Below are 51,218 nucleotides of genomic sequence, written 5' to 3' on the forward strand. Positions count from 1 at the left end.
ATGTCTCCGCGCGCCGGCCTCTTGCAACCCCCGCCGAGCACGGCTCAGATCAACCCAGGACTCTCGTTACGACTGGATGAGAAACGGGGGTCACGTCAGCGGCAATGTCAACATTAATGGCGTTGCTGGTACGGCGAGTGCGATCGCCGCACCAAGCTACACGAGTAGTTACAATATCTATGAAGGTGGTGGTGCTTCGGGAAATCGAGGTTCCTCACCCGGTGCCGCGACGGGAAATGCGACTATTGCATACGGCTCTGATGGACTCGTCGTAATCAATAGGGTGCAATAGCTAATTCAAGCGCGGCCTCAACTTCGTCCAACGCGTGATGCCAAGTGTCAGCTTCTCGTTGTCGGAATAGTCTAGCGCTAGGGTACCAAAGGGAAGTCTCACCATCACTCCCCCACCGCCAATCTGGATGGTGCGTCACGAGAATCCACACTGGGCACCCCATGGCACCGGCCAGATGAGCGATGGCTGTGTCAACCGAAATCACAAGCTGAAGGCCGGCGATGATTTGGGCCGTTTCGTAGAAATCCTGCGCCCCGGTATCCCACGGCTGCAGGCTGATGGCGCCGCGTAGAGACATGAGACGAGCGGCGCTCGCGGGATCAAGACTCCGACGGGTGTCGTTGGCGTGTTTAGGGTTGCCGCTTGTGACCACGCCGATCCTAGCGCCCAGGTCCTTTGCGGGGGGCGGTGTGAAGTAGGGTAAATTCGGGATGCCCGCGGAGAGATCGAAGGCCAGCGGGAGTGCGGACGACGGACAATACGACGCGATGTTGTCGAGCCGCACCGGCTGATCTGTTGCGGAGACTTCGAAGCCGCCGCACTCGCGGAACAACCGGACCAACGGAGGTGGAGACATCCAAAGGACGCCATCGGGAACGGGCGCTAGACGCCCGAAGCGGGCGTACATGATCTGATCGCCATAGCCTTCCTCGCCCCAGACAAGCAGACGCCCCTCTGGAACGGGGCCCCCTTTCCAGCGGCGAAGCGGCAAGGCGGGTGCGCGGGAGGATGACCGCTCGGGAAGCTCTCGCCACCGATCTAGCAGGCGAAAGCCGTCGTTGAACTCGCCCCTAACGAGCAGATCGTAGCCAAGCCGAATGTCGTGCCAAGGACTCATCTCGAAAACCTAGCAGTGGCATAAGCGCTGCGTATCCTACGGAACATAGCCATTCGCCATCTGCGGCCGTGAACCGAATTTCCTTCATGTCGGAGCGATTGGGCTCGCGAGGGTGTCACTCTATTGCCGCCCCTGTTGAGGCTGCAGCTCTCCATAGTCGTCTGCGATTTCCGTCACCACCAGCCCCACGAGTAGCCAAAGTAGTTCCAAGCTTGCGTCGAAGCGCCTCCCTGAGCGTGTGGAGGGATCAGGCAAGGTCATACCATGCCTCCGCTCTGCTCTATGCAGATTCAGATCGGCCTTCCGGATCAGAGTCTTCAGGGTCTCCGTCACTGCGGCTGACGCCGATGGCCGTTGTGGCCTCGGCCAGCGCCTATGCCGACGTCTCTGCGATCCCTACTACCCCGGCCTTGACCAGCGTCGCCGCGCAGCGGGCGAGAGTGGGGAGGCCGACCGAAAGGTGTCGGGCGGCGTCGCCGACGGTGATGTCGCCATCGGCCACGCGGATGAACAGGCGTTCGTAGAGGTCGAGAGGAGGGGCGAGCGAGCCGAAGAGCGGATGGGCCAGAAGGGCCCTTACATCGCCGGTCGTGGCGCCTGGCGTGGCGGCCAGACGTGTCGTGGAGCCGATGACGGCCGTAGGGTAGTGCCCGAAAGCGTAGAAGGGGTCCAACCGGGCGGCGGAGGCTTTGGGCGCGGCCTTGAGCCACTGCGCCGTGGCCGGGTCGGCGACGGCGGCGGCGCGTCGGGCGTTCAGATCGGCCCACAACTCCTGGTACTGCCGATAGACGACGGGCCAGTCGAACAGTTCGCGGGTCCGACGGCGTCCCACTTCACCCATTCTGCGGCGCAGGTCGGGATTCGCCGCCAGGGTGGCGATCGCGCGTGCATACCCCGAAATGTCGACTGCGGTGGAGGCGCCGGCGAGCCAGCAATACTGATCGTAGTTGGCCGCGCCGGTTTCATAAGCCCGCGCCAGCGCCTGACCCATGCCCGCGCCTGGCGCCCAGGTTCGCACGCGGAAGCCATCGACGCCGTCGCGGACGGTGTCTTTGTAGCCGTCCCAGTCCGAGGCCACGACGGGAAGACCGGCCGCCATCGCCTCGATGGGGGTGAGGCCGAAGGTCTCCTGGATGCTGTCGGACGGCGACGCGAAGAGGTCGGCCGCCGCCCAGGCCTGGTCTCGGGACGTGGCGTTCCGGCCATCGACGAAGATCACGCGAACGTCGGGCGCGAACTGCTCGGCGCCGGTCCGGTAGGCGGCCTCGACACCTCCGTGTGCGAACCAGCCGCAGAAGATGACGGCCATCCGTTGGCCGGTCTGTTCGGCGGCGAGTTGGAAGCCTCGTAGGATCGGCATCGGGTGGGCTTTTGCGTGGAACGCCAAGCGTCCGACAAAAAGGCCCGCCACCTCGTCGTCGGCCAGGCCCAGCGCCGCCCGGGCGGCCGTCCTGGCGGGCTGGGCGAACGCGAAGTCGTCGCAGTGGACGCCGAGCGGGATCAGGGGAAGTTGTGGTCCTTGGGGGCGGACATGTTCGCCGAACCGCCACCGCAGGTGCTCGGCTTCGGCCTCCTGAACCCGGCGGACGGTCTCGACCACAGCGCTGGACGTGCAGATCAGAGCGTCCCACGGCATCACGGCTTCGCGCAGAGCGCCGGTGATCTGGTCCATGGAGTCGATGCTGGCCGTCGTGTGTGTGACGCCACAGATGGAGAAGGCGGCCGGGCCGACCCGAAGGCGCAGGCGGGCGTGTTTCGCGACCGTGGCGTCGGCGATGTAGAGCATGCCCAACTCGGCGAACCGGTGGAGATGGTCCGAGTGGACCCAGTCCGCCGTCGCGGTGGGATCGATACCTCGGACGATGTCCGCAAAGCGATCGGCCGACGTCCGGGAGGGCGTGAAGCCGTGGATCGGGCGTCCCTCGCGCGCCTGGACGGCGGCGCGCAGAAAGCCATACCCCGCGGCCTGCCGGCCCATCAATTGGGCCTTGGCCATGTCGTAGGCGTCGGGTTCGGCGCGGAGAACGGCCTGGGCGGCAAGGGTGTCGGTCACGGGCATTCCTGATCTGTCGCTGCCGCCCTGGCGGCGGGCGGGTTCCGGCGGCGGCGGATGAATGAGGCCTCGGGGCTTTCGACACAAGCCGAGCAAACCAACAAGGATGAGACTGGCATGAAGGCGCCACTGGATCCCCCGGCCGGCCTGCACGGGGATGATACCGCCTATGCGGCCGCCGGCCGCTGGGCCGACGGCTCGAATGTCCGCTTCCGCCTGGGACGAGCCGAGACCATCGGCGGATGGGAGCGGCTCACGGCGGAGCCGTTGTCGGGAGTCTGTCGGTCGATCTTTCCGTGGACCGACAACGCGGGCGTACTCGATGTGGCCTTCGGGACCCACGACCACCTCCAGGTGTGGCGCGGCGGAGAGCTCTTCGACGTCACGCCCGAGACCGACTTCTCGCCCGGCGCCGTCGATGGCGCGGGGTCGGCGGGCTATGGCACGGGAGGCTATGGAGTCGGCGGCTACGGTTTGGCGTCGGCGGACGATTATTTCCCGCTGACGTGGTCCTTCGCAGCCTGGGGCCAGCATCTGCTGGCGAGCCCGCGGGGGCAGACGATCTTCGCCTGGACGAACGACACGGCGACGGCGGCTGCGCCTCTGGCCAACGCGCCGGCGAACGTCACCCACATGGTCGTGGCGCCGCTGGGCGGCGGCTATCAGGTGTTCGCGCTGGGCTGCAATGAGGAGGTCTCGGGCGCTTTCAACCCGCTCTGCATCCGGCACTCGTCCATTCGCAACAACACCCAGTGGAGCACGTCGGAGAGCGGCTCGACCGCGCGAGAGTACGTCCTGACCGGAGGCGGGCGCATCGTGGCGGGCCGGATGTGCGGACCTGCGCTGCTGGTGTGGACGGGCGATGCGCTGTTCCTGGGGACATTCGTCGGCGCGTTGAACCAGCCGTGGCGCTTTGAACGCGTGGGGCGCAACTGCGGGCTGATTGGGCCGAATGCCGCGGTGATCGTGGGGCAGACAGCATACTGGGTTTCGCCCGACCGGCAATTCTATCGCTACGCGCTCGGGGGGCAGCCTGACCCGATCATCTGTCCCATCCGCAGGGACTTCGCCGAGGAGCTGGCGGCCAGCCAGGGGGACAAGGTCTTTGCCTCGTCGAACGCGGAATTCTCTGAGGTCCGGTTCGATTATCCCGACCGGCGCGACGGCTATGAGAACAGCCGCTACCTCGCCGTCGCGGTGGCGGGCCCCGACGCCGGCGCCTGGCATCGTGGAATCATGGCGCGTACGGCTTTCGTCGATGCCGGGCCGTCGGCCTATCCTATCGCGACGACCTTTGACGGGGCGGTATTCCTGCACGAGAAGGGGCGTTCGGCCGATGGCCAACCCTTCGACTGGCACGTGGAGTCCGCGGAGATCTATCTCGACCCGGAGCGGGTCTCCCTTGTCCGTGGGCTATGGCCGGACTTCCGGAGTCAGGCAGGACCGGTCCGCGTAGACGTGACCGCGCGGCTGCACCCGCAGGACGAGACGCCGATCACCGCGGGCGCGCAGATGGGCGTCGGAGATCCCAGAACAGACCTGCTGCTCAGCGGCCGCCTGTTCCGCGTGAAATTCTCGGGATCAAGCGCGCCGACCGGCGCGCGGATAGGACGTCCCACGTTCGACACCGCGCCTGCGGGCCTGCTGTGAGTCCGGAGTCCTGGCTCCGCGCCGCGCCGGCTCTGCAGGCCGCTCTCGATCACGCCGGAGGAACGCACACCCTGGACGACGTGCGCGCCATGATCGCGGCCGGAGAGGCGCAGCTTTGGGAGGGCGAAGCCGCCTGGATGGTCACCGCGGTGGAGAACGACCCGCGCGACCAACGGCTGATGATCTGGTTGGCGGCCGGGGATCTCGACGAACTGGTGAGCCGCCTGCGGCCAGCGGCCGAACGGTGGGCGAAGGCGGCCGGATGCCGTCGCGTCCTGATCGCCGGACGGCCCGGGTGGGAGCGGACCCTGAAATCCCACGGATACGCGCCGCTGGCGCGTCTCATCGCAAAGGAACTTCAAGATGAGCTTTAAGATCGGCGGTTCGGCGTCGAAGACCACTTCGACCTCGACCCGGAACTCGCAATCGACCACTACCCCCATCGTTCCGGAGTGGGCCACGGGCGTCACCCAGACGGCCGCCGGCCGGATCGGCGATCTGTTCGGACACGATCCCTATAGCTTCGTCGCGGGGATCGACCCTCTCCAGCGGCAGGCCGCGCAGAGCGCGGCGTCGCTGGGGCAGTGGTCGATCCGCCCTACATGACCGCGAACACCCCGTTCGCCTCGGGCGGCAAGGCCTACAACTACGTCGATCAGTATCTGAACCCCTATCTGAACCAGGTGGTGGACGCGACGGCCGCGGACTACGACGCCAACGCCGGCCGCGTACGGGCGCAGCAGGCGCTGGACCTTGCCGGTTCGGGCGCCTTCGGGGGCTCGGGCGCCGCCATCACCCACAGCATGACCGAGGGTGAACTGGCGCGCGGGCGCGCGACGGCGCTTTCGGGTCTGCGGTCGCGGGCGTTCGAGCAGGCCCTGGGCGCGGCGGCGGGCGACGCGGACCGAGCGACCCAGGCGCGGATCTCCAACACCCAGGCGGCCCTCCAGGACTGGGCGCAGAAGACCGGCCTGGGTCTGCAGGCCCAGCAGCAGATGCTCGCCGCCGACGCCAACCGTCGCGCCAACGTCGGGGCGCAGGCGGATCTGGGCGCGACGCTGCGAGCGGTCGAGCAGGAGCGGCTGGCGGCGCCGGTGACGAGCGTGCAGCAGATCGTGGCCATGCTCAGCGGACTGCCGATCGGGCTGTTTACTGGGGAGCAGAAGGTCGGGAGCGAGACTGGGACGGAGAAGACGAAGAGCGTGGGCGTGAACGCTGAACTCACCCGCTCACTACCAGGCCAGACGGCCGGCACGTAGGCGGGGAGGTTTGTATGGCGACCTCATCCGAGCGGCTGGCCGCGCTGGAACAGCGGCTGAGCGACCACGAGGCGAGATGCGAGGAGCGTCTTTCAGAGATCCGATCCACCGCGGCGTCCACCCTCAGCGCCGTCGAGGCGCTGAAGGGGCGCGCCTGGGGTGTGGCGGCGGCGCTGCTGGCCTGGGCGCTGGCGCAGCTCTGGAGCGCCGGGCTCACCCGCGTCGAGCGTCTGGAGACGGCGCGCGAGCGTCCTGTGGTGGAGGCGATCCATGACGCCGCCCATTGAGGTTCGCTGGCTTTGGCGGCGAATCTACACCTACGCCGCGACCCTCATGAACAGCGCCGGTGTGGGCGCCATCGTCTGGAAACTGGACGACCCCGGCGCGCTGAAGTGGCTGGGGCTGGCGCTGATCGCCGCCAATGTCGTCATGGCGACGCTGTATCTTGCCGGCGCCACGGTCACCGACTGGGCCAAGCTGGCCGCCGCCGCGCGCGGGCCGCGCGACTGACCTTCCCATCAGGAATCGAACATGACCACACGCCTCACGGCGCACTTCGCGCTGGAAGAACTGTCGACGACGCTCCACCGTGGGATCGACAATACGCCGCCGCCTGACGTCGTAGCGAACCTGCGGCGGACCGCGGAGCAGATGGAACGCGTTCGCGCGATCCTGGGCGATCACCCGGTCACCGTCAGCAGCGGATACCGCAGCCCCGCCCTGAACCGAGCTGTCGGCGGGGCGCCGCGCTCCGCCCATCTCCAAGGCCAGGCCGTCGACTTCAACTGCTATGGCTTCGGCTCGTCCCTGGCGGTGTGTCGCGCCATCGCGGCCTCGGACCTCGCCTTCGATCAACTCATCGAGGAGGGGAACTGGGTCCACGTCAGCTTCGATCCGCGGCTGCGTGGCCAGATCCTTACGAAGCGGCCTGGCGGTGGCTACATCCTGGGGCTGCGCGCATGATCCCACGCTTGCCGATACGCATGACAATCGGGCTGGCGATCACGGGTCTGATCCTGGCCATCACGCTCGGCCTCTACTGGAAGGGGCGGCTCGACGGGGCGGCGCGTGAACGCCCGAAGGCGGCCGCGGCCCGGAGTCAAGCTGCCGTCGCCGCCCTGGAAAAACGCGGCGAGCGGGACAGCGCCACGCGCGCCGCCGCCGCGGCGGACGTCGCCGCCGCAGCGGCGGGTTCGCTGATCGATGTCGTCCGCAATGCTCAAACCTCGGAGGACGCTCTTGCGCCACTGGATCCCGATCGCAGCCGCCGCCTGCATGCTCACGACAGCCGCTTGTGCGAGTGGGCCCCAGAACTTGCCGGCTGCGCCTCGGCTGGAGATGCCGCCGCAGGCGCGACGACCGTGCGACCTGCACCGCCTTCCCGCCGCTCCGACACTGGCCGACCTTGAGGTGGGCTACGCGGCACGGGGCGCGCAGATCGTCGCCTGCGACGCAGCTCGCCGGTTGGCGGTCGAGACGCACGACGCCGAGCATGCCCTGGAGGATGAGATTCGCGCCCATCGCCGCTAAGTGCGATGCCGCGCCAGATGCTCGCCCGATGGGAGAGGACGGCGACGGGCCGAGATGCTGGCGCTCCATCGTCCAGACTTTGCTGGTGGATCCAAGAGCGCGAGATTCTCGACGATGTGGGCTCTCGGCTACCTCGAATCCCCCACAGAGTGGGACTGAGCGTTCAGGGGCCGACCGAACTCCACAGCCGAGACGACCACGTCCATGACCGTGTCCCGGAAGGCGACGTTGGCGGGTTCGCCGTGCGCGGCGCCAGCGGCCACCATCAGGGGCAGGAGGTGTTCTTCGCGTGGGTGAGCCTCGCGGGCGTGCGGCGCCGTCTCCCAGGCAACCAGGGTGGTCTCCCGACCCGCTGTGTCGGTGACCGCGGCTTCGAGCCAGCGGTCGAAATCGGCCGAGCGCCGGGTGAAGGCCGGTGAGAAGCCGCGCATGTTGTGCCAACTCATGCCCGATCCCACGATCAAGACGCCGTCGTTCCGCAGTGGGCGGAGCGCCCGCCCGGCGGCGAGGTGGGCCGCGGGATCAAGGTCGTCCCGCAGCGAGAGCTGAACCACGGGGATTTGGGCGTCTGGTGTCACCAGCTTCAGGGGGATGAAGACGCCGTGGTCCCAGGCATGACCCGCATCCTCGGCGACCGGCAGGCCGGCGGTCGCGAGCAGGTCACGAATTCGATGCGCCAACTCCGGGGCTCCCGGTGCGTCGAAGCTCAGCTCATATGTATGGGGCGGAAAGCCATAGTAGTCGAACTCCAGCGCCGGCCGCGATCCGCTGGCCACGGTGAACGCCGGCGTTTCCCAGTGGCCCGAGACCACGAGAATCGCACGGGGCCGTTCCGGAAGACTGGCGATGAGGCCGCGCAGATAGGCGGCCGTCCGGTCCCAGGTGTCCGCCGGGCCTCGCGTCCACTCCATGAAGAAGCAGGGGCCCGCCCCGTGAGGGAGAAAGATGGTGGGGAGCGTCTTCGACGGGGAAGATTTCGGGGGCGAGGTCATGACGTCACCTGGGACTTTGGGGGCGTGGGCGTCAGGCGGTCTTCGCCGGCGTTTCAGCGAGGATCTTCTCGATCCAGGCCGAAAACGCTTGGCCATAGGCGCGCAGGAAGTCGGCGGTGCTGTCGTTGATCAGTTCGCCGGTGTCGGAGAACAGAGCGTAGGCGCCGCCGATGTAGGCCTCCTGGCTCAGCAGCGGCACGTTGAGGAACACCAGTGATTGGCGCAGGTGGTGGTTAGCGCCGAACCCGCCGATCGCTCCGGGGGAGACGCTGATCACCGCGCCGGGCTTGCCGTTCCAGACGCTTTGGCCGTAGGGCCGCGAGCCCACGTCGATCGCGTTCTTGAGCACGCCGGGGATCGAGCGGTTGTACTCAGGTGTGACGAACAGGACGGCGTCCGCCGCAGCGATCTGCTCGCGGAACGTCACCCATTCGGCAGGGGGAGAGGATTCGAGATCCTGGTCGAAGTGGGGCAGGGCGCCGATCTCCACGAACTCGAACTTCAGGTTGGGAGCCAGTGCGGCGAGGGCCTGGGCGACCTTGCGGTTGACCGAGTCCTTTCGGATTGAACCAACGACAACGGCGACGGTGCGGGCTTGAGACATGGGCTTAATTCCTTTGCGAAAGAGGGTGATTGGAAGGATCAGGCCGCCACTCGGCGCAGGGTCGGACTGGCGGCGAGGCTGTCGACGGCGAACGCGCCCGGGCCGGATGCGCTCAACAGCAGGAAGATGAAGCTGAACAGGATCGCGGGTTCGCCGCCATTGAGCACGGGATAGAAGCTCGTCGGGGCGTGAAAGAGGAAATAGGCCACGGCCATCATGCCCGAGGCGATGAAGGCGGCCGGACGCGTGAGGAGGCCGGGCGCTACGAGCGCGCCCGTCGTGATCTCGATGACGGCGCTGATGCCGAGCAGGCTTGCCAGCGGCTGAACGCCCGGCTGGGCGCCTTCCGGAAAGCCGGTCAGCTTCACCAGGCCGTGGCAGAGGAAGAGTACGCCGGTCATCATCCGAAGGGCCGTGAGGGCGTAGGGGGTGAGGTGTCCGGTCGTTCTGAGTTGCGGCATGGTTCGGTCCTGAACGTCCTCCTGCGGCGCGATGTCAGGAAGATGTTCCACAACCCCCTTGTTGATAATCATAGCTGAATGAAGGACAGTATCTCCGAAGAGGAAGCAATCTGATGGACCGTGTGGACGAGATCAGGGCCTTCGCGGCCGTTGCCGACGCGCGGAGCTTCACCCAGGGCGCGCGCCGGCTGGACGTATCTGGCGCTCAGGTCTCGAAGCTGGTGGCGCGGCTGGAAAACCGCCTTGGGGCGCGGCTGCTCAATCGCACCACGCGCGACGTGTCGCTCACCGACACCGGCCAGGCCTATCTGGAGCGCGCGCGAGACATGCTGGAACGTTTCGACGCGCTTGAGACATCAGTGCGCGATCAGAGCGGCCCCAGCGGGAATCTGAAGGTCTCCGCTCCGGTCTCGTTCGGGCGCAACCAGCTCACACCGGCATTGATCGACTTCGCCCGAAGCTGCCTAGCCGTCTCACTAGATGTGAGTTTCTCGGACAGGATGGTCAATCTTGTGGAGGAGGGATTCGATGTCGCTGTGCGGATCGGCCACCTGACCGACAGTTCCCTGGTCGCGCGGAAGCTGGCGGCCGTGCGGCTGGTGACCTGCGCCTCGCCGGATTATCTCGCTGCGGCAGGCACGCCGATGGCGCTGGAGGATCTGGGCGGGCACGAAGCGATCCTCGATACAAATGGACGTGATCCCACGGTCTGGCGGTTCGGGGCGGGCGCCCAGGTGCGCGATGTGCGCGTACAGGGCAGGCTGCGCTTTAATGGGGCAGAGGCCTGCGTCGAGGCTGCGGTGGCGGGGTTCGGGATCGTCCGAACACCCGCCTTCGCGGCGGCAGAAGACCTGCGTTCGGGCCGGCTGGTCCCGGTCCTATGCGGCCACGAGCCCGAACTCATCCACGTCCATGCGGTCTATCCCCATGCGCGGCATCTGGCGGCGAAGGTGCGCGCCTTCGTGGATTTCCTGGCCCAGCGCTACGCTGGCGAGCCCGAGTGGCACCAAGGGTGGGGCAGCCTGCACCCCGCCGCCTGAAATCGCGCGTACCTGTCAGTCGAAGCCGCTCAGCCCCCCAGGCATGCCGCCGGCGCGATGGTCTCCAAGCCGGCCAGTTCCATCCTGGCGCGAGTCAGATCCTGCTGGAACTCCGGGCTGGCCTGCAGCCGCGCCACGACGCCTGCGCCGAAGGTGCGGCCGGATTCCACGTCGGTCATATAGTGGACCCCGCAGATGGCGCGACTGTCGCCGAACTCGCGTCCGCGCGTGAGAATCTCGGTGGCGCGGTCCGGCCGCAGTTGCGCCAGCACCAGCGCCCAAGCCCAGCCAACGGCCGAATGGCCGGAAGGATAGGAGCCATTGCCCCGCAGCGGCTCTGGGTTCGTGCACGTCGGCAGTTCGGTGACCATGAAGGGCCGCGGCCGGTCGTAATGGGCCTTGGCCGGGTAGGTGCCTAGCCCGGCGTCGACCGCGATACGCGTGAGCAGTCGTACCGTGACGGGCGTCCCTTCGTTGCTCAGCGCGACGCCGGCGGCGCAAGACCAACTCCGGAATGCGCCCGGTTCGAGGATCGCATTGTCGGCCAGCGCCTGTGACCACCGCGGGCCGCCTTGTAGGGTTCGGGTATCACGGAAGTAAGCCTCGTCGGCGGCGGCTGCCGGCGAACCGGCGGCGGGCGGCGGCGGAAGAAGCACCAGTCCGTCCGGCAGGTCGCTTTGCGCCAGATAGCCTGCTGGAACGCCCGCTCGCGGTGTCTCCGCCGAGATCGCCTGTCCGCCTGCGCCAAGCATCAACCCCGCGCATCCCGCCGCCATCCATCTCCGTCCACGCATTTCGATCTTCCTTCCCGGCTTCCGAGGCGGTGCGGCGACGACTCCTCATGAGCTGTTGACCATCCCGCTTCAATGATAGATGTACCGCTAGATGAGACGATGTCTCGCAAAATGATGCGAAACGCAATCGCTTGTCAGGAGGGGAAGAGAATGAAGATGGGACTTAGGGGCCTGTTGCTGAGCTCGGTTCTCGTGGCGCCGGGTTGGGCCTACGCGCAGACGGACACCCACCTTGAGGAGATCGTGGTCACGGCCGAGAAGCGAGAGACCTCGCTCCAGCAGACGCCGATCGCGGTGTCAGTGGTGGGCGGCGCCGAACTGGCGGATCGCGGAGTCGCGAGCGTAAAGGATCTGGTCGAGGGCTCGGTGCCGTCGATCCGGATCATTCCTTTCTTCGGGCGTGCGTCGGCGGTGTCGATCGCCATGCGCGGCGTCAGCACCGGGGATTCAACCCAGATCAGCCGTGAGACCAGCATCGGCATCTATACCGACGGCGTCTACATGGGCCGGGTCCAGGGTCTGGGGACCGAGTTGTTCGAGATCGAGCGGGTTGAGGTGCTGCGCGGGCCGCAGGGCACCCTGTTCGGTCGCAACACCATCGGCGGTGCGCTCAACATCATCACCAAGCGTCCGACGGGCGAATTCGGCCTGACCCAGAAAGTGGGGATCCGCAATCTGGATGGCTGGAACGTCGCCACCAACCTGAACCTGCCTGAGATGGCCGGCGTGAGCATCAAACTGGACGGCCTGCTCTCGAAGCGGGACGGCTGGGTGAACAACGACCTGCCCGGCGCCTGGGACTGGAACCAGTACGACCGGCGGGGCCTGCGCGCAGCCGCGCTGTGGGAGCCGCTGGACGGGCTGACCGCCCTATATTCCTACGACACGTCCCGGGACAAATCGACGGGCGGCTATGGCCAGTTCATCTCGCTATTGCCCGGAGCACCGGCCCTCGCGCCGATGTTCGGACTGGAGCCCAGCCGCGTACGTCAGTCCCGGATCGGCGCGCCGCTGGAGCCCAGTGTGGCCAAGATCAGCGGCCACAGTCTGAACGTGACCTGGAACGCCTCCAACGCCCTGACGCTCCGCTCGATCACGTCGTACCGCAAGCTGTCGCAATCGCAGTACGACGCCAACGCCGGCCTGTTTTTCGCCTTCACCCCGAACGGGCTCTTCGGCCGGATCAGTCTGGCCGATATCGGTCAGGATCAGTTCAGCCAGGAATTTCAGGTCATCGGCACGCACGAGCGCCTGAATTACGTGGTCGGCGCGTTCTATTTCGAGGAAGACGCGACCGAGAGCGCCTGGACTGCTCGTACGTTGCGGTTCAATGCGACGGGCACGGACTACACGGTTCTGCCCGAACCGATCGGGGGGGCCAGACCCGACCGAGCCAGCGACAACCATGTCCAGTCCAAGGCGTTGTTCGGCCAGGCGACATGGACGCCGCCGGTCATGGACGATCGGCTGCACCTTACGTTCGGGCTCCGCTACACCGACGATGAGAAGCATGGCCGGATGACATCCATCCGCGGCGTGCCCTCACCGCTGCGTTATGAGTTCTCGTCCTCGCGCGTCGACCCCGCCGCCACCGTTGCATTCGACTGGACCGAGGCGGTGAACACCTATGTCCGCTGGGGCGTGGCGTACCGCGCCGGCGGAGCCAATTCACGCTCGGCCACGTTCCGGCCCTTCGAGGAAGAGGAACTGGAAGCCTGGGAACTGGGGCTGAAGTCCGAGTTCTGGGACAGGCGCGCTCGACTGAACGTGGCGGCCTACAGGTCGAGCTATCGAAACCGGCAGGCGACGTTCCAGGACCCGGCCAACCCGTCCGCGACCGAGACGGTCAATGTGGGTGCGCCGGCGAAGATCCGGGGCGTTGAGATCGATCTGACGGTGGCGCCTGTCCGCGGGCTGCGGTTCAACGCCAACTACTCGTTCACCGACGGTGACTATCCCGACCTGATCAACCCATTTTCCGGTGTCCTGGTCCGCTCCAGCAGTGGGCTGACACCCCGCCACGCGGCCTCGCTCTCCGTGGACTACACGAAGCCCCTCGACTTCGGGGAGTTCGCTGTGCGGCTGGACGCCAACCACTCCAGCGGCAGCTTTCCGACGGAGGGGGTCGCGCGCAAGTCGCAGGCCTTCACCATGCTGAACGCGCGGGTGACGCTGGGCGAGATGGAGATGGGCGCGACGCCTGGAACCTGGGCCATCTCGGCGTGGATGAAGAACATCACCAACGTGGAATACAACGTCTTCCACAATATCCTGCAGGGCACCGGCGCGAACCTCGTGAACTACAACGTCTACAACGAACCCCGGACCTTTGGGCTGGACCTGACCTACCGTTACTGACGGCTGAGCGGGACGCCGTCGGCGGCGTCCCGCATCCCTCGCCAAGGCCTGATTTCGGGCCGATTCAGGCCAAACTCATGCCCATGGAGATGCGGTGCGCCGCTGCGGCCACCTGTGGCGCCAGAGCCTCGAGCTTCTCCTGTGTCAACCGGTCCACGGCGCCGGTGATCGAAAGCCCCGCGAAGGGGAAGCCCTGCTTGTCGAAGATCGCGGCGCCGACGCTGCTGCTGCGCGCTTCGCCGCCGCCGATGGTTATGGCGTATCCCTGAGCCTTCACGACGTCGAGTTCGGCCGCGAGTTCCCCTGGGGCCAGCGGCTCCGTCGAGCGGCGTTTGAGCAGCGGCCGGGCCAGGTAGGCGGCCTGCCTTTCGGGCGGGAAGTTGGCCAGCATCGCGCGCCCGGCGCTGGACCAGTGAAGATGCCAATGGGTCCCGATCGGCAGGAAGCGATTGACCGACTTTGCACCGTCAAACCGCTCCATGAGCACCACACTGTCACCTTCCAGAACTCCCAGATGCACGGTTTCCTCGGTCGTTCGGCGCAACTCGTCGATCACGGGAAGGGCGGCCATACGCAGACCGCTTTTGCGTTCGATAGCGCGGCCGGCCACGGCCACGGGTTTCAGGGTGACGCTCCACTGGGCCCGCCCGTCGCCGTCTCGCTCCAGCCATCCGCATTGTTCCAGCACGATGAGAAGGCGGTGGACCGTCGCCTTGGGCAATTGCATCCGCCGGGCCAGTTCGCTGGCGCCGATGGGCTGGTCCTCGGCGACGCGTTCGAGCACTTGCAGGGCGAGTTCAACGGGCCGCATTAACGTCCTGAGGCATAGGCGAGCGCATCTCCCTGGGGGGCGGCGGCCGCTGGCATGACGGCGGGCGCGGGCCCTGATTTAGCGTTCCGGAGCGGGCCTTTCACGCCTTTTCGGCATCCATCGCCCTACCTTGGTCGAACGTCTCAGGCGAAGGCGATCCAGCGGCCTGCGGCGGCGGTGACGACCCAGACGAGGATGCCGGCATAGGCAAGCGCCTTCACTGCAACGCTTCGACCCGAGGCGCTTCCGTCCCGGACGATCTGTATCGCGGCGGCGGCCAGGATCCAGGCCAGGTACATCCCGATCATGGCCTTGTTGGCCGGATCGAGGTTCGCGTAGTCGTCCGGACGATAGATCACATGGTGGATCGCGACTTGCGTCGTCATCAGGCCCAGGAGGCCCAGCAGATACGCGATCCGCATGCGTCCCCGGGTGACGAACAGCACCAGCAACGCAGCGGCGATGACGAGGTGCCAGAGGCCGGGATTGACCAGGTTGGCCACAGCGAAGACGCTCAGGCTGACGCCAAACACGGCAAGGCCCAGAGCGGCCCACAGACCTGCCCCACGGCTCAGCCGGCCTTCTGCCCGGGCGGCCGGCAGGCTGACGCCGTAGGTCAGGATCAGCGCGGCGGCCAGACCCAGCATCTTCGCCGTGAAGGCTTCCGAGGTGTAGAGTCGCTCGGGGTTCGATGTGCCGATCAGTACGCCGGTGACCAGGATGCCGGCGACGCCGAGGTTCAGCCACGGAAGGACGGCGCGGCGGACCGCGGAAGGTGGCTCGTCGTTCAGGCCGAAACCGATCAGGCGCAGATTCAGAAGCAAGGTGGTCCCCCCGATCAACGCCAGCGACAGCAGGTGAACAACCTCCCACTGGGCGAAGTAGGGTTTGACCCAAGATCCGGGAAAGACGTCGTCGAGATTGGCCACCCAGTCGGCGATCTGCGGAAGGAAATCCTGAGGCGCGATCATCGGGTCGCCTCCGACAGGTCCACCGCTCCGTATTCCGACGTCGCGCACGCCTGAGCCACATTGGCCCAGTGGGGAAGGGGCTTCCCGCACTCGTACCAGTCGTAGGCGATGAAGCGGCCAAAGGTGATGACGGCGATCCAGGCTGTGATCGAGACCAGGGCCGAGATCCGGGCCTTGGCCGGGGGCTTGACCGCAGTATCCCAGGCGGCGCGGTCGCGCTGCACCCTGAGGTGGAACACGAAGATATTCACAGCGGCGATCGCCAAGAATATCAGCTTCAGGCGAAACCAGAGATTATGATAATAAACCAATGGTTTGGCGTAGAACAAAGCGACGCCCGTCAACACCATCAGGATGAAGCCCGCCACAGTAAGCGGCAACACCCGCTCGCTGATCACGGAGACGGGCGTGTTGCGGAAGCCGATCCCGAGCAGTCGGAAATCGACCAGGAAGATCGTACCTGCGAACAGCATCAGCGAAAGCACATGGGTGCCTTCCAGCAGGCTCCACACGTTGAGGGTGCTGGCCAGCATCTCGCTCCAGGAAGGGTCGTATTCGCCCGGCCCTTTCCCCAGAGACGCCAGCCAAACCACGAAATCGCGGACCAAAGACGTCTCCCCCGAGAACATACCGCAAGTTCTATCTCGCCCGACGCGCATGTCCATTACGCTATTGCGTCACGCCGGAAACACCGTGGACCCTGGGTGGGGAGCCAAGGCTTGGCGTCTCGCCGTCAAGGCGCGCGCGAGAGTGTCTCCAGGGAGTCGCGCATGAGGCGCAGGCCCACCCGCATCGCAGCGAGTCTGACCTCGGCTCGGCCCACGGCTCCGAAGCATTCCTTCCGATGTCGCGCCGGGGCGTCGCGAAACGTGCATGCGAAATGGACCAGGCCTGCCGGACCTGGCCCCTTGTCGGCGTAGCCGGTGACGGCCACGGCCAGATGGGCCCCGGATCGGGCGAGCGCACCCTCGGCCATGGCGACCGCCACCGCCTCTGAGACGGCGCCATGGGTTGCGATCAAGGTCTCGGGCACATCCAACATCGCGATCTTGGCGGCGTCCGAGTAGGTGACGAAGCCGCTGTCGAAGACGTGGGACAGGCCCGGGATGTCTGTCAGTAGCGAGGCCAGCAGCCCCCCGGTGCAGCTCTCGGCCGTCGCCAGGCGAAGGTCCCGGCGACAGGCCGCCGCGAGGACCTCACGCGCCAGTCGTTCGACATCGTCAGGGACAGCTGGATCCAGCGCTTCGGCCACGGCGTCGTCAGCGGACCCGGCCAGCGAGTGCGACCGGAGCGCGATCCGTCGTCTCCGATCTGATCGCAGGCGGGCTGTCGTGGCTTGTCATCGCGGCGTTCCTTCAGGACGCCCGATCAACCCGTGCCGGGCGGCGGGGTTCCGATCTTGATTTTCGCACGGCCAGAAGGTCGTTAGGGGCATGACGATCCGCCCCCGAGTCACCGTGGCCGGAGCCGGCGTGCTGGGGCTGACGACCGCCCTGGCCCTGGCGGACGCCGGTTGCGCCGTGACGTTGGCGGACCCCGGCGGTCCAAACGCTTCGGGCGTGGCGGCCGGGATGATCGCGCCGGTCTTCGAAGCCGTGCTGGACCCGGCCGCGCGGGATCATTTCGACCTACTGCTGGCCGCCCGCGACCTATGGCCGGCGCTGGCCGATCGGGCGGGAATCGCCCTGGACCGCAGCGGGGCGCTGGCCGTGGGCGGCGACGCTTGGCTCGGACAGGTGGCGCAAGGGTTCGCTGGCCTGAACGAGCGCCCGACGGAGATCGGCGGCCGGACAGCCCGCGCGCTGGCGCCTGGGCTCGGCGAGAGGTTCCGCGCGGCGGTTCTCACGCGGGAGGACTGGCGTGTCGAGGCGTTTGCGGCGCTGGAGGCGCTACGCGCGGCGGCGGCAACGGCCGGTGTCGCCTTTCTGTCCCGAACCGTGACGGGGCGGGACGACGCCGACGTCCTCGTGGTGGCCACCGGCGCCTCGGATGAGCTGGTGGTGGTCGCGCCGGAAATCGCGACCCTTTCGCCGATCAAGGGTCACATCGTGCGCGTGGCGGGGCCCGCGGTGGGAACCGTAGTTCGCGGCGAGGGGGCTTATGCGGCGCCGGGAGAGGATATGATCTTCGGCGCCACCATGGAGCCGGGCCGGACTGACGCGGTGATCGAGGAGGCGAGGGCCGCGCCTCTGCTGGCCGCCGGCCTGCGCCTGTTCCCGGATCTGGCGGGGCGGCCGCACCAGGTCTCGACTGGTGTTCGGGCGGCGACCCCGGACGGACTGCCTATGGTAGGTCCTGGCGCGACACCGGGCGTGATGCTGGCGACCGGCGCGCGACGCAACGGCTGGCTGTTGGCGCCTCTGGTGGCCCAGGTGATCGCGGCCCGAGTGATGGAGCGCGATCCCGGCCCCTATGCGGCGCGATTGGACCCGGCGCGGTTTAGCTGAGGGATGGCATGAACGGCTTCTGGCTGAGCGACGAGCAACAGGCGATCCGCGATGCGGTGACACGCCTCTGCGAGGGCTTTGACGCGGCCTACTGGCGGCAGGTGGACGAGAGCGGCCAGTTTCCGGAGGCCTTCGTCGCAGCCATGGCCGAGGCCGGCTGGCTGGGCGTGGCCATGCCCGCGGAACTCGGGGGCGCAGGTCTGGGTCTGACAGAGGCGGCGATCGTCATGCAGGCCGTAGCCGAGAGCGGGGCGGGTTTCTCGGGCGCCAGCGCCATGCACCTCAACATCTTCGGCCTGATGCCAGTCGTGAAGTTCGGCAGCGAGGCGCAACGCCGGCGGGCCATCCCGCGGATCATCGCCGGCGAGGATCGCACCTGCTTCGCCGTGACCGAACCGGACGCGGGGTTGGACACCACGAGCTTATCGACGCGCGCTGTGCGGACCAACGACGGCTATGTGATCCGCGGCCGGAAAATGTGGACGACCAACGCCCAGCGCGCCACCAAGATGCTGATCATCGCCCGGACGACACCGAAGGCGGAGGCCCGACGCCCGACCGAGGGTCTGAGCCTGTTCTACACCGATTTCGACCGCGCCCGGGTCACTGCCACGCCGATCCCGAAGATGGGACGGAAAGCCGTTGAATCGAATGCTGTCTTCATCGACGACCTGCACGTGCCGGCCGAGGACCTCGTGGGCGAGGAAGGCCGGGGCTTCTACTATCTGCTGGAAGGCCTGAACCCCGAACGAGTGCTGATCGGCGCCGAGGCCGTGGGCCTGGGGCGCGCGGCGCTGGGGCGGGCCGCGGGCTATGCAAAGGATCGTGTCGTCTTCGGCCGGCCCATCGGACAGAACCAGGGGGTGGCGCATCCGCTCGCCAGGGCCTGGGCCGAACTGGAAGCGGCGAATCTCATGGCCTTCAAGGCCGCAGCCCTGTTCGACGCCGGCCGCGAGTGCGGCGCCGAGGCCAACGCGGCCAAGTACCTGGGCGGCGAGGCTGGCTTCCGCGCCTGCGAGGCGGCGGTGCTGGCGCACGGCGGCATGGGTTACGCCAAGGAGTTCGACGTCGAGCGCTACTTTCGCGAGGCGATGATCGCCCGCATCGCCCCAGTCAGCCGCGAAATGATCCTGAACTACATCTCCGAGCGCGTACTGGGCCTGCCGAAGAGCTACTGATCCGGCAGGCCCGGGGAACGCGGAGGTCCCTTACTTCGGCAGGCGAAAGACGATCGGGATGGAGACCTGAGCGCCGCCCACAGGCCGGCCGTCCACCGTTTGAGGGCTCACACGGAAATACCGCGCCAGCTTGAGCGCCGCGGCGCCGAAGCCGGCGTCGTCCGGCGTTTCTGAAACGATACGACAGGCGTCGACGGCGCCGGAGTGGGTGACCTCGCAGGTGATGACCGCTCGTCCCTCGATCTCCAGCCGGGCGGCGCGGTCCGGATAGAACCGCGCCATTTCCGCACCGCTTGGGCGCTTGAGCCAGGTGGGATTGCGGATGACCGGGTCGGGCGCGGGCAGGGACGGCGGGGTGGGAGGCGGGATCGCCACGGGACCAGGCGTGAGCACCGGTTCGACGACGGGCGCCAAGGGGATCGGCGGGACGGGAATGGGGGCGCTGGCGATCACAGGCGGACGCGGCGAGAGTGCCCGCGGCGGGTCCGGCTGGAGCGGCGGCGGCGGCCTGGGTTGCGGCCGATCGATCGTGACGATCACCGGAGGCGGCTCCTCCGTGGCGAGTGGTTCGGGCGGTGCGAACTGCATCATCGCCAGATAGGCGGCGACCAGCGCATGGGCGCCCAGCGAGCCGGCGACGACCAGGCTCGTTGTGCGCGATGTGCGTCGGGTTGGGGTGGCGACGCCGGAGGGTATGGACTGGCGGGGGGCCATAATGCGCTCCTGATCGGATTACGCATGTAGTCCAATGAATAATTACAGCGGTAATATGGCGGAGTCGTCGCCTCTATCGGCCCAATCTCCGGCAAGGTTAGCCGCGCATTAACCATGATCGGCGACCTCTGCTCATATGTCCGTTCAGGGAATCCGGGGCATCGTCGAATCGGCCATCCAGCGCGCCTCGCAGGCGACGGGGGTGGACTTCGGATTCCTCATGAAGACGGCGGGACGGGAGAGCAGCTTCGATCCCCGGGCGAAGGCGTCCACCTCGTCGGCGGCGGGCCTCTTCCAGTTCGTCGAACAGACCTGGCTCTCCACGCTGAAGCAGCACGGCACGAAGCACGGCTACGCCCGCTACGCCGAACTCATCACTCGCGGATCGGACGGCCGGTATCGTGTCGCCGACGGCGACGCGCGACGCGCGGTGATGGACCTGAGGTTCGATCCGCATGCCGCCTCGCTGATGGCCGGCGAGCTGGCCGCCGACCATGCCGCGTATCTGAAGGGACGGGTCGGTCGTGAGGCTACCGCCGGCGAACTCTACGCCGCCCATTTCCTGGGACCGCAGGGCTCCGCGCGCCTGATCAAGGCGGTGGAGAGCCAGCCGGGCGCGTCCGCCGCTTCGCTGTTTCCGGAGGCTGCGCGAGCGAACCGCGGCATCTTCTACCGCGACGGTCAGGCGCGCACAGTCGGGGAGGTCTATGCCAACCTCACCCGGGCGGGCGGGCGTGGCTCGGCCGTGGACCGCCCGTCCGCGCCGCAACCGTCGGACGACGGTGGGTTCATCCAGTACGCCGCGATGCGGCAGACGTCCCGTCAGCGCGAGCAGGACGCCTTGATCGCCATGCTCCTGCGCGGCTCGCAGGCTGGCGACGCGGCGGGCGCCGGCGGCCGGCTGACCGGCTCGATCTTCACCAGCGAGATGCTGCGCATCCTCTCGGACAGCCGCGAGAGCTGACTTCCGGGTGGGTTGGCGGCGACCTACCCGCCCACGATCCCATCGATCTCGGCCTCGCCATAACCCAGCTCGGCCAGGACCTCGCGCGTATGCTCGCCCAGGCGAGGCGCGCGGGGTCGGTGCGTCTGGTCGGCGCCGGGGAAGCGGGCCGGGGCGGCCACCGAGCGGTAGGAGCCGCCCTGGCCGTCCTCGATCTCGATGAAGCAGCCGGCGGCTTCGATCTGGGGATCGTTGGCCACGTCGGCCGGGACCTGCAGCGGCGCCCACACGAGGTCGGCCTCGTCGAGCCGGCGTGCGATCTCGGCCATCGGCAGGGCGGCGAAGGCGGCGTCCAGTTCGGCCGAAAGCTCGACGGCGTTCTTGCGGCGAGCCTTGCCGCTGGCGAAGCGTTCGTCGGTGATGAGTTCGGGGCGGCCCGCGGCGGTGACGAACTTTTCCCAGCCTCCGCTGGCGCCGCGCGGGTTGTGGACGAACCAGCGGTCGTCGGCGCTGCGGAAATAATTGGCGACCGCGTTCATCGGCTTGTCCCGGGGGCGGATGGACGCAACGCGGCCCAGCTTGAGCTGGACGGCCAGATCCGAACTCCACAGATAGACTCCGGAGGCCAGCAGCGAGGTCTGGACCAGCCGGCCCTCGCCGGTGCGCTCGCGTTCGTACAGCGCCGCCAGGATCGCCGAGACGGTGGCGAGCGACGTCGTGTGGTCACCCATGCCCGAGGTGCGCATGAAGGGCTCGGCGCCCTTGGGCGCGGTCATGTAGCCCAGACCCGAACGCGCCCAGAAGGCGGTGACGTCGAAGCCGGGAAGATGTGAGTCCGGCCCTTCGAGGCCGTAGCCGGTGATCACCGCATAGACCAGGCGCGGGTTACGGGCGCGGAGCGCCTCGTCGTCCAGACCGTACTTGCGGAGAGAGGCCGGCCGCACGTTGGTGAGGAAGACGTCCGCCGACTCGGCCAGCCGCGCCAGGGCGTCGCGGGCCGCCGGCTTGGTGATGTCGAGCACGACGCCACGCTTGCCGCGATTGTCCACGTCGAAGGTGGGGTTCGCACCGATATCGTTGGCCAGATCGGCGAACACGTGGCGCATGTTGTCGCCCTCGGGGCGTTCCACCTTGATAACGTCGGCGCCCCAGTCGCCCAGTATCGCCGCAGCGCCGGGCCCGGCGATGTAGGCGGTAAAATCGATGACCTTAAGACCCTTGAGCAGCACTGGCGCCTCCCGATTGCGGCGCCAAACTAGGGAAACCTCGTCGCGGCGCCTATGCCGCTTCGACGGCTTTGAGGTCCGAGGTTGACGTAACGTCCGCCTGGGCCGCTGAGGCGGCCGCCAAGGCGTCGGCGATCGCCCGTGCGACCGCGGGAGCGGCGGCCGGCCGCCGGAGCAGGGCGTCGGCGCCGGCCGACAGGGCTGCTTCGGCGGCGGACGGTTCGGAGCCGATCACCGCCGCCAGGGGCGTACGACCAGCCTCGCCGGGCAGGTTGCGCAGCGCCGCCACCGCGCCGGGTTCGCCGCAAACGATGAGATCCAGCTCGCAGATCCGCGCCAGGTCCACGGCCCGGCCAGACCGATTGGCCGCCACCACCTGATGGCCCAGTTGCTCCAGGCAGGCCCGGAGCGTGGCGGCTCCGAGGGGGTCGGCCTCCAGCATCAGGATGCGCAGCCGTCGTCCCGGGGCCTGGAGGGTCGGTGTCTCGGGTGCGCCGACGATCGCGAGCAGGTCGTTCACCCCGTCCAGCGCGGCAGCCAGTTGCGGGCGGGACGGCGCGGACCGGCCGAGGCTCGCCGCCGCAAGGATGTGGGCGACGCCGGTCAGCCCATCGCGCAACTCGTCCGACAGGCTGTCCGCCAGGTCGGCCTTGACCCGAGCGAACTGGCGCGCGGCCTCCGCCTGTTCGGCGCGCTCGGTCAGCAGGGCTTCCCGCTCGGCGATCAGTGCGTACTGACCGCGGAGGATGCGGTTGACCAGCAGCGCCAAGGCCAGCGCGAGCGCCGCCGAAGCCAGGCCAAGCTGCGCCAGGTCGGCGCTCTCTGGACGGGCGAAGAGGGCGAGCACGGGCCCGGCGAGCGCCGCCGGCGCGACGACGAGCAGGCTGGGACGCCAGGGCGTGGCGAAGACCACACAGATCATGGCTGCGCCCAGCGCCAGCATGAGCAGCGTTTCCCGGGCGGGGCCTGCGTCGTGCGCGAAGACCGCGACGCCGCCGATCGCCAGGGCCCAGACGATCCCGCCGGCCAGTTGCACCATCCCTCGTCTTCGCGGATCGGCCGCCGCCGGGGTACGCAGCCAGTTTACGGCCACATAGAGGACAGCCCAACCAATGGCGAAGCCCGCGCAGCAGGCGCTCATCCAGTGGGCGTTCGCGGCGTGGCTGGCCGCCCAGACGAACACCGGCAGACAGACCCCGAACGCGGCCAGGGCGAACGGAAGCAGCGCGGCCTGAGCCTTCTGTCCCTGGATGTCCAGCGACGCCTCGAGCGTCGCGGATACGAGGGATGACGCCATCGTCGCGTCGGTCACGGGCGATCCTCTTCGATCCTCGACCTATAGGTTGAAGACTCACGTATTGGCGCGCGGTTACGTGAAATCCTTAATCCCCGTCGACGTTGGAAACCTCTCGTTAAGCTTCGCTGTCGGAAGGTTGAGGCGTGGGACTCCAGGGTCCTCGGGGACGAGGGGCGGACAGGCGATGACCACCACGCGATCAGCGCTGACGGATGAAGACATCCGTACGCTGATGCGGGGCGCGACGCCCGACGAGCGCGCCGCGGCAGCTCGGAAACTCTGCATCACGATGGATCGCACGCCGCTCAGCGACGAAGAGCGGGCTCTGGCCGCCGACATCCTTCGGGTCGTGGCGGCCGACGCGGCCGAAATGGTGCGGAAGTCCATAGCGGACGAACTGCGGGCTTCGGCCCTCGTGCCGCGCGATGTCGCGCTGCGCCTGGCCCGGGACGTCGAGAGCATATCTTTGCCGCTCCTGTCCTTCTCGCCGGCTTTCACCGACGACGATCTCGCCGAGATCGTTCGGCTTGGAGGGCCGGTGCGACAGGTTGCGATCGCGCGACGTCCGGCGCTGTCGGCGGTGGTGACGGACAGCCTGGCGGAACACGGCGGGCAGCGTGCCGTCGCGGCCGCCTGTGCGAACCCCGGGGCGACGTTCAGCGAACACGGCCTCCAGCGGGTCGTGGACCGGTTCGACAATTCCGAGCCTGTGCTCACGGCGATGGCCTATCGCCGCGCGCTGCCGCTGGCGGTGACCGAGCGGCTGGTCGCCCTGGTCGGCGGTCAGGTGCGGGAGCACCTTTTGCGCGACGGCGCGCTCAGCCCGCAGGCGGCCCTTGAGCTGGCGGTCGGCGGGGCCGAACGCACGACGGTGGACCTAGTGGAGGAGGCGGGGCGAACCGCCGACGTGCGCGGCTTCGTCGCCCATCTGCGCGCCGGCAAGCGGCTGACGCCGTCGTTGCTGCTGCGGGCGCTGGCGCACGGCCACATGACGTTCTTCGAGTGGGCCGTGGCCGAACTGGCCCAGGTGCCCCATCACCGGACCTGGCTGATGATCCACGACGCCGGGCCGCTCGGCCTGCGTGCGATCTACGAGCGCGCCGGCCTGCCGGCCCGACTCTTCCCAGCGTTCCGTGCCGCTGTCGACACCTTCCACGCCCTGGAGTTCGATGGCGGACCCCGCGATCGCGAGCGCTTCCAGGAAGCGATGCTCCAGCGCTTTCTCACCCAGCCGCAACCAGCGTCGCGCGACGACGTGGACTATCTGCTTTCGCGCATGGGCAGCACGGGAACCTCGGCCTGGATGGCCGGCGCCGCCTGACTTCCGGGGCTCGGCGGACTTCCCCGTGGACTTCCCCGTGGACTTCCCCGTGGTCAGGGTTCCAAGCTGAACCCATGAGCGAAACCCGTCCGCCGGCCGAGATCCGTCCTGCCGCCACCATACTTCTGCTTCGGGACGCCCCGGCGTTCGAGGTGCTGATGGTCAAGCGCCATCACCAGATCGACTTCGCGTCGGGCGCGCTGGTCTTTCCGGGCGGGAAGACCCATGCCGGCGACCACGACCCGGCCTGGGCCGAGCACTGCCGGGGTTGGGAGCGGTTTGACGCCGAACAGCGGGGTCTGCGTATCGCAGCGATCCGCGAGGCCTACGAGGAAGCCGGGATCCTGATGGCCGAGGGGCTGGACGGCGCGGACTTCGCGGGCGTGTCGGACCCCGTCGTGCGCGCCGCGGTGGATCGCGGCGAAACCCCCTTCATCGACGTCATCCGGGACCTGGGCGTCCGGCTGCGGCTCGACGCGTTGAGCGTATTCTCGCGCTGGATCACGCCCACCATGATGCCCAAACGGTTCGACACCTGGTTCTACGCGGTGGCGGCGCCGCCCGACCAGGTGGCCGCCTGCGATGGCCGCGAGACGGTCGACGCCGAGTGGATTCCGCCGCGCGAGATCCTGCGGCTGGCGGAGACGGGCGAGCGGACTGTCATCTTCCCGACCCGAATGAACGTCCAACTCCTGTCCGAGGCCGAAAGCGCCCAGGATTGCGTGCGTCGCGCCGAGTCCCGCCGTCTGGTGCCCGTGCTACCCGAGGTGCAGATGAGGGACGAGCGCCGTTTCCTGGTGATTCCCTCGGACGCCGGCTATGGCGAGGTGGCCGAACCGATGGAGCGGATCGCCGCCGAGAGCCGAGCGGGCTGAGCGCGGTCGCGAGGCGGCGTCATCGTTTTTGAAGCGCCGCGCCGACACGCGAGAAAGGCGGAGGGCGAGGCTGCGACGCCGCAGTCTTGCGCGTCTTGCGCGGTGTCGTGAGGAGGCTCCGCCCGCGTGTGGGGTCAGGCGCCCAGTTCTCGGATGCGGCTTTCCAGTTCCTGGACCAGAATCTTGCCCACCGGGTGGTCGTCGGTCTTGATGTCGTCGCGCACGGCCGCCTTGATGGCGTCGATATGGGCGTCGATCAGGCCCATCGGCGTTTCGAGGCGCTTGGCCTTGTCGTCGATCAGCCGGCAGAGCAGGCCGGCGATGCGGGTGATCAGCGGAAACCCGTAGGTGGCGCCCAGGCCCTTCAGATCGTGGGCGCGGAGATAGAGGCTCTCCATGTTCGCCGCGTCGGGTCCTTCGGCGCGGACCGCTTGCCGCGCTGTGTCGAGCTTGGTGATTTCGTCGTTGAGCCACTGGGTGAAGTTGCCGGAGAGGCTCTTGAGCGCCGCCTCGGCCTTGGCGATCGCCGCGGGGTCGATGGCGCCGAGGCGACCGCCGCCGACCTTCAGCCGGAGGGCGTTGGAGGGCTGGATCATCTGGCCGGTCTTGGGTTCGCTCACATCACTCTCCCCGCAGATCGCGGCCGAAGGGTAGGGTGAACATATTAATGACCGGTGTTGGGACGGTCTCCGGGCCCATGCCGGGCCGGCCTGCGGCGATGCGCCTCAGACCGAGAACTGCTCGGCGAGCACCCGTTCTCCCAGGCTGCGGCCGGCGTCGAACAGCATGCAGAGATGCACGTCGCGATCCTCGGCCACATAGACCTCCAGCACGTTGGGGGCCTCGAAATTGTCGGCCACGGCGCTCACCGGGCGCTTGGCGCCCTCCAGAACCTCCAGCCGGATGCGGGCGTTGTGGGAGAGCAGGGCCCCTCGCCAGCGGCGCGGCCGGAAGGCGCTGATGGGCGTCAGGGCCAGGATTTTCGAGTCCATCGGGATGATTGGACCGTGCGCCGACAGGTTGTAGGCGGTCGAACCCATGGGCGTGGAGATCAGCGCGCCATCGCAGATCAGTTCCGGCAGGCGCACCCGGCCGTCCACGGAGATGCGCAGCTTGGCGGCCTGGCGCGTCGTGCGGAGCAGGCTGACCTCGTTGAAAGCGATGGCTTCGTGGGTCTTGCCCTCGACATCGACGGCCTGCATCCGGAGCGGGTGGATCTGGGCCTGCTCGGCCGAATTGATCCGGCCCAGCAGGTCGTCGTCGGCGTACTCGTTCATCAGGAAGCCGACGGAGCCCTTGTTCATGCCGTAGATCGGCTTTCCGGACGCCATCAGGGCGTGGACCGTCTCCAGCATGAAGCCGTCGCCCCCCAGGGCCACGATCACCTGCGCTTCGTCGATCCCGGCGTCGCCGTAGCGCGCGACCAGCTTGTCGCGGGCCTCCTCGGCCTCAGGACGGCTCGACGCCACGAAGGTGAGACGGGTGACGAACAGGTTCTTCATCGCGGCCGCCAGAAACCCCGAACCGCCGTGCCGTGTCAAACGGTCGCAAGCGATCGGGCGGCTTGGCGGAACGCCGCCCCCGCCACTTCCGGCGAGACGGGCGCGAAAGCCACCGAGGCCTTGCGGGCGCCTTCGGCGCCGCCGCCGGGCCGACCGCTGTTGAGGTCGCGCACCATGTCCAGGATGTCGGGGAATACGCTGCGGTCGATGCCGACCGCGGCGCAGGCCAGCGCCAGGAGTTCTGGCCGATCGGAATCGAGAGTGGCCTGGACCTGGGCGGTCTCGAACCGTCCCAGCACCGCCAGGGCGCCGGCGAAGAGTCCCAGCCGGCCCTCTCTAAGGGCGCGGATGAGGTAGCCGGGCCGCAGCTGTCCGGCCGAGTGCAGCTTGTCGATTAGCCGCTGTTCCATGAGCTCGCGCTCGCCGTCCCGCGTGGTCCGAATTTCGGGCTCCGCTTCCGGAGCCGGCGCCGCGCCGTGGGCTTCCACAACCGCGGCGGCCAGGCTCTCATCTAGGATGGCGACGTCGAGGCGGAAGCGGTCGGCGAGGCCCTTGCGCAGCGCCAGGCCGACCCAGAGGTAGAGCCGCTTGGCCAGTTGTCCCGTGAGACGCGGATGCTCGCTCAGCGGAGAATGCATGGCCGCGATCCGCCGCGAGGCCTCGACCAGCTCCGCCATGTCGGTGGGCGAAAGTTCGGCGGTGGGGTTGGCGGCCAGCGCGGACATGACCGCGGGTTCGGCCTGTTCGAGAATCGCCGAGACGACCTTGGCCGGGAGGTTCGGCCGACGCGCCACCTCGACCTGGTGTTCGATCGTCGCCTCGACCAGCAGTCGGATGAGGTCCAGATCCTTCAGCACCGGGCTGAGCGCGATGATCGGCCGGGCGATCTCGATGTCGTCCAGCGCGAGGACGTTCACAAGGGCGTTCGGCGCCCAGTCGGCGGCAGCCAGCTTGTGCGAGAGGCGGCAGCGGATGTCCCGCTCGGCTTCGACCACCAGACTCATGAAGATCGACGAGAGCAGCGCCTGGATCGACGCCGACTTCATGGCCTCGCCGGCGTGGGGCGCGTCGCACAGATCCGCGATCGCCAGGAGGAGGCGTTCACGGTCCGCCGGCTGGCGGCTCTTGGCGAGGTCGAGCAGACTTTCGCTGCTCATCGCGAGACTCAAGCCGGGTCTCCCATTTTCTACAGTGCGAACGCGGCTGTGTCGAAAGATGCCCCGTGGCGGTGAAGACATGCTTAAGACATGCGATTCGAGGCGAGGAGACGATCAACATGGCCGATCCGCTGATCCTGGCGCTGGACCAGGGCACGACGTCGACCCGCGCGATCCTGTTCGCCGCCGACGGGCGCGCGCTGGCCGACGCCGGCCGACCCCTCGCGCAGCACTATCCCCAGGATGGCTGGGTCGAACATGACGCCGAGGAGATCTTCCAGGCCTCGGTCGAGGTCCTGAGGGAGGCGCTCGAGACTTCGGGCCGGCCGGCCACCGACATCGCCGCCATTGGCGTGACCAACCAGCGCGAGACGGTGGTGGTCTGGGAGAAAGCGACCGGGCGGCCCATCCACAAGGCGATCGTCTGGCAGGACCGCCGGACCGAACCCGCGTGCGCGCGGCTTCGCGACAAGGGCCTCGAAGGGCGCGTGACCGAGATCACGGGTCTGCTCCTCGACCCCTATTTCTCAGGCACCAAGCTGGCCTGGCTGCTCGACCATGTGGCAGGCGCGCGGGCCGCCGCCGCCCGGGGCGAACTTCTGGCCGGGACGATCGATGCGTGGGTGATCTGGAAGCTGACTGGCGGCGCGGTTCACGCCACCGACGCCACGAACGCCTCGCGGACCCTGCTCTACGACATCCGCGCCGGGACGTGGTCGGCCGAGATGGGCGAGATCCTGGAGGTCCCGCTTTCGATCCTGCCCGAGGTGCGCGACTGCGCCGGGGACTATGGCGAGACCGAGGTCCTCGGGCGAGCCGTGCCCATACGCGGTGTGGCCGGCGACCAGCAGGCGGCGCTGATGGGACAGGGCTGCATCCGACCCGGCGAGATGAAGGCCACGTACGGCACGGGCTGCTTTATGTTGCTGAACACGGGCGAGACCGCCCCCATTTCCCAGGCTCGCCTGCTGACCACCATCGCCGCACGGATAGACGGGCGGACCACCTACGCCCTCGAAGGCGCGATCTTCATCGCCGGGGCCGCGATACAGTGGCTGGGAGAGGGCCTCGGGATCGCCGGGGGGCCACAGGCCGCCGAGGCTCTGGCGGCGGGAGCCCGCGACGACCTCCCCGTGATCCTCGTTCCCGCCTTCACCGGCCTGGGCGCGCCGTGGTGGGACGCCAACGCCCGGGGTGGGATCTTCGGCCTGACGCGTGACGCGGGCCTGGCCGAGATCGCCCGCGCGGCGTTCGACGCCTGCGGCCTTCAGACCCGCGATCTGATCGAAGCCATGCGCGCCGACGCGCCGCGCGCGTTCGGAGGCGAGGCCGAACTGCGTATCGACGGCGGCATGGCCAGGAGCGCCTGGTTCAGCCAGCGACTGGCCGACCTCACCGGCCTGGGGGTGAGCCGGGCGACGTTCCAGGAGACCACGGCGCTGGGCGCGGCCCTCTTCGCAGGCGTGGGCGCAGGGGTTTTCCGCGACGTCGGGGAGGCGGCCGGTTCGCGCCCAGCGACCGAGGCCTTCGCGCCGCGGATGGGCGCGGACGCACGCGAACGGGCCTATGCGCGCTGGCTGGATGCGGTGAACCGCGTGCGGACCTGAGGAGCGGGAAATCAGGCCTTGAGAGCGCCCACGACGCCGGCCAGCAGGTCGGGCAACATCGCCCCTGACCCTGGCGGATCGCCCTGGCGCACCACCACGAGCTTGCGCGAGGGGACCACCATCACGGCCTGCCCGCCGGCCCCCAGGGCCGCGAAGGTGTCGGACGGCGAGCCCGGAAACCTCACACCGGGATTGCGACCCTGGGCGTCCACACCGGGTCGGCTGTTCACCCACCACAGCAGGCCGTAGGCCGGGTTCAACTCCTGCGAGGGAGCCAGCATGGTTTCGATGAAAGCCGGGCTGACCAGCTGTCGGGTGTTCCAGACGCCCCCCTGAGAACAGAAGAGGCCAAAGCGGGCGAGGTCGCGCGCGGACGAGGCCGCCGTGTAGTAGTTCGTCACCGGGCCGGCCCCACCCTGACCCTGATTGGTCAGCCACGTGGTGCGCGTGAGGCCGAGCGGCTCCAGCAGGCGCTGCCGGGCATAGGCCTCGAAAGGCCGATCCGTCGCGCGCGCCAGGATGTGGAACAGGAGGTGGTAAGCGGCGGTGTTGTAGCTCCATGCCGTTCCCGGTGCCGCCTTGAGCGGCGCGGCGGCGTTCAAGGCGTACTGGTCGCCCGCGACGTTGCGCAGGACTAGGCCGGTGTCATCGAGGCCGGACGTCATGCTGAGCAGGTGGCGCAGGGTGATCGCCGCGCGCGGGCCGTCTCGCCATTCCGGCACGAACTCGGCCGCGGCCTGGTCGAGACCGCGGAGGTGACCGTCGTCGATGGCCATACCGGTCAGCACCGCCAGCATGCTCTTTCCGACCGACGCGACCTCCAGGCTGCGGTCGGCGTCCCAACCCGGCGCGTAGCGCTCGGCCACGATCCGACCGCCGCGCAGCGCCAGGACGGCGCGGCTCCGGTGAGTCATGGCCGTCTCGATCGCCGCGGCGAGTCGCTCGGAGTCGAAGCCGGCGTCGGCAGGCGATTGCGTCGTCCATTCGGCGAGAATGCTGTCGGAGCCGCCCGCCAGCGCCGGCCCGGCTGCGGTCACGACCATGGCTGCGAGAAAGGCGCGGCGATGTGTCGGGTTGCTCATCGGTTCCTCCGGAATCGGCTCGCTGCGGGTCGAGGGGCCTCGTCCCAGCGCCCCTCAGCAGGGCCCGTCCTAGGACATACGGGTCCGTGCGGATAGCGCGCCATGCCGCGAGGCGCGCTTGACGCTGGAGCCGTGCGGCGCGACCCTGAGTGAACAACGATCATCAGGGAGAACGGCCATGGCGGACGGTTCTGTCGTCGGCGTCGCGTCGCTCAAGGGAAAGGTCAGCGCCGAGGAGTGGCAGGCCCGGGTGGACCTCGCGGCCCTCTATCGGCTGGTTGCGCTCCACGGTTGGGACGACCTGATCTACACGCACATCTCGGCCCGAATCCCGGGGCCGGACCACCATTTCCTGATCAATCCCTACGGGATGCTGTTCGAGGAGATCACCGCGTCCTCGCTGGTGAAGATCGATCTGGACGGGAACATCCTCCAGGAGACGCCCTACTTCATCAATCCGGCCGGATTCACCATCCATTCCGCGATTCACGCCGCCCGTGAGGACGCCAAATATGTGATGCATCTGCACTCCGACGACGGAGTGGCGGTGGCCGCCCATGCCGAGGGCCTGCTGCCGCTGTCGCAGCACGCGCTGATCGTCATGCCACGGCTCGCTTACCACGACTATGAAGGCATCGCCCTCAACCACGATGAGCGCGAGCGTCTCGTGGCCGATATCGGCGAGAAGACCCTAATGCTTCTGCGCAACCACGGCACGCTTTCAGTGGGAGACACGGCCGCGAACTGTTGGGTGGGCATGTACTACCTGGAGCGCGCCTGCACGATGCAGGTGAGAGCGCTGTCCGTGGGCCGCGACCGGGTGCTGATCGCCCCGGACGCCGCTCAGGCCGAGGTGAAGTCGCAGGTCGCGCGGGGAATCGGCGGCGGTCTTGCCTGGCCCGGTTGTCTGCGGAAGCTGGATCGGGAACTTCCGGGTTACGACGCCTGAGCCGTCTGGCCCCCGTTGCACGGGCGCCTCACCGTTAGGCGCCCGTTTGCGTTTCTGGCCCAAGTTTCAGGGCCGAAACCTTGAGCCATCCTGCTGTCATCCGATCGCGTGTATGGAGCGGTCTGATCGACGATTTCCAACTGTACGTGTGACGCCGCGATCGCGACGGCGACGGAGCCCTCCGGTTTGATAAGACGCCACTTCTTCCTCGCCGCAGCGCTTGTGGTGCTGGCCGTCATGGTCGTGGTCGGCGGCCTGAAGGTGCTGGGTCGCACGGACGGCGGCGGCCAGGGCGGCGGAGGCGCGCCGATGGCCAAGGGCGGCGGGGGCGGCTTTGGGGGACCGGCGCTGGTCGCCGTCGCCACGGTCCAGCCGCGCGTCTTCGAGGACACGATCGAAGTGCTGGGCGTCGCCAAGGGCCGTCAGTCGGTCACGCTCACAGCGGCTGCGACGCAGCTGGTCGACAGAGTTCGTTTCCGGGACGGTCAGCGGGTGCCTCAGGGCGCCGTGCTGGTCGAGCTTCGCGACACCGAACAGAGCGCCGGCGCCGCCCAGGCCGAGGCCCGGTTGCTCGAAGCGCGCCGCGCATACGACCGCTACAAGACCCTGGGCGAGCAGGGATGGGCCTCCAAGGCGCAGGTCGATCAGTACGAAGCCGCATGGCGCGCCGCTCAGGCCGACGTGGCCGCGGCCAAGGCCCGCCAGAACGACCGGATCATCCGGGCGCCGTTCGCCGGCGTTGTCGGCCTGTCGGATGTGGCGCCTGGCGCGCTGGTCAATCCCGGCGCGCCTATCGTGACGCTGGATGACACCTCGCTGATCCGGGTCGATTTCCAGGTGCCGGAACGCTACCTGGGCCAGCTTCGCCAGGGCCAGACCCTTCTCGCCGCCGCCGACGCCTTCCCCGGCGAGACCATTTCGGGTCGGATCGCCCAGCTCGACACCCGGGTCGACGAGCGCACCCGCGCCATCACCGCGCGGGCCGAGTTCCCCAACGCATCGGGCCGCCTCAAGCCCGGCATGCTGATGCGTGTCGGCGTCTCGCGCGGCCAGCGCACCACCCCCAGCGCGCCTGAATCGGCGGTGTCGGTCCAGGGCGACTCGGCGTTCGTCTACGTCCTGCGGCAGCAGGGCGAGCGCACGATGGCCGAGCAGCGACCGATCGTGACCGGGGTGCGGCAGCAGGGCTTCGTGGAGATCGTCGACGGCGTGCGGGCGGGTGAGCGCCTGGTGGCCGACGGGCTCAACAAGATCCAGCCCGGCCAGCCCGTGCGCGTCGCCGGCGCGTCCGGGACGAACGGTGCGCCCGGCAAGGCTCCGGCGGCGCCTTCGCCCGCCGCCTATCCGCAGGGAGCGCGGCCTGCGGCCGCGCGTCCCGCGGCATGATGCTCTCGGACATTTCGGTCCGCCGTCCGGTCTTCGCGGCTGTCGCGGCGATCATCCTTTGCGTGGTGGGCTTCGCGTCCTACACCTCGCTCACGGTGCGCGAACTGCCCAGCGTCGACCCGCCTGTGGTCGGCATCTCGACCACCTATCGCGGCGCCTCCGCGGAAGTGATCGAAGAGCGGATCACCGAGGTGATCGAGCGTCAGGTCGCCGGCCTGGAGGGGATCGATCGGGTCAATTCGGCCTCGCGCGACGGCTCCTCGCGGATCAGCATCTCGTTCAAGCTGGACCGTGATCTCGACGCCGCGGCCAACGACGTCCGCGACGCTGTGAGCCGCGTGGCGGCGCTCCTGCCGGAACAGGCCGATCCGCCGCAGATTCAGAAGGCGAACGCGGATGCGTCGCCGATCATGTTCCTCAACTTCACCTCGCCGACCATGAACCGGCTGCAGCTCTCGGATTACGCCGAGCGCTACCTCGTGGAGCGCATCTCCACGGTGCCGGGCGTGGCCAACGTCGGCGTGGGCGGGGCGCAGCTCTACTCCATGCGCATCTGGCTCGATCCGGATGCGATGGCGGCCCGGGGCATCACGGTCGAGGATGTGGAGGCGGCGCTCAGCAGCCAGAACGCCGAGTTGCCGGCAGGCTCGCTCGAAGCGGCGGACAAGGATTTCACGATCCGTGTGGCGCGCAGCTACGCGACGCCGGAACAGTTCGCGCGGATGCCCATCACGCCTTCGCGGGCCGCGGCGACCAGCCAGGCCTCCGCCGCGCTGGGCGGTTCGGCCGCTACTGCCGGGGCCGCCCAGGGGGCGACCCGCTCGATCACCCCGGCAAGCGCAGCTCAGAGCTACATCACGCGCCTGGGCGACATCGCCCGCGTCGAGGAAGGCCCCGACGAGCGCCGCCGCCTGTTCCGCATGAACGGCCGCGACATGGTCGGCATCGCCATCTTCCGGCAGAGTCTGGCCAACGACCTGGAAATTTCGGAAGGCGTTCGCGCCGCGATCGAGGAGATCAACCCCGGCCTGCCTCAGGGCGCACGCCTGGCCGTCTCGGTCGACTACACCGAATTCACCCGGCATGCGATCGACGAGGTCTGGTGGACCATGCTGATCGCCCTTTGCGCCGTGGCCCTGGTGAATTTCCTGTTCCTGGGCACACTGCGCGCGGCGCTGATCCCGTCGCTGGTGGCGCCGATCTGTCTCCTGTCAACGTTCATCGTCCTGGCGCCGCTCGGATTCTCCATCAACCTCCTGACCTTGCTGGCGCTCGTGCTGGCCATCGGCCTCGTGGTCGACGACGCCATCGTGGTGGTCGAGAACATCCAGCGCCGGATAGACGAGGGCGAGCCGCCCATCGTGGCCGCCCAGCGCGGGGCGCGGCAGGTTTTCTTTGCGGTGGTGGCGACCACCATCGTCCTGATCTCGGTGTTCGCGCCGCTGATGTTCCTGCCGGGCTTTATCGGCCGGCTGTTCGTGGAGCTGGCCGTCGCCGTCGCCGCCGCCGTGGCGTTTTCGGCGCTTCTCGCGCTGTCCCTGTCCCCGATGCTGGCTTCGAAGCTGCTGCGCCCGGCCAAGGGGGAAGGTTTCGTCGCCCGCAAGGTGGACGCCGCCATGCATCGGCTACGGTCATCCTATCACGCCTCGCTCGAGAGCCTGCTGGGCAAGCGTATCGCGTCGGTCGGCGCGACGGGCGTCGTGGTTCTCCTCACTCTGGCGGCGGTCGGGGTCTTCTCCGTGCTGCCGCGGGAACTGACGCCCGAGGAGGATCGCCGGCGGGCCATGGTGATGATTTCGGGTCCGGAAGGCGCGGGTTTCGACTATACCCTCAGGGCTGCGGATCAGGTCGAGGGCGTCCTCAACCGCTATGTGAGCGAGGGCGTGCTGGAGCGGTACGTCTTCTCGATGCCCCGCTTCGGCAACAACTCCTTCAACACGGGCGGCGGCAATGCGATCCTGTCGACCGAGACCAAGGTCACGGCGCCCGAGCTGGCGGCGCGACTGAACCGCGAGCTTTCGTCGGTCACCTCGGTTCGCGCCATCGTCAGCGCCGAGGGCGGCTTGCAGCGCGGCGGACCTGGCGGCGGGGGGGGCGGCTCCAGCTTCTCGCTGATCGCGACGGGAACCGACTACCCCGAGATCGCGCGCTGGATTCAGCCGCTGCTGGTCGCGGCCCAGAACAATCCCGGTCTGGCCCGTCCACGCCTCGACTACGAGCCGACCAGCCCGCGGGTGGTCGTCAACATCGACCGAGAGAAGGCGGCGGCGCTGGGCGTGTCGTCCCAGGCCGTAGGACGCGTCCTGGAGACGATGTTCGGATCGCGGCGCGCCACGACCTATATCAAGAACGGCCAGGAGTACGACGTGCTCCTGCAGACCGACCGCGAGCAGCGACAGACCGAGGCCGACCTCGAGAAGCTCTATGTCCGCGCGGCGTCCGGGGCGATGGTGCCGCTGGCCTCGGTGGTCACGACGCAGGTCCGAGGCGATACCCCCGACCGCTCGCGCGTCGATCGCCTGCGCTCGATCTCGCTCAACGCCCAGCTCAACCCTGGCTACAGCATGGGCGAGGCGATCGCCTTCTTCCGCGCCGAGGCGGCCAAACAGGACGGCGCCATCACGATCAAATGGGGTGGCGGGGCGCGCGACTACCTCGAGGCGTCGGGGTCCGTGGGGCTGGCGTTCGCCATGGCGCTGCTGCTCGTCTTCCTCGTGCTGGCGGCCCAGTTCGAGAGCTGGATCCATCCCGCCGTCATCATGCTCACGGTCCCCGTGGCGGCCGTCGGCGGGTTGTTCGGCCTGTTGATCGCCGACAGTTCGATCAACACCTACAGTCAGATCGGGCTGATCATCCTCATCGGCATCGCGGCCAAGAACGGCATCCTCATCGTGGAGTTCGCCAACCAGCTCCGGGACGAGGGCCTGTCGATCCGGGAAGCCGTGATCGAGAGCTCCAGCCTGCGCCTGCGGCCGATCATCATGACATCCATCGCCTCGGCGGCAGGCGCGGTTCCGCTGATCCTGTGGGGCGGGGCAGGCGGCGAGGCGCGTCGCACCATCGGCGTGACCATCTTCTTCGGGGCGATCTTCGCGGCCCTGATCACGCTGTTCATCGTGCCGGTGTTCTACAACATGCTGGCGCGCTTCACGAAGTCGCCGATGGCCACCGCCCGGCGTATCGAAGCGTTCGAGGAAGCCGAGAAGGCCCGGGTCGCCAACGCTGCGGAATAGACCCGGTGCACGCGCCGGCCGGCCGGCGCCAGGGAACCTGAATCAAAGGGGGTGTCAGGTCCCTGGGCCCAGCCGGCTGCGTTCGCGCAGCCATTTGGAAGGGTGTCGCGCAGATGCTCGTCTGTGGACACGGAAAGAATGCGCACGCAATGCATTCTCGTCAAGGTTGTCTTGCCCGGAATTCGCCCGAACGTGGCGCGGCGTCCGGGGACTATTGGGCGCGATAGCCGGTCTCGACCATGAGGTAGGCGATCAGGTCCGCGCGATCCTTGGGATCATGTACGCCGGCGAACGACATCTTGGTGCCGGGCACATAGGTCTGGGGTTTGTCGAGCCAGTTGTCGAGGTGCGTGGCGTCCCAGATGAAGCCGGTGGCTTTCAAGGCGTCCGAGTACTTGTAGCCCGCCTTGTTTGCGGCGGGCTGGCCGAACACGCCATGCAGGTTGGGACCGGTCATGTTGGAGCCGCCGTCGGTGACCGTATGGCACGACTGGCACAGCGCGAACTTGGCCTTGCCGTTGGCCAGGTCGGCTGTGTTGTAGGGGGCGGGATAGGCGGCCAGGATCGCCTGCTTCTCGGCGTCGGTCAGCTTCGGGGCCGGAGCGGCTGCGCCGTCGGCCTTTTCCGGAGACTGCCCGCAGGCGGCCGCCAATACGGTCAGGGCGGCGGCGAGGATAGGACCCGGGCGCATGCAGGCTCTCCAGATGGGGCGTTGCGACGCTAGTTAGCGCCTGTCTCCGACGATGCAAGGGCGCTTCAGCGCCGGGTCCGCCGGATACGGTTCACCGTCTCGTCCAGCGCCTGGAGGAAGCGCGAACGGTCGGCAGGGGCGAACGGAGGCGGCCCGCCGGTCGCCTCGCCGGTGGATCGGATGTGCTCCATGATCGACCGCTGGGCCAGCGCCGATCCGATGGAGTCCTGGGTGAAGGCCCGACCGTTCGGCGCGATGGCCGCGCCGCCGGCCTTGAGCACCCGGTCTGCCAGGGGGATGTCGTTGGTGACCGCGATGTCGCCAGGCTGGGTCTCCCCGGCGATCCAGTCGTCGGCCACGTCGGGGCCCGAGTCCACCACCCTCAGTTCGATCAGCGGCGAGGCCGGGACCCGGATGAAGCTGTTCGCCACCACGAACACCTTGAGCCCATAGCGGGCTGCGACCTTGTAGGTCTCGTCCTTCACCGGGCAGGCGTCGGCGTCGATAAAGATGCGCATGGTCGCCGCCAGAGGGCCGGAGGGGTGATGGTGCCGGATGCAGGGCTCGAACCCGCGACCTTCGGTTTACAAAACCGCTGCTCTACCAGCTGAGCTAATCCGGCGTCGTCGATGGGCGCCCCGATGCCACGGGGGCGGTCCAGGGGCAAGCCTCGGTCGAGCGGGCCTTCGCCGTAAGCCAGGCGTCGCGCGGTGGACGATCCATCGCGAGGACTCGCGAGGCCGCCCGGGAACGCTATGGTCGGGCTAGGACCGGACGAGGTCGGGAGGAGACCGCCATGCGGTTTGACGAGTATCGGGCGCACGACGCGGTGGGGCTGGCGGCGCTGGTGGCGACGGGCGAGGTGACGGTCGGAGAACTGCTGGACGCGGCGGCCGCCCGCATGGCCGAGGTGAATCCCAAGATCAACGCGGTGACCCGCGACATGACCGATATCGCCCGCGCACAGCTGCCGTTTTCGGGGCCGTCGGCCTCCGGACCGCTCGCAGGCGTGCCCTATCTGCTGAAGGACCTGGGTTCGCACTGGGGTGGAATTCCGACGACGTTCGGTTCGCGCCTGTTCGCCGATGCGCCCGCGGCGGCGGACAGTTCGATGACCCGCCTCTACAGAACGGCCGGCCTCAACATCTTCGGCAAGACCAATACGCCGGAGTTCGGGATCTGGCCGGTGACCGAGTCGGACCTGCTGGGCGCCTGCCGCAATCCCTGGAACCTGTCGCTCACGCCGGGCGGTTCGTCCGGCGGGGCCGCGGCCGCCGTGTCGGCGGGCATCGTGCCGGCGGCCCACGCCACGGACGGCGGCGGTTCGATCCGCATTCCCGCCGCCTGCTGCGGCCTGTTCGGGCTGAAGCCTTCGCGCGGCCGCGTCTCGTTCGCGCCGGCGGGCGAGGGCTGGGCGGGCGCTTCGATCCCTCATGCCGTGACGCGTTCGGTGCGCGACAGCGCCGTCCTGCTGGACGCGACCTGCGCGCCGCAGGCGGGCGATCCCTACTTCCTGGCGCCGCCCGAGCGCCCTTACGCCCAGGAGGTGGGGCGCGATCCGGGCAAGCTGCGCATCGGCTTCACCGACAAGGCTCTGACGTTGGGCGCGGCGCTGGATCCCGAGGTGGCGGAGGCCGTGCGCGACGCCGCGCGCCTGTGCGAGAGCCTGGGCCATCTCGTCGAGCCGGCGGAACTGCCCGGAGACCACGCCGCCATGCAGGCGGCGGCGCGCACGATCCTGTGGGCCAGTGTGGCGGCCAGCATCGACGCCGAGTGCGAGCGGCGGGGCCGGCCGCTGGCGGACGGCGAGATCGAATCCGCGACCCACGGCATCTATCGTCGCGGGAAGGCGACCTCGGGGCCCGAGTACGTCCGCGCGGTGCAGGTCGTTCACGCCTATGGGCGGGCGGCGGCGCAGGTGTTCGAACGCTGCGATGTCTTCCTTCTGGCCACCCTGGGGCGGCCGGCTATCCCGCTGGGCCATCTGTTCGAAGACCCGAAGCTGACGGTCGAGCGGCTGTTCGGCTTCATGCCCAACACCCAGGCCTTCAACAATTCGGGCCAGCCGGCCATGACCGTTCCCCTGGCCTGGAGTTCCGGCGGCCTGCCGATCGGCATTCAGTTCGTCGCGCCGATGGGCGACGAGAGCACGCTGTTCCGGCTGGCCGGGCAATTGGAAGCGACGCGGCCCTGGTTCGATCGCGTTCCGTCGCTTTAGACGGCCGTTGCGCTCGCGGTCCTCACTGCGCCCACGGCGCGCAGAGCGCGAATTGCCTGCCTTTTGCACCCTGCCGGGTACAGGCCGGATGTTTGTTTCGAGACGGGACGCAGCATCCGGCGGCCCGGCGGCATGGGGGTGCGGCCGGGCGAAACGGCGCCCTTCGGGGGAAGGGCGCTGGCCCAGGCGGTTCGGCCGGTGACGCGTAAGGGTCACAATGTCGCTGGTCGGATCGCCTGAGGCGCGTTCGTCGACACGGATCAGTTGCGGGCGCGGCGGCGCTGCTGGACCAGATAGGCGGCGACGACGCCGGTGGCGACGAGGCCGATCAGCAGGGTCGAGACCGCGTTGATCTTCGGGTCCACGCCCAGGCGCACGGCGCTGTAGAGCCGCATCGGCAGGGTGGTGGCGCCGGGTCCGGAAGTGAAGCTCGCGATCACCAGATCGTCGAGCGAGAGCGTGAAGGCCAGTATCCAGGCCGCCGCCACCGCCGGTGCGATCCCGGGCAGGGTCACCAGCATGAAAGCTTTCCACGGTGGGCAGCCCAGGTCCTGGGCCGCCTCCTCCAGCGCGGGGTCGAAGGTGGCCAGCCGGGCTTGGATCACCACCGTGGCGTAGGCGAGGGTCAGGGTCGCGTGGCTGAGCGTGACCGTCCAGAAGCCGCGCGGCAGGCCCAGCGAGACGAACAGGAACAGCAGCGACAGGCCCAGGATCACCTCGGGCATCACCAGCGTAGCGTAGACCCCGCCTGCAAGGGCCGTGCGTCCGCGGAATCGCCCGCCGCGCACCAGGGCCACCGCCGCCATCGTGCCGACCAGTGTCGCCAGGGTGGCCGATATGGCGCCGACGCGAAGGGTCACGCCGATCGCGTCCAGGAGCTGCTGGTCGCGGAACAGCGCGGCGTACCAGCGCGTGGAGAAGCCGCCCCACACGGCCACCGAGCGGCTGTCGTTGAAGGAGTAGATCACCAGCACGACGATGGGCGCGTAGAGGAACACGAGGCCCAGCGCCACCGAGGCGATGTTGAAGGCGGAGGGGCCCCGTCTCATGGCTCCAGTCTCATGGCTCCCGCGTCCGTGTCATTTCAGCACCTTCGACTGCTGGCGTTCGAACAGCAGGATGGGGACGATCAGGGTGGCGAGAAGCACGATCGCCACGGCCGAGGCCGCCGGCCAGTCGCGGTTGGCGAAGAATTCGGTCCAGATCACCCGGCCCAGCATCAGGGTCTCGGAGCCGCCCATGAGGTCAGGGATCACGAACTCTCCCGCCATCGGGATGAAGCAGAGCAACGCGCCCGCCGCGGCGCCCGGGATCGAGATCGGCAGGGTTACGCGCCAGAAGGCCTGGAGTGGCGTTGCGCCGAGGTCCTGGGCCGCCTCGATCAGGCTCTCGTCCTGTCGCTCCAGCACCGCGTAGAGCGGCAGCACCATGAAGGGCAGGTAGGCGTAGACCAGGCCCAGCAGGACCGCGGTCTCGGTGTTCAGGATGTCCACGGGAGGAAGGCCCAGCGCGCCGAGCGCCGCGTTCAGGACGCCCGCCGGCTTCAGGATCGCGATCCAGGCGTAGATGCGGATCAGGAAGCTGGTCCAGAACGGCAGGATCACCGCCATCACCAGCGCCTCGCGCACGCCGGGCCGGCAGCGGGCGATGCCGTAGGCGATGGGATAGCCGATCAGCAGCAGGAGGCCCGTGCCGGTCGCCGCCAGCCGCAGGCTCGAAAGATAGGCGTCGAGATAGAGGCGATCCTTGACCAGCCGTGCGTAGGTTTCGCCATCCAGGCCGGCGAGGAAGGCGCGGACGCCCTCGAAGCCCTGGCTCCAGTCGATGCGGGGCGCATAGGGCGGCATGGCCAGCACGCTGTCCGACAGCGAGAGCTTGGCGACGAGGGCGAAGGGGAAGGCGAAGAACACCGCCACCCAGAGCAGCGGCAGGATGGCCGCCAGCCGGGACCGACCGCCGCTCATCGGGTGAGCACCACCGCGCTGGTCGGTTGGAAGGCGAGCCAGACCGCGTCGCCGACACCCAGGGGCCGGTCCAGCGCCCGGGTCGCGTTTGCCCGGGCGGCCCGGAGCGTGCGGCCGGAGGCCATGCGGACCATGTAGGTCGTCCAGTCGCCCAGATAACCGTAGTCGTGGATCTCGCCGCGGACCACGTTGGGCGCATCCCGGTCGAGGTCCGCGGGGCGTTCGGTCAGGACGGTGATCTTCTCCGGCCGCACGGCCACCCACGCGGTTTTGCCCACCGGACCGGCGCCCTCGGCCTCGAACAGGCCCTCGTCCGAGGCCAGTTTCACGCGCCCGTTCTCGGAGTGGGTCACCCGCGCCTCGAACAGGTTGATGTCGCCGATGAAGCCCGCGACGTAGCGGTCGGCGGGCGCCTCGTAGATCTCGGCCGGGCGGCCCACCTGAACGATCCGGCCTTCGCGCATCACCGCGATCCGGTCGGCCACGACCATGGCCTCGTCCTGATCGTGGGTGACGATCATGAACGTCATGCCCAGCGACTGCTGAAGCGACATCAGTTCGAACTGGGTCTCTTCGCGCAGCTTCTTGTCCAGGGCCGCCATCGGTTCGTCCAGCAGCAGGATGCGCGGCCTGGGCGCGATCGCGCGCGCGAGGGCGACCCGCTGGCGCTGGCCCCCCGAAAGCTGGTCGATGCGCCGCCGGCCCAGGCCCTCGAGCCGCACGAGCGCCAGCATCTCCTCCACGCGGGCGGCGGAGTCGGCCTTGCCCAGCCCCTGGCGCTTCAGGCCGAAGGCGATGTTCTGGGCGACGTTCAGGTGCGGGAAGAGGGCGTAGGCCTGAAACATCATATGGACGGGGCGCCGGTGGGGCGGATCGTCCTGGATATCCCGGCCTTCCAGCAGAATGCGTCCGGCGTCGGGCGTCTCGAACCCGGCCAGCAGGCGCATGAGGGTGGTCTTGCCGCAACCCGAGGGACCGAGGAGGGCGAAGAACTCGCGCTCGTAGATGGACACGTCCACGCCATCGACCGCGCTTACCCCGCCGAACGCCTTCGATACGTGATCAAAACGGACGAGAGGCCGCGCCGTGGCGTCCTCCCACGGCGCGAACGTGTCGCGGATCCCCCCGATCTGGGGCCGGACGCTCAACGTCCGGTCAGCACCCGGGTCCACTGGCGGTTCACCTCGCGCAGCAGTTCGGGGTCCTTGGTGGTGGTGACGAACAGGCGCTGGGCGACCTCGGGCGTGGGGTAGACGTTGGGATCGTTGCGGATCTCCTCGTCCACCATCGGCGTCGCGGCATCGTTTGCGTTGGCGTACTGGGTGAAGTTGGAGGCGCGGGCGATGATTTCGGGTCGCAGCATGAAGGTCATGAACCGGTGGGCGGCCGTCGTGTTCGGCGCATCCTTGGGGATCGTGAAGACGTCGAACCAGACCTGGCTGCCTTCCCTCGGGACGGCATAGGCCACCTTGACCCCGTTCTTGGCCTCGTCGGCGCGGTCGCGCGCCTGAAGCACGTCACCCGAGTAGCCCACGGCGACGCAGATGTCTCCGTTGGCCAGGGCGTCGATGTATTCGGACGAATGGAATTTCCGCACCGAGGGGCGGACTTTCATCAACATCTGGGTTGCGGCCTGGTAGTCGGCCGGCGATGTGGAATTGGGGTCCTTGCCCAGATAATTGAGCGCCACCGCGTACATATCCTCGGGCGCGTCGAGGAAGTAGACGCCACAGTCCTTCAGTTTCGCCAGGTTCGCCGGGTCGAACACCACCTTCCAGCTGTCGATCTTCACGCCGGGCAGGCGCTTGGCGACGGCGTCGACGTTGTAGCCGATGCCGACCGTGCCCTGCATGTAGGGCACGGCGTACTCATGGCCCGGATCGAAGGCCGCCAGATGCTTCATCAGGTCGGGTGAGAGTTTTTCGAGGCCGGGAAGCTGGGCCATGTCCAGCTTCTGGATCGCGCCGGCGGTGATGTAACGCGGCAGGTTGTGGTTGGATGGGACGACGAGATCGTAACCGGTGCCGCCTTGCAGCATCTTGGTCTCGAGCACTTCGTTGGAGTCGAAGGTGTCGTAGACGACCTTGATCCCCGTCTCCTTCGTGAACTCGGTCAGAAGTTCGGGGTCGATGTAGTCGGACCAGTTGTAGATGCGCAGCGTGTCGCCGGCCTTGTCGCCTTGCGGACTGCATGCCGCGACCGCCAGGGCCGTAGCCACACCGACCCACTTCCACCAGGACGTCATCTATACGGTTCCCCCAATCGTCGCCGGCGCAGGTTATAGGTCGCTTCGAAGCCACGTTAAGCGCGAATCGACCATGACCGCCCCCTGGACCGCGATCGCCCCCATCCTGCTTCTGATCGCCTCGAACGTGTTCATGACCTTCGCCTGGTACGGGCACCTGAAGGTCGACCGCGGACCGCTCTGGGCCATCGTGATGGTGAGTTGGGGGATCGCGTTCTTCGAATACTGGCTGGCCGTTCCGGCCAACCGCATCGGCCGGCAGGTCTATGATCCCGCCGAGTTGAAGGCGATGCAGGAAGTCATCACCCTGGCGGTCTTCGCAGTCTTCTCGGTGACCTACCTGGGCGAGAAATTCACCCTCAACCATGCCGTGGGTTTCGGGTTCATCGCCCTGGGCGCGTTCTTCGTCTTCAAGGGACCGCTCTGAACTCCGGAACGGCCCGCCGCGGTGCGGCGGGACGCCCGAAGTCACCGGCCTCCCGAAGTCACGGACCCGTTGGCAGCATGGCGACGACCTCGTTGGTCTTGGAGATGAACTTCACCCCCTTCACCCGGCCGTCGGTGTACCGGTCCCAGGCGCTCTTCACCTCGACCGGCGTCGGGCCGGCCGCGCCGGGGGTTGCGGGTTTCTGGGCCACCACGTCGACCTCGTAGATCCCGTCGGGCGGCGTGGCCGCATACACCCGGGGCAGGAAGCCCACCTGAGTCCAGCCGGCGCCGTCGGTGGAGGCCTTGACCTCCAGGTCCACGCCGCCCCCGGACGCCGGTTTGACGCCGCCCGACTGGATCGAAAGAACCTGTTCCTGGCCTGCGTACATCGGCGCCTGCCGCGCGAGGGACTTCTTCGGAGATTCGGCGGCCGGCGCGGGCTCCGCGGCGGGTTCGTTCTGGCCGCAGCCCGACAGGATGAAGCAGGCCGCGAAGCCTGCCGCCACTATGGACGTTCGCATGTCTTCCTCCCTCGGGGCGGACACATGAGATCGCTGGCGACTCGATAGGCCGCCGCTCGCCCCTCAGGCGAGTTTGACGCGATATGGACCCTCGGCGCGAGCGTTTCTTGCAACGACGACTATGGCGATCCAGGGCACGGCCCTGTAAGCCGCGTGTCCTTACCGGCCGCCAGAAGACCATCGACCCACGCCCATGTCCCGCATCCTCATCACCTCGGCCCTGCCGTACATCAACGGGGTCAAGCACCTGGGCACGCTGGCCGGATCGATGCTGCCCGCGGATGTGTACGCACGGTTCCAGAGGTCGCGGGGGCGCGAGACGCTCTACATCTGCGCCACCGACGAGCATGGCACCCCCACCGAGCTGGCCGCCGCCGAGAAGGGCCAGGACCCGGCCACGTTCTGCGCAGAGCAGCATGAGGTCCAGCATCGTCTGGGCCGCGCGTTCGGTCTGTCCTGGGACCACTTCGGCCGGACATCCTCACCTCAGAATCGTCGGCTCACCCAGCAGTTCGCCCAGCAGCTCTGGGAGGCGGGTTTCATCGAGGAACGGGTCACCCAGCAGGTCTATTCCAACGCCGACCGGCGTTTCCTGCCCGACCGCTACGTCATCGGGACCTGCCCGCACTGCGGCTACGAGGCCGCCCGCGGCGATCAGTGCGAGAACTGCACGCGGGTGCTGGACCCTGCCGACCTGCTGCACCCCCGGTCCGCGGTGTCGGGCTCGACGGACATCGAGATCCGGGGGGCCAAGCACCTGTTCCTCCGCCAGAGCGTGTTCGCCGGCAAGCTGCGCAATTGGATCGACGGCAAGCGGGGCGCGTGGCCGCTGCTGGTCACCTCGATCGCGCTCAAGTGGCTGGACGAAGGCTTGCAGGACCGGGGGATCACACGCGACCTGGAATGGGGCGTGCCCGTGAACGCCCGTGAGTGGGGCCCCAATCCCGAGGGCCAGCTTCCCGACATCGAAGGTCTGGCCGGCAAGGTCTTCTACGTCTGGTTCGACGCGCCGATCGGCTACATCGGCGCGACCTGGGAATGGGCGGACGCCCGCGCCCAGGAAGCGGGGCAGGGGCCCGCGCCGGACGCCGCATGGGAACGCTGGTGGCGTCAGCCCGAAGCGGCCGACGTGAAGTACGTCCAGTTCATGGGCAAGGACAACGTCCCCTTCCACACCGTCGGCTTCCCCTGCACGCTGCTCGGCGTCAACGAGCGTACGGACGCTGGCGGGAACTGGGCGGTCGCCAACAACGCGCCGTGGAAGCTGGTGGACGAACTCAAGGGCTTCAACTGGCTGGACTACTACGGTGGCAAATTCTCCACGTCGCAGGGACGGGGCGTCTTCATGGACCATGCGCTGGAGCTGCTGCCGCCGGACTACTGGCGGTGGTGGATCATGGCCAACGTTCCGGAAACTTCGGATTCCACCTTCGCCTGGGAGCAGTTCCGGGAGCAGGTGAACGCCGATCTGGCCGACGTGCTGGGCAACTTCATCAACCGCATCTGCAAGTTCGCCGAGAGCCGGTTCGAAGGCGTCGTCCCCGCGGGGGGCCAGCCGGGCGCCCTGGACGAGAAGCTGGAAGCCGATGTCCTGGCCAAGTTGCGCGAACTCACCGGGTTCATGGAGGAGCGCGAGTTCCGCAAGAGCGCCACCGCGCTGCGCCAGCTTTGGGTGCTCGGCAATCAGTATCTGACCGAAGCGGCGCCTTGGACGGCCATCAAGACCGACCGTGATCGCGCGGCGGTGGCGGTGCGCTACGGCCTGAATCTGGCGGCCCTGTTCTCGCGGGTGTCCGAGCCTTTCATCCCCTTCGCCGCCGAGAAGATCGCCGAGGCCCTGGGCCAGCCGTTTCCAGGGATCTGGCCGGCGCTGGACGGCGAGGGCGTGTTGGCGGCGCTGGAGCCCGGTCAGCCGATCCGTGCGCCCGAGGTGCTGTTCCGCAAGATCGAGGACGCCCAGGTCGCGGAGTGGCGCGAGCGGTTCGGCGGACCCGACGCCTGAGGGCTTAAAGACCAACGATCTCCAATTTGCGAGTGAATCGCAAAAACTTTGACGGCGACGGCGAAGCTGTTAATGCGACTTACTATTAGTCGCGAGTTGGGGATAATTCATGTCGAGTCCGTGTTTGCGGCGCGTCCTCCTGGGGACGAGCGCGCTGGCGTTTGTCGTGTTCGGTGGCCAGGCGGCTCTGGCGCAGGTGGCTGTCAGCGCCGCGGATCGTGGCGCGGACGCGTCCGCCGCGACCGAGGTCGACGCCCTGGTGGTCACCGCGGCCGGCTTCGAGCAGAAGCTGACCCAGGCCCCGGCCAGCGTCACCGTGCTGCCGCGCGTTGAGCTGGAACAGATGCGGGCGACCAGCATCGCCGAGGCGCTGTCGATGGTGGAGGGCGTCGATGTCGGCGGGGCGGTCGGCAAGACCGGCGGCCTCAACATCAACATCCGCGGGATGGGCAGTGACTACACCCTGATCCTCGTCGACGGCCGGCGGCAGAACACGGCCGGCAGCGTCACGCCGAACGGCTTCGGCGAGACGTCGACCAGCTTCCTGCCTCCCATCGGGGCGATCGAGCGCATCGAGGTGGTGCGCGGTCCCGTCTCGACCCTGTACGGTTCGGACGCCATGGGCGGGGTGGTGAACATCATCACCCGCAAGGTCGGCGAGCGCTGGACCGGTTCGGTCACCCTGGATGGCACGCTTCAGGAGAACAGCGAGTTCGGGAACTTCTACGGCGGCAACGCCTATGTGACCGGCCCTGTGGCGCCGGGGCTCCTGGGGCTGGCGCTCCGCGGATCGTTCACGAACCGACAGGCCTCGAAGCTGACCTTCCAGAACGTCGCTGGGGCGAACGCGCCGATCACCGGCTTCGGGCGCAGCGCCACGCGGGCCGAACTGCGCAGCGCGGGCGGCCGGCTCACCCTGACCCCGCATCCGGACCACAACCTCTGGCTGGACGTGGACTGGTCCGAGCAGTGGTACGACAACTCGACCTCTCAGCTCGGCACCAACACGACCGCGGGCGGCTACGCCGATGCGCTGGAGTTCAGCCGCACCCAGTATGTGCTGGCCCACGACTGGAAGCTGCCGTTCGGGGTGCTGGAGAGCAACATCTCCCGCGGCAAGACCGAGACCAAGGGCCGGATCATTCCCAACGGCGTCGCCGGCGCCGGTGGGCCGCGGACGCTGGAGTCGGTCAACACGATCTTCGACTCCAAGCTCTTTTCGCGCTGGGGGAACCACACCTTCACCGTGGGCGGCCAGTACTGGGACGCCGAGATGGTCGACGGCGTCGCGCCCGCGCCGTTCGCGTTCACCCAATGGGCCGTATTCGCCGAGGACGAGTGGCGCTTCACCGAGGGGCTGGCCCTGACCGTGGGCGCCCGGCGCGACGATCACAGCACCTTCGGTTCGCATTTCAGCCCGCGCGGCTATCTCGTGTGGAACGCCAACGAGAACTGGACGGTGAAGGGCGGCGTCAGCCAGGGCTTCAAGACGCCGCGGCTGGAACAGCTCGCCAGCGGCATCAACGGGTTCGGGAACCAGGGTCGACTGCCGCTGATCGGGACTCCGACGCTGAAGCCCGAGACGAGCACCAGCGTCGAGGCCGCGATCTACTTCGACAACCTGAACGGCTTCACCGCCAACGTCACGGCGTTCCACAACGACTTCAAGGACAAGATCGCAAGCGGCCAGCCGGTGGCGAACTGCAGCTTCGGACTGACGCAGGCCCAGTACGACTCGGGAAGCGGCCGCCCGGCGGGCTGCACGGACGTGGGCTTCTTCCCGACGGTCGCGACGTTCGGCCAGAGCGTGAACATCGACAAGGCGGTCACGCGGGGGGTGGAGATCGCCTCGCGCTGGCGGTTCGCCGAGGACTGGAGCCTGCAGGCCAACTACACCTTCACGGACAGCGAGCAGAAGAGCGGCGCCTCGGCCGGCCTGCCTCTCACCGACACCCCGAAGCACATGCTGAACGGCGCTGTCCGCTGGGCCGTGAACGACCGGCTGAACACCTGGGTCCGCGGCGAATACCGCAGCAAGCGGTATCGGGGCGAGGGTGCGGCCCGCACGGCGCTCGGCGATTACAAGGCCTATGCGGTGTTCCACCTGGGGGGATCGTTCGAGGTGCGGGAGAACGTCACGCTCAATGCGACGATCTACAACCTGCTGGACAAGTACTTCGTCCGCCAACTTCCGTACGGAACCCCTGTGGCCTATGCGCCCGAGTACACCAACAATCAGGAAGGCCGGCGGCTTTGGGTCTCCCTGAAGGTGGACTTCTGATGCGGGCCGGGGCGCTCCAGCCGGAGCGCCCCGGATACGTCAGTGCGCGAGAATCCGCGCCTCTTCCTCGGGCGTGATATCCAGCGGGGTCGGCATGACGGCGTTGTAGGCCGGGGTCTGACCCAGATCGACCACCACGCTGCGGTGGCCTTCCCACATCATGTGCAGCGCCACGTAGAGCACGATGAGCAGGCCGATGTAGCCGATCCAGCGGTGCTTGTGCAGAAGACGGGCGATCCATGTGGCGGCCACGCCCATCAGGGCGATGGAGAGCAGCAGGCCGAACACCAGGATGGCCGGATGCTCGCGCGCGGCGCCCGCCACGGCCAGCACGTTGTCCAGCGACATCGAAACGTCGGCGACCAGGATCTGGATGAAGGCGTCGCGGAATTTCTTCGGCTGGCGGACCGCGATGGCCGCAGAGGGCTCGGTCGTGGGATCGTCGTCCAGCACCGCTTCGGCGGCGGCTTCCTCATGCGCCGCCTGGTCGCGGAGTTCGCGCCACATCTTCCAGCAGACCCAGAGCAGCAGAACGCCGCCGGCCAACAGCAGGCCCACGATGCCCAGGAGCTGGGCGGTGATCAGCGCAAAGCCGATCCGCAGCACCACGGCGGCGATCAGTCCGTAGAAGATCGCCCGCTTGCGTTGCTCGGGCGGTAGGCCACCGGCGGCCAGGCCCACGGCCACGGCGTTGTCGCCGGCCAGGACGAGGTCGATCATCAACACCTGGAGCAGGGCCGACAAGGCCGAGGGGGTCAGCAGTTCTGCGAGCATTTCGCCTCCATGCGACAGCGGGGACGCGGCCGCAACCTGTTCATCCCCGCCTCATCGTTCACGCGGGCGGGCGGCCTCGTACAGCGCGATGGCTGCTGCGGCCGAGACGTTCAGGCTCTCGAAGCCGCCGGGCATGGGAATCTTCGCCAACTCGTCGCAGTGCTCGGCCACGAGGCGGCGCAGCCCGTCTCCCTCCGATCCCATGACCAGCACCGTGGGCGAGCCGTCCAGGGCCGCGTCGAGTGTCCGCTCGGACTCGCCGGCCAGGCCCACGCTCCGCCAGCCCAGCCGCGACAGCTCCTCCAGCGCCCGGGACAGGTTCACGACCCTCGCGATGGGCGTCTTCTCAACCGCGCCCGCGGCGGCCTTGGCGAGGGCGCCGGTCAGTTTGGGCGCGTTTCGGTCCTGCAGGATCACGCCCGTCACGCCGAAGGCGGCGGCCGAGCGGAGGATCGCCCCCACGTTCTGCGGGTCGGTGACCTGATCGAGCATCAACAGCACGGCGCCCGGGCGGACGTCGAAGTCGCTCAGGTCGGAGTCCTCCAGCGCTGCGGGGCGCAGCGCGACGCCCTGGTGGACCGCGCCCTGCGGCAGCATCAGCCCGATCCGGTGGGAGTCGTGCAGTTCCAGCGCTTTCAGGGGGCCGAAGCGCGATTCGAGCTGGCGCGCCCTGTCCGGCGTGGCGGCGAGCCGAACGGGTGGGCCGCGGCGGGGGTTGGCCAGGGCCGCCTCCACGGCGTGCCAGCCCCACAGCCAATCGTCGGCGGGCGGACCGCCCCGGCGCTCGCCGCGAGGGCGGGAGGGAGTCTTCGCCTCGGGTCTGGCCTCGGGCCGGAGCTCGTGTTTCGACGGGGTTCGGGGGGCCGATTTCCAGCCCTTTCGGGCGTCGTTGCGTTCGCGGGACGAGGCCACTATAAGACGCGCTCCGATTTGGGGCCCCCTCGGTGGGCCGCCGTATTCTGGACGAGAGACCGGCGCTTTACGCTCCCCTCCCGCCCGGGCGGAAGCCTTTTCTCCGAAGGCCCCATTTTGGCTCCGAGCGCGCTGGGGGAATGTCCCGAGTGGCAAAGGGGGCGGACTGTAAATCCGCTGCTGTAATGGCTTCGTAGGTTCGAGTCCTACTTCCCCCACCACGCGCCCGTGAGAAGCAACCTGAGGAGATGCGGCGACCCCGCCCTCCGATCGCCGTGAAGCGGCCGGGTTGTTGCAAGGGTAGATCGACCGGGCTTGCCCGGCCTCCGGTCGCCGGAAGGCGGCCGGTTCGTTAAACGGAATATCGAGCCGGGGTCGCCCGGCTCGGGGCTATCGGCGGGTATAGCACAATGGTAGTGCAGCAGCCTTCCAAGCTGAGGATGCGGGTTCGATTCCCGCTACCCGCTCCAGCTCCTTGACGCAAAAGTTTAAGCAACGCCGGCAGGACCCCGATGGCCAAAGAGAAATTCGAACGTAACAAGCCGCACTGCAACATTGGCACGATTGGCCACGTTGACCACGGCAAGACGACGCTGACGGCGGCGATCACG

Annotated in this window: 50 protein-coding genes and 3 tRNA genes; 26 read left to right on the forward strand and 27 right to left on the reverse strand. The window is 68.2% G+C overall.

All coding sequences use genetic code 11. The annotated features are described in order from the left end of the window. Window positions 1–275: 275 nt before the first annotated feature. Window positions 276–1,130 carry a glycosyltransferase family 9 protein gene (locus tag ABS78_RS23950; RefSeq protein ID WP_363083666.1) on the reverse strand — a complete coding sequence of 285 codons (855 nt, stop codon included), beginning with the start codon at window positions 1,128–1,130 and terminating at the stop codon, window positions 276–278. A 373-nt stretch (window positions 1,131–1,503) separates the two neighbouring features. Further along, a complete protein-coding gene (locus tag ABS78_RS20070) occupies window positions 1,504–3,183 on the reverse strand; it encodes a glycosyltransferase family 4 protein (protein ID WP_293383665.1) in 1,680 nt (559 codons plus the stop codon). A 117-nt stretch (window positions 3,184–3,300) separates the two neighbouring features. Here ABS78_RS20070 and ABS78_RS20075 point away from each other — a divergent pair, with 117 nt between their 5' ends. From ABS78_RS20075 to ABS78_RS20110, 8 genes are read left to right on the forward strand one after another with little or no spacing between them, the layout of a single operon-like run. Then, window positions 3,301–4,833, forward strand: coding sequence for a hypothetical protein (locus ABS78_RS20075; RefSeq protein ID WP_293383668.1), 1,533 nt, complete (start codon window positions 3,301–3,303; stop codon window positions 4,831–4,833). Further along, complete coding sequence (locus ABS78_RS20080; protein ID WP_293383671.1) at window positions 4,830–5,207, forward strand: hypothetical protein; 378 nt, start codon at window positions 4,830–4,832, stop codon at window positions 5,205–5,207. The genes ABS78_RS20075 and ABS78_RS20080 overlap by 4 nt, the downstream gene beginning before the upstream one ends. Next, window positions 5,197–5,439, forward strand: a complete 243-nt coding sequence (locus ABS78_RS20085) for a hypothetical protein (protein ID WP_293383674.1) — start codon at window positions 5,197–5,199, stop codon at window positions 5,437–5,439. Before ABS78_RS20080 ends, ABS78_RS20085 begins: the two co-directional genes overlap by 11 nt. Continuing rightward, entirely contained in the window at window positions 5,436–6,092 is a 657-nt protein-coding gene (locus tag ABS78_RS20090; protein ID WP_293383677.1) for a hypothetical protein, read from the forward strand. The genes ABS78_RS20085 and ABS78_RS20090 overlap by 4 nt, the downstream gene beginning before the upstream one ends. A 14-nt stretch (window positions 6,093–6,106) precedes the next feature. Next, the gene (locus tag ABS78_RS20095) at window positions 6,107–6,379 is read left to right on the forward strand and encodes a hypothetical protein (protein WP_293383680.1); all 273 of its coding nucleotides are present in this window, start codon (window positions 6,107–6,109) and stop codon (window positions 6,377–6,379) included. After that, window positions 6,363–6,602, forward strand: coding sequence for a hypothetical protein (locus ABS78_RS20100; protein WP_293383683.1), 240 nt, complete (start codon window positions 6,363–6,365; stop codon window positions 6,600–6,602). Before ABS78_RS20095 ends, ABS78_RS20100 begins: the two co-directional genes overlap by 17 nt. Before the next feature lie 21 nt (window positions 6,603–6,623). Next, the gene (locus ABS78_RS20105; protein WP_293383686.1) at window positions 6,624–7,055 is read left to right on the forward strand and encodes a D-Ala-D-Ala carboxypeptidase family metallohydrolase; all 432 of its coding nucleotides are present in this window, start codon (window positions 6,624–6,626) and stop codon (window positions 7,053–7,055) included. Continuing rightward, the gene (locus tag ABS78_RS20110) at window positions 7,052–7,501 is read left to right on the forward strand and encodes a hypothetical protein (RefSeq protein ID WP_293383689.1); all 450 of its coding nucleotides are present in this window, start codon (window positions 7,052–7,054) and stop codon (window positions 7,499–7,501) included. The genes ABS78_RS20105 and ABS78_RS20110 overlap by 4 nt, the downstream gene beginning before the upstream one ends. 249 nt (window positions 7,502–7,750) lie before the next feature. Here the strand turns inward: ABS78_RS20110 and ABS78_RS20115 are convergent, their stop codons facing one another. Genes ABS78_RS20115 through ABS78_RS20125 form a run of 3 tightly spaced genes read right to left on the reverse strand, consistent with a single transcriptional unit; the run spans window position 7,751 to window position 9,679 of the window. Continuing rightward, window positions 7,751–8,614: a class III extradiol ring-cleavage dioxygenase gene (locus ABS78_RS20115; RefSeq protein ID WP_293383692.1), complete on the reverse strand. Its 864-nt coding sequence runs from the start codon at window positions 8,612–8,614 to the stop codon at window positions 7,751–7,753. 31 nt (window positions 8,615–8,645) lie between these two features. Further along, window positions 8,646–9,218 (reverse strand): NAD(P)H-dependent oxidoreductase, encoded by a 573-nt coding sequence (locus ABS78_RS20120; RefSeq protein ID WP_293383695.1) that lies wholly within the window; start codon window positions 9,216–9,218, stop codon window positions 8,646–8,648. A 38-nt stretch (window positions 9,219–9,256) separates the two neighbouring features. Beyond that, a complete protein-coding gene (locus ABS78_RS20125; RefSeq protein WP_293383698.1) occupies window positions 9,257–9,679 on the reverse strand; it encodes a DoxX family protein in 423 nt (140 codons plus the stop codon). 113 nt (window positions 9,680–9,792) lie between these two features. Between ABS78_RS20125 and ABS78_RS20130 the strand changes: the two genes are divergently transcribed. Next, complete coding sequence (locus tag ABS78_RS20130) at window positions 9,793–10,719, forward strand: LysR family transcriptional regulator (RefSeq protein ID WP_293383701.1); 927 nt, start codon at window positions 9,793–9,795, stop codon at window positions 10,717–10,719. 29 nt (window positions 10,720–10,748) lie between these two features. Here the strand turns inward: ABS78_RS20130 and ABS78_RS20135 are convergent, their stop codons facing one another. Beyond that, entirely contained in the window at window positions 10,749–11,471 is a 723-nt protein-coding gene (locus ABS78_RS20135; RefSeq protein ID WP_293383704.1) for a phosphatase PAP2 family protein, read from the reverse strand. A gap of 192 nt (window positions 11,472–11,663) precedes the next feature. Between ABS78_RS20135 and ABS78_RS20140 the strand changes: the two genes are divergently transcribed. Then, entirely contained in the window at window positions 11,664–13,871 is a 2,208-nt protein-coding gene (locus ABS78_RS20140) for a TonB-dependent receptor (RefSeq protein WP_293383707.1), read from the forward strand. A 64-nt stretch (window positions 13,872–13,935) separates the two neighbouring features. Here the strand turns inward: ABS78_RS20140 and ABS78_RS20145 are convergent, their stop codons facing one another. The 4 genes from ABS78_RS20145 to ABS78_RS20160 all read right to left on the reverse strand — a co-directional run bounded on the left by ABS78_RS20145 (window position 13,936) and on the right by ABS78_RS20160 (window position 16,905). Continuing rightward, window positions 13,936–14,682, reverse strand: coding sequence for an IclR family transcriptional regulator (locus tag ABS78_RS20145; RefSeq protein ID WP_293383710.1), 747 nt, complete (start codon window positions 14,680–14,682; stop codon window positions 13,936–13,938). A gap of 143 nt (window positions 14,683–14,825) precedes the next feature. Further along, window positions 14,826–15,653 carry a DUF6644 family protein gene (locus ABS78_RS20150; protein ID WP_293383713.1) on the reverse strand — a complete coding sequence of 276 codons (828 nt, stop codon included), beginning with the start codon at window positions 15,651–15,653 and terminating at the stop codon, window positions 14,826–14,828. Further along, window positions 15,650–16,261 (reverse strand): DUF6644 family protein, encoded by a 612-nt coding sequence (locus ABS78_RS20155; protein ID WP_293383716.1) that lies wholly within the window; start codon window positions 16,259–16,261, stop codon window positions 15,650–15,652. Before ABS78_RS20155 ends, ABS78_RS20150 begins: the two co-directional genes overlap by 4 nt. Window positions 16,262–16,386: 125 nt before the next feature. Then, window positions 16,387–16,905 (reverse strand): CinA family protein, encoded by a 519-nt coding sequence (locus tag ABS78_RS20160; protein WP_293383719.1) that lies wholly within the window; start codon window positions 16,903–16,905, stop codon window positions 16,387–16,389. Window positions 16,906–17,086: 181 nt separating this feature from the next. Between ABS78_RS20160 and ABS78_RS20165 the strand changes: the two genes are divergently transcribed. Next, entirely contained in the window at window positions 17,087–18,100 is a 1,014-nt protein-coding gene (locus tag ABS78_RS20165) for an FAD-dependent oxidoreductase (protein WP_293383722.1), read from the forward strand. 8 nt (window positions 18,101–18,108) lie between these two features. After that, complete coding sequence (locus ABS78_RS20170) at window positions 18,109–19,278, forward strand: acyl-CoA dehydrogenase family protein (RefSeq protein ID WP_293383725.1); 1,170 nt, start codon at window positions 18,109–18,111, stop codon at window positions 19,276–19,278. Window positions 19,279–19,308: 30 nt separating this feature from the next. Here the strand turns inward: ABS78_RS20170 and ABS78_RS20175 are convergent, their stop codons facing one another. Continuing rightward, on the reverse strand, window positions 19,309–19,992 hold the full coding sequence (locus ABS78_RS20175) for an energy transducer TonB (RefSeq protein WP_293383728.1): 684 nt from the start codon (window positions 19,990–19,992) through the stop codon (window positions 19,309–19,311). A gap of 136 nt (window positions 19,993–20,128) precedes the next feature. On the opposite strand from ABS78_RS20175, the gene ABS78_RS20180 reads away from it, so the two are divergent. Next, a complete protein-coding gene (locus ABS78_RS20180) occupies window positions 20,129–20,956 on the forward strand; it encodes a transglycosylase SLT domain-containing protein (RefSeq protein WP_293383731.1) in 828 nt (275 codons plus the stop codon). A 23-nt stretch (window positions 20,957–20,979) separates the two neighbouring features. On the opposite strand, the gene ABS78_RS20185 is transcribed toward ABS78_RS20180, so the two are convergent. Further along, complete coding sequence (locus ABS78_RS20185) at window positions 20,980–22,164, reverse strand: CoA transferase (RefSeq protein ID WP_293383734.1); 1,185 nt, start codon at window positions 22,162–22,164, stop codon at window positions 20,980–20,982. 49 nt (window positions 22,165–22,213) lie between these two features. Next, a complete protein-coding gene (locus ABS78_RS20190) occupies window positions 22,214–23,473 on the reverse strand; it encodes a hypothetical protein (protein WP_293383737.1) in 1,260 nt (419 codons plus the stop codon). A gap of 169 nt (window positions 23,474–23,642) precedes the next feature. Between ABS78_RS20190 and ABS78_RS20195 the strand changes: the two genes are divergently transcribed. Further along, window positions 23,643–24,779 (forward strand): DUF2336 domain-containing protein, encoded by a 1,137-nt coding sequence (locus tag ABS78_RS20195; protein WP_293383740.1) that lies wholly within the window; start codon window positions 23,643–23,645, stop codon window positions 24,777–24,779. A 74-nt stretch (window positions 24,780–24,853) separates the two neighbouring features. After that, entirely contained in the window at window positions 24,854–25,654 is an 801-nt protein-coding gene (locus ABS78_RS20200) for an NUDIX domain-containing protein (protein ID WP_293383743.1), read from the forward strand. 134 nt (window positions 25,655–25,788) lie between these two features. Here the strand turns inward: ABS78_RS20200 and ABS78_RS20205 are convergent, their stop codons facing one another. The 3 genes from ABS78_RS20205 to ABS78_RS20215 all read right to left on the reverse strand — a co-directional run bounded on the left by ABS78_RS20205 (window position 25,789) and on the right by ABS78_RS20215 (window position 28,313). Then, window positions 25,789–26,250, reverse strand: coding sequence for an Hpt domain-containing protein (locus ABS78_RS20205; RefSeq protein WP_293383800.1), 462 nt, complete (start codon window positions 26,248–26,250; stop codon window positions 25,789–25,791). A 129-nt stretch (window positions 26,251–26,379) separates the two neighbouring features. Continuing rightward, window positions 26,380–27,156: an NAD kinase gene (locus tag ABS78_RS20210; protein WP_293383746.1), complete on the reverse strand. Its 777-nt coding sequence runs from the start codon at window positions 27,154–27,156 to the stop codon at window positions 26,380–26,382. Window positions 27,157–27,191: 35 nt separating this feature from the next. Beyond that, window positions 27,192–28,313 (reverse strand): DUF2336 domain-containing protein, encoded by a 1,122-nt coding sequence (locus ABS78_RS20215; RefSeq protein ID WP_293383749.1) that lies wholly within the window; start codon window positions 28,311–28,313, stop codon window positions 27,192–27,194. Window positions 28,314–28,432: 119 nt separating this feature from the next. Here ABS78_RS20215 and glpK point away from each other — a divergent pair, with 119 nt between their 5' ends. After that, window positions 28,433–29,920, forward strand: a complete 1,488-nt coding sequence (gene glpK / locus ABS78_RS20220) for a glycerol kinase GlpK (RefSeq protein WP_293383752.1) — start codon at window positions 28,433–28,435, stop codon at window positions 29,918–29,920. A gap of 11 nt (window positions 29,921–29,931) precedes the next feature. Here the strand turns inward: glpK and ABS78_RS20225 are convergent, their stop codons facing one another. Next, window positions 29,932–31,002, reverse strand: coding sequence for a serine hydrolase domain-containing protein (locus ABS78_RS20225; RefSeq protein ID WP_293383755.1), 1,071 nt, complete (start codon window positions 31,000–31,002; stop codon window positions 29,932–29,934). Between the two features lie 178 nt (window positions 31,003–31,180). Between ABS78_RS20225 and ABS78_RS20230 the strand changes: the two genes are divergently transcribed. The 3 genes from ABS78_RS20230 to ABS78_RS20240 all read left to right on the forward strand — a co-directional run bounded on the left by ABS78_RS20230 (window position 31,181) and on the right by ABS78_RS20240 (window position 36,570). Next, window positions 31,181–31,951 carry a class II aldolase/adducin family protein gene (locus tag ABS78_RS20230; protein ID WP_293383758.1) on the forward strand — a complete coding sequence of 257 codons (771 nt, stop codon included), beginning with the start codon at window positions 31,181–31,183 and terminating at the stop codon, window positions 31,949–31,951. A gap of 186 nt (window positions 31,952–32,137) precedes the next feature. Then, window positions 32,138–33,337 (forward strand): efflux RND transporter periplasmic adaptor subunit, encoded by a 1,200-nt coding sequence (locus ABS78_RS20235; protein ID WP_293383761.1) that lies wholly within the window; start codon window positions 32,138–32,140, stop codon window positions 33,335–33,337. Next, window positions 33,337–36,570 (forward strand): efflux RND transporter permease subunit, encoded by a 3,234-nt coding sequence (locus ABS78_RS20240; RefSeq protein WP_293383803.1) that lies wholly within the window; start codon window positions 33,337–33,339, stop codon window positions 36,568–36,570. Before ABS78_RS20235 ends, ABS78_RS20240 begins: the two co-directional genes overlap by 1 nt. A gap of 211 nt (window positions 36,571–36,781) precedes the next feature. Here ABS78_RS20240 and ABS78_RS20245 read toward each other — a convergent pair whose 3' ends face one another. The 3 genes from ABS78_RS20245 to ABS78_RS20255 all read right to left on the reverse strand — a co-directional run bounded on the left by ABS78_RS20245 (window position 36,782) and on the right by ABS78_RS20255 (window position 37,883). Continuing rightward, a complete protein-coding gene (locus tag ABS78_RS20245) occupies window positions 36,782–37,261 on the reverse strand; it encodes a cytochrome c family protein (RefSeq protein ID WP_293383764.1) in 480 nt (159 codons plus the stop codon). Window positions 37,262–37,326: 65 nt separating this feature from the next. Continuing rightward, on the reverse strand, window positions 37,327–37,791 hold the full coding sequence (locus ABS78_RS20250; protein ID WP_293383806.1) for a YaiI/YqxD family protein: 465 nt from the start codon (window positions 37,789–37,791) through the stop codon (window positions 37,327–37,329). Between the two features lie 16 nt (window positions 37,792–37,807). Next, window positions 37,808–37,883, reverse strand: a tRNA-Thr gene (locus ABS78_RS20255). Between the two features lie 174 nt (window positions 37,884–38,057). Between ABS78_RS20255 and ABS78_RS20260 the strand changes: the two genes are divergently transcribed. Then, window positions 38,058–39,479 (forward strand): amidase, encoded by a 1,422-nt coding sequence (locus tag ABS78_RS20260; RefSeq protein WP_293383767.1) that lies wholly within the window; start codon window positions 38,058–38,060, stop codon window positions 39,477–39,479. A gap of 260 nt (window positions 39,480–39,739) precedes the next feature. Here ABS78_RS20260 and ABS78_RS20265 read toward each other — a convergent pair whose 3' ends face one another. The 4 genes from ABS78_RS20265 to ABS78_RS20280 are packed head-to-tail and all read right to left on the reverse strand — an operon-like array spanning window position 39,740 to window position 43,688. After that, window positions 39,740–40,528, reverse strand: coding sequence for an ABC transporter permease (locus ABS78_RS20265; protein WP_293383770.1), 789 nt, complete (start codon window positions 40,526–40,528; stop codon window positions 39,740–39,742). Window positions 40,529–40,558: 30 nt separating this feature from the next. Further along, entirely contained in the window at window positions 40,559–41,443 is an 885-nt protein-coding gene (locus ABS78_RS20270) for an ABC transporter permease subunit (protein WP_293383773.1), read from the reverse strand. Then, on the reverse strand, window positions 41,440–42,591 hold the full coding sequence (locus tag ABS78_RS20275) for an ABC transporter ATP-binding protein (protein ID WP_293383776.1): 1,152 nt from the start codon (window positions 42,589–42,591) through the stop codon (window positions 41,440–41,442). Before ABS78_RS20275 ends, ABS78_RS20270 begins: the two co-directional genes overlap by 4 nt. Beyond that, window positions 42,588–43,688 carry a polyamine ABC transporter substrate-binding protein gene (locus ABS78_RS20280; protein ID WP_293383779.1) on the reverse strand — a complete coding sequence of 367 codons (1,101 nt, stop codon included), beginning with the start codon at window positions 43,686–43,688 and terminating at the stop codon, window positions 42,588–42,590. Before ABS78_RS20280 ends, ABS78_RS20275 begins: the two co-directional genes overlap by 4 nt. Before the next feature lie 73 nt (window positions 43,689–43,761). On the opposite strand from ABS78_RS20280, the gene ABS78_RS20285 reads away from it, so the two are divergent. Beyond that, window positions 43,762–44,115, forward strand: coding sequence for a DMT family protein (locus tag ABS78_RS20285; RefSeq protein ID WP_293383782.1), 354 nt, complete (start codon window positions 43,762–43,764; stop codon window positions 44,113–44,115). 58 nt (window positions 44,116–44,173) lie between these two features. On the opposite strand, the gene ABS78_RS20290 is transcribed toward ABS78_RS20285, so the two are convergent. Then, window positions 44,174–44,638, reverse strand: a complete 465-nt coding sequence (locus ABS78_RS20290; RefSeq protein ID WP_293383785.1) for a hypothetical protein — start codon at window positions 44,636–44,638, stop codon at window positions 44,174–44,176. A gap of 193 nt (window positions 44,639–44,831) precedes the next feature. Between ABS78_RS20290 and metG the strand changes: the two genes are divergently transcribed. Continuing rightward, entirely contained in the window at window positions 44,832–46,640 is a 1,809-nt protein-coding gene (gene metG, locus ABS78_RS20295) for a methionine--tRNA ligase (RefSeq protein WP_293383788.1), read from the forward strand. A gap of 109 nt (window positions 46,641–46,749) precedes the next feature. After that, window positions 46,750–48,921: a TonB-dependent receptor gene (locus ABS78_RS20300; protein WP_293383791.1), complete on the forward strand. Its 2,172-nt coding sequence runs from the start codon at window positions 46,750–46,752 to the stop codon at window positions 48,919–48,921. 39 nt (window positions 48,922–48,960) lie between these two features. On the opposite strand, the gene ABS78_RS20305 is transcribed toward ABS78_RS20300, so the two are convergent. Both ABS78_RS20305 and rlmB read right to left on the reverse strand, forming a co-directional pair. Continuing rightward, window positions 48,961–49,695, reverse strand: coding sequence for a TerC family protein (locus ABS78_RS20305; RefSeq protein WP_293383794.1), 735 nt, complete (start codon window positions 49,693–49,695; stop codon window positions 48,961–48,963). Between the two features lie 51 nt (window positions 49,696–49,746). Beyond that, window positions 49,747–50,607: a 23S rRNA (guanosine(2251)-2'-O)-methyltransferase RlmB gene (rlmB, locus tag ABS78_RS20310; RefSeq protein ID WP_293383797.1), complete on the reverse strand. Its 861-nt coding sequence runs from the start codon at window positions 50,605–50,607 to the stop codon at window positions 49,747–49,749. A gap of 134 nt (window positions 50,608–50,741) precedes the next feature. On the opposite strand from rlmB, the gene ABS78_RS20315 reads away from it, so the two are divergent. The 3 genes from ABS78_RS20315 to ABS78_RS20325 form a co-directional block, all read left to right on the forward strand. Further along, window positions 50,742–50,828, forward strand: a tRNA-Tyr gene (locus ABS78_RS20315). A 175-nt stretch (window positions 50,829–51,003) separates the two neighbouring features. Next, window positions 51,004–51,077 (forward strand) — tRNA-Gly (locus ABS78_RS20320). A gap of 42 nt (window positions 51,078–51,119) precedes the next feature. Continuing rightward, a partial coding sequence (locus ABS78_RS20325; RefSeq protein WP_199225306.1) for a GTP-binding protein occupies window positions 51,120–51,218 on the forward strand: 99 nt, incomplete at its 3' end.

Origin of the sequence: Phenylobacterium sp. SCN 70-31, assembly GCF_001724605.1 — a bacterium.
Lineage (GTDB): Bacteria > Pseudomonadota > Alphaproteobacteria > Caulobacterales > Caulobacteraceae > Phenylobacterium.

Coding starts and splice junctions, on each gene's coding strand:
- ABS78_RS20175 (WP_293383728.1), bottom strand. CDS start 19,992: ATGGCCCCCCGCCAGTCCATACCCTCCGGCGTCGCCACCCCAACCCGA.
- ABS78_RS20300 (WP_293383791.1), top strand. CDS start 46,750: ATGTCGAGTCCGTGTTTGCGGCGCGTCCTCCTGGGGACGAGCGCGCTG.
- ABS78_RS20145 (WP_293383710.1), bottom strand. CDS start 14,682: ATGCGGCCCGTTGAACTCGCCCTGCAAGTGCTCGAACGCGTCGCCGAG.
- ABS78_RS20225 (WP_293383755.1), bottom strand. CDS start 31,002: ATGAGCAACCCGACACATCGCCGCGCCTTTCTCGCAGCCATGGTCGTG.
- ABS78_RS20095 (WP_293383680.1), top strand. CDS start 6,107: ATGGCGACCTCATCCGAGCGGCTGGCCGCGCTGGAACAGCGGCTGAGC.
- ABS78_RS20120 (WP_293383695.1), bottom strand. CDS start 9,218: ATGTCTCAAGCCCGCACCGTCGCCGTTGTCGTTGGTTCAATCCGAAAG.
- ABS78_RS20170 (WP_293383725.1), top strand. CDS start 18,109: ATGAACGGCTTCTGGCTGAGCGACGAGCAACAGGCGATCCGCGATGCG.
- ABS78_RS20140 (WP_293383707.1), top strand. CDS start 11,664: ATGAAGATGGGACTTAGGGGCCTGTTGCTGAGCTCGGTTCTCGTGGCG.
- ABS78_RS20130 (WP_293383701.1), top strand. CDS start 9,793: ATGGACCGTGTGGACGAGATCAGGGCCTTCGCGGCCGTTGCCGACGCG.
- ABS78_RS20090 (WP_293383677.1), top strand. CDS start 5,436: ATGACCGCGAACACCCCGTTCGCCTCGGGCGGCAAGGCCTACAACTAC.
- ABS78_RS20100 (WP_293383683.1), top strand. CDS start 6,363: ATGACGCCGCCCATTGAGGTTCGCTGGCTTTGGCGGCGAATCTACACC.
- ABS78_RS20285 (WP_293383782.1), top strand. CDS start 43,762: ATGACCGCCCCCTGGACCGCGATCGCCCCCATCCTGCTTCTGATCGCC.
- ABS78_RS20115 (WP_293383692.1), bottom strand. CDS start 8,614: ATGACCTCGCCCCCGAAATCTTCCCCGTCGAAGACGCTCCCCACCATC.
- ABS78_RS20215 (WP_293383749.1), bottom strand. CDS start 28,313: ATGAGCAGCGAAAGTCTGCTCGACCTCGCCAAGAGCCGCCAGCCGGCG.
- ABS78_RS20105 (WP_293383686.1), top strand. CDS start 6,624: ATGACCACACGCCTCACGGCGCACTTCGCGCTGGAAGAACTGTCGACG.
- ABS78_RS20260 (WP_293383767.1), top strand. CDS start 38,058: ATGCGGTTTGACGAGTATCGGGCGCACGACGCGGTGGGGCTGGCGGCG.
- ABS78_RS20085 (WP_293383674.1), top strand. CDS start 5,197: ATGAGCTTTAAGATCGGCGGTTCGGCGTCGAAGACCACTTCGACCTCG.
- metG (WP_293383788.1), top strand. CDS start 44,832: ATGTCCCGCATCCTCATCACCTCGGCCCTGCCGTACATCAACGGGGTC.
- ABS78_RS20075 (WP_293383668.1), top strand. CDS start 3,301: ATGAAGGCGCCACTGGATCCCCCGGCCGGCCTGCACGGGGATGATACC.
- ABS78_RS20125 (WP_293383698.1), bottom strand. CDS start 9,679: ATGCCGCAACTCAGAACGACCGGACACCTCACCCCCTACGCCCTCACG.
- ABS78_RS20195 (WP_293383740.1), top strand. CDS start 23,643: ATGACCACCACGCGATCAGCGCTGACGGATGAAGACATCCGTACGCTG.
- ABS78_RS20150 (WP_293383713.1), bottom strand. CDS start 15,653: ATGATCGCGCCTCAGGATTTCCTTCCGCAGATCGCCGACTGGGTGGCC.
- ABS78_RS20245 (WP_293383764.1), bottom strand. CDS start 37,261: ATGCGCCCGGGTCCTATCCTCGCCGCCGCCCTGACCGTATTGGCGGCC.
- ABS78_RS20270 (WP_293383773.1), bottom strand. CDS start 41,443: ATGAGCGGCGGTCGGTCCCGGCTGGCGGCCATCCTGCCGCTGCTCTGG.
- ABS78_RS20265 (WP_293383770.1), bottom strand. CDS start 40,528: ATGAGACGGGGCCCCTCCGCCTTCAACATCGCCTCGGTGGCGCTGGGC.
- ABS78_RS20230 (WP_293383758.1), top strand. CDS start 31,181: ATGGCGGACGGTTCTGTCGTCGGCGTCGCGTCGCTCAAGGGAAAGGTC.
- ABS78_RS20210 (WP_293383746.1), bottom strand. CDS start 27,156: ATGAAGAACCTGTTCGTCACCCGTCTCACCTTCGTGGCGTCGAGCCGT.
- ABS78_RS20135 (WP_293383704.1), bottom strand. CDS start 11,471: ATGCTTGGCGCAGGCGGACAGGCGATCTCGGCGGAGACACCGCGAGCG.
- ABS78_RS20165 (WP_293383722.1), top strand. CDS start 17,087: ATGACGATCCGCCCCCGAGTCACCGTGGCCGGAGCCGGCGTGCTGGGG.
- glpK (WP_293383752.1), top strand. CDS start 28,433: ATGGCCGATCCGCTGATCCTGGCGCTGGACCAGGGCACGACGTCGACC.
- ABS78_RS20280 (WP_293383779.1), bottom strand. CDS start 43,688: ATGACGTCCTGGTGGAAGTGGGTCGGTGTGGCTACGGCCCTGGCGGTC.
- ABS78_RS20110 (WP_293383689.1), top strand. CDS start 7,052: ATGATCCCACGCTTGCCGATACGCATGACAATCGGGCTGGCGATCACG.
- ABS78_RS20200 (WP_293383743.1), top strand. CDS start 24,854: ATGAGCGAAACCCGTCCGCCGGCCGAGATCCGTCCTGCCGCCACCATA.
- ABS78_RS20305 (WP_293383794.1), bottom strand. CDS start 49,695: ATGCTCGCAGAACTGCTGACCCCCTCGGCCTTGTCGGCCCTGCTCCAG.
- ABS78_RS20180 (WP_293383731.1), top strand. CDS start 20,129: ATGTCCGTTCAGGGAATCCGGGGCATCGTCGAATCGGCCATCCAGCGC.
- ABS78_RS23950 (WP_363083666.1), bottom strand. CDS start 1,130: ATGAGTCCTTGGCACGACATTCGGCTTGGCTACGATCTGCTCGTTAGG.
- ABS78_RS20290 (WP_293383785.1), bottom strand. CDS start 44,638: ATGCGAACGTCCATAGTGGCGGCAGGCTTCGCGGCCTGCTTCATCCTG.
- ABS78_RS20240 (WP_293383803.1), top strand. CDS start 33,337: ATGCTCTCGGACATTTCGGTCCGCCGTCCGGTCTTCGCGGCTGTCGCG.
- ABS78_RS20205 (WP_293383800.1), bottom strand. CDS start 26,250: ATGATCCAGCCCTCCAACGCCCTCCGGCTGAAGGTCGGCGGCGGTCGC.